The following is a 54944-nucleotide window of genomic DNA, read 5'->3' as shown; positions in this document are numbered from 1 at the left end:
CCTCTTGAAGCCAGTCTATGCAGTCGAGCAACCGGCGACCGAGAAGATCGAGGAGCTGCCTTACTGGGCCGGCCAGGATTTCCTCGAGGAGCCCGGCACGCCGGCGCCGTTCCAGGAGCGCTCGACCTTTCTGGTCAAGCCGCTCGACCCGGAAGGCCGGAAGATCGCGTTCGATTTCCTGCGCCGCTGGCCAGGGACCGGCACCGGCCCGGATGCTACAGCTGACTTCCGCTTCTTCCAGACCGGCGGCAGGGTCAACAAGGTCCCGGCGGACGCGACGGCCTTCGTCCATCGTAACACGCGCTTCATCGAGGATATCGGCCTCAACTGGCCGGTCGGCACCCCGGCCGCCGTGCTCGAGGCCAATTTCGCCTGGCAGGATGCGTTCTATGAGGCGATGCGGCCCCACACCAACGGGCAGGCCTACCAGAACTTCATGGACCCAGTGCTCGAGGACTGGCAGCAGGCCTATTACGGCAGCAACCTGCCCCGGCTGAAGGAGATCAAGCATCGCGTCGATCCGGACAACCTGTTCCGTTTCGCCCAATCCATCCCACCAGCCTGAGTGCGTTCTCACCGGCCAGGCCAACGGCTGCGGCAGTGACGCCAGCTCGGGCAAGTGGCTCAGTCGTGCGCGAGCTCGCAGGCATGGTGAGTTTCGTCGTCAGGATCGTCAAGCAGCGCCGTCGGGTAGGGCGGCTCGTAGCGCTTTGAGAGCGCCCAGTCCCGTTCGAACACGCTGGCGATCTGGCGCGCCACGCTGAGGTCGTCGACGACGATGCCGACCTCGCGTCGCGTGTCGAATGCCGGCTGGTCGAGGTTCTGGGTGCTGACCAGCGCCCTCGCACCATCGACCAGGATCAACTTGGCGTGGGAGCGCAGGTTGGTCTGCTTGTGAAGCTTGCCGCCCAGCTCCCGAAACAGCCGCCACAAGGCGAAGGAGTACATCAGATCGGGCTGATGCAGCCCATGCTTGCCGCCGCAGAGGACCCGGACATGCACCCCTCGCAGCAGCGCCGCATGGATGCGCTCGAAGATCACCGGCTCGGCGAATTTGGGGTGCTGGATATCAATGCTGGTTGCGGCATGGTCGATCAGATCGCAGACGAGGCTGCGGGCGTTACCCGGACTCCAGGCCAGCCGATGGCTGTGCAGCGGCTCGAACACCACCCGGTCCCAATCGCTGTCGAAGCACGCGCCAAGCTCCGCAGCGGCGGCCGCATCGGCGACAATGATGCCGTAATCGCGGGTGCCGCTGAAGTACTTCTCCATGAAATTGAACGTCGCCAGCAACAGCCGCTGGCGGTCGACGATCACCGACTTTTCGTGCGTGACGACGAAATCGGGGCAACTCCACGACACGGCGATACCGGCCGCTTCGAGGGTGGCAAAGGTGTTGTCGTTGATGCGCTCGCCGGTCGATTTCACCCCGTTCAGCATGACCCGCACCCGGATGCCGCGCGCATGCTGGGCGAGCACTTCCGCAAGGAGAGCAGGGTGGTCGAAGGTGAACTGCTTGACCAGGATTTCTTCGGTGGCGCTGCGCAGGAACTGCAGCACCGGGGCGATGCCGTCATCAGGCTGGACGATCAGCGTTTCGATGTTCATTGCCGGGACCTCGCGCCATCTGGCCGTGTCAGGTCGATGAAGCGATTTAGCATCGCATTGACCTGGTCAGGAACCTCCAACTGGCAGAAGTGACCGGAACCGACAGTGCGGCCATGCGCCAGGGTCGGCACCAGCTGCTGCAGCCGCGCCATATCGGTGCGCGCCACTGCCTCGTCTGCCGAGATGTAGAGGGCGGGGACGTCCAGCCGCCGTCCGCCAATGTCCGGATCGTAGTCGCGCAGGCCCTCGAAGGCCGAGACCATGACGTGCTGCGGGGCGCTGCTCATCCGCTCGAGGATCCAGTGCGCCCTGGTTTTGTCGTCGGACGGCAGGATCAGCGCCCGCGCTACGTAGTCGATCAGCGCCGCGCGGTAGGTCGGGGCACGGAGAGACGCGATCATCCCGGCGATGCCCGGCCATGCCGCGTCGGGAACGACAATGGCGGCGTCGAGCATCGCCACGGCCGCCACCAGTTCCGGATAGCGCACGGCCAGATCGAAGGCGACGATGCCGCCCATGCTGTGCCCGACGAGGATGGCCGGCGGCAGTTTCAGCTCGCCGCACAGCCAGGCGATATCGTCGGCAAAGCTCGGCATGGTGTAGGGCTGCACCGGCTTGTCGCTGCGGCCGTGCCCGCGCAGATCGAGCGCCAGGACCTGATGGCCGCGATCGGCGAAATAAGCGAGCTGCGGGGCGAAGAACTCGTGATCGCAACACCAGCCGTGCACGAAGATGACCGGTGCCTTTTGCCCGTCAACGCGCTCGAAGGCGAGGCGAACGCCGTCGCGGCTCAGCAGCTCATCCATCGCGCCCGACGGGCTCACGGCTCAGGCTTGGCGCGGCTCAGCGACCACACATAGTCGAGCATGCTGTAGGTGGCGGGGTAGGGCCCCTCGGTTCCTTTGACCACGAACTCGGCTGGGTCGGGCGTGCCGTGGAAACTGGTGATGCGGCCGTCGGGTCCGACGGCGAATACCGGCAGGCGGCTGGCGACCGGAGCGGACAGCGGATGCGCGGCGTTGTCGGGGCCGAACTCGAAGGAGGCGGCGGCATTGATGTTCGGTCCGATGGTCGAGCGCACGTGGCAGCTCATGCAGGAGGCGGTGGTCTGGAACCCGGTTTCGAGTTCGGAGTTGGCGAGGATCACCGGGTTGCCGAAATCATCGGTGAAGTCGATCTGGCTGCCGCGCAGCCGATAGTTTTTCCAGCGCGTGCCTTCGAGCCCGATGCCGGAAGGCGCCAGGTTGCAGCTGAGGTTATCGGTCGGGCAGGCGAGGCTGTCGCGCGAGCGGTTGAGCCAGCCCTCGTCATGGATGCCGTGTCGGAACGGGTTGTCGACATGCTCGAACGTGGCCCAGTGCCAGCGCGGCAGCACCTTCGACATGACGTGCAGCGCCGTGAGGCCATAGAGCAGCATCTCGCCGCTCGCGGTATCCCTGAACTCAGACCAGTGATAGCGGGCGCGATCGGCATCGGCGATTGGCCGCCACACCGCCTTGATTTCGATGGCATCGGGCGGAAAGGCAAGGTTGCGGCCCTCGTAATAGACCCGCTGCTGGCCATCGACGGAATAGAGGCCGTGCTCGCGGATGTAGTCGAAGGCGGCGCGGTTCATGCGCACCTCATCGACCTGATGGCCCTCGGTCCCCGGTGGCGTGGGCGGAACGTCGCGCAGCAGGGCAAGCTGGCGCGGGCCATCGGTGCCGTCGAGTTCGAGAACGGTCTGGGACTCCATGTCGGCCCAGGCGGGCGGCTTCTGACCGCCGTCCAGGTAGACCGCATCGGCCAGCGCCCAGGCCTGAAACACCACCGGCCCATCCGCGCCATAGGGCAGCGCCGGGTCGGCCTCGCGGGCGTTCAGGTCGACCGGCCAGGTCAGCGCGCGGAACAGGGACCAGGCGAAGCGATCCGGCTCCCGCAGCGCCACTGCGGGATCGTCGGGGATCTGCCACCCGGCCGACGCGTCCTCGGCAATTGCGGGTTGCAGGAAAAGGCACGACACGGCGAAGGCTACGACGGCAGACCTTGTGAGCATGCTCGGTACCTCATTCGCATTGCGACCGCCACGTTCCGGCGTGGCGAGCCGGATGGTAGCAGCGCAACGGCAGAGGCGAAATCACTGTGGCATCTTTGTCTCACCAGCGCCGCGAGCGTGCGCCGCTCAGCGAGCATCTGGTCAAACGACGCGAGGGAGATCTTGCCAAAGGCAAGAGGTTGGAAGCTACTCGGAGCACATTGCTTGGGACTTTCATAACATGTCATTTCGCGCTCTTCTGCTTGCTGGTGCTGCACTCTCCCTGACTTCGGCGGCTTATGCCGCTGACCCGATCGTCGAGGACACCATCGTGCCAGGCGTCGTCGAGGCGAGCGATCCTGGCTTTTATGTGCAACTGCTGGGTGGCGTGGCGAGCGGTGACCTCACCTACTATGACCTGCTGAACGCAGGAGTTGCCCTGCCGTATGAGATGGACCTTGGCTACGCCGTCGCAGGAACGGTGGGTGTCATCGTCGCGGACGGCTTCGCCGTCGAGGCAGATATCCTGCACACGAGTCGGGTCTACACTTCGTTTCCGAACGATACGCAGGGCACCACGAGCCTGATGGCGAATGCAAAGGCCAGCATCGTGCTGAACGACATGTTCGGCGTCTACGGCGCAGTCGGCGTGGGGTTGCTCCACAGCGTCAATTTCCAGGCAGGTGGCGCTGAGTGGGGCTATACCGGGTTCGGCTACCAGCTGATCGGCGGCGTCAGCGCCTCAATCATGGAAAATGTCGCCTTGATCGGTGAAGTTCGACTGCAGAACTCATTCGGCGCGATGGACGCCGACGACTCGACGCACCCCTATACCCTTGACGGTGGGCCGCTGGTCACCGCCATGGCTGGTATCAAGCTATCGTTCTGACAAACCCAGGCCCGAACGGGCCGCGCTCTAGCTTCTGGCCTGCTGCGAGTCGGCGAACGAGCCGGCCAGTGCGCCGCGCTGATGCGGCAATTCCAGCATGACGACCGAAGAGCCGATGATGAGCAGGGCCACACCAGCTGCCGCTGCGATGTCCGCGACACGCCGCACCATGCCGCGCGGCTCTTTCGCCGGCGGCTGCACGCGCACCAGGCGATATTCCGCCTCGATGTCGAAAATGTCTTCGGAAGTCGGCTCGTGCAGTTCGTGTTGCTGGCAACGCGAACGGATTGGCGCGAAAGCCGATGAACGCGTGACGGGCGCAAACATGGGGGTCTCCAGAACTGGCGCAGGCGTGATTGCCGCATGCGCCACAAACCACATTGGCCACGTCGTATCCTGAGGCCGATCTGATGCTTTTCTGAAATGCGTGGGTCAGCCCTTGGCGAATTCCATCGCCAGGGTAAAGCCCTCGACCAGGTGCTCGATGTCTTCGGCATGCTCGTAAGGCATCTGCTCGCGCGCGATCCAGATCAGCGGGTACTCAGGGATGGCGGCATGCACCTTGGCGAGATTGCGCCGACAGGCATCGGCATCACCCAGTTGCGCGTAACACGCCGCCAGCCGCGCATCGTGCCAGATGCCGCGTTGCGGCACGCGCTCGAGCGTATGCGCCGCCGCCTGGTAATCGCCGAGGCCGTACTGCGCCAGGGCACGATCATAGTGGTACCAGGGCGGGAAGATCGGATTGAGCCGCACGGCGCGATCAATCCACTCGATGGCTTCCTGCGGTCGGCCGCGCATCGCCAGAAGGTAGCCCATCTGCTCCACTGAATCGGCATCCGATCGGTTGAGACTGAGGGCGAGACGCAGGTCGCTTTCCGCTGCGGCGTGCTGGCGCAGGTAAATCCGCACCAGCGCCATCACCCGCGGCGCCACCGCCGAGCCCGGAGACAGCGTCGCGGCGCGGGTCGCGAGATCCAGCAACGCTTCGAGCTTTTCACGATCGGTGGTGGTGTAGCGTCCGATCATGAACCGGCAGAGCGCCAGATAGGAGAGGGCGATGCCGTAGGAGGGTTCCTTTTCGACCGCCAGTTCGAGCAACGGCAGGGCCTTTTCCGGCTGCACATGCTCGTAGCCGCGCAGGATCACCAGCGCACGGGTCACCAGTTCATAGGCCGCCAGCGTCTGCGCCGGCTTCACCGAGGAGCGCCGGATGCTGTCCTCATCGAGGCGCGACACCAGGCGATTGACGATCTGCTCGCCGATCTGGCGCTGCACGGCGAACAGTTCGATATCGTGCGCCTCGTAGCGTTCGCCCCAGAGCTGGCGCTGCGCCTTGGCATCGATCAGGTTGACGCTCACCTGCGCATCGATGCCTGACCAGCGCACCGAGCCTTCAACGAGATAGTCGGCGCCGATGCGCGAGGCGACATCGGACCAGGCGGCCGGCTCAAACGAAGGGAACTGGAAGCTGGAATTGCGAGCCAGCACCACTACCGAGCCATAGTGCGCGAGCCCGGTGATGATGTCCTCGGCAAAGCCGTCGACGATCGGCTCTCGCGCCACGTCGCCGCTGTCGTTGCGAAAGCGCAGGATGGCGACAACGGGCTGGCTGGCCGGTTCAGCCTCCGGCTCGAGCCGGCCGGTCAGCATGTAGCCGCGCCGCGATACCGTGCGGACCGTGTCGGCAGCATCCCCCAGGGCCTTGCGGATCTCGCGTATCGACTGGGTGAGGGAATCTTCGGTGACGTAGATGCCGGGCCAGACCGCATCCATGAGCTCGGACTTTGGTACAACCCGGCCGAGGTTACGCGCCAGGTGGACCAGCAGGCTGTGCGCCTTGGGGCGCAGGTAGATCGCCGCGCCGTCACGCGACAACGTGCCCATGTGCAGGTCGAGCACGAAGGATCCGAACCGGAAGATCTCGTCGGCAACGGTATCGGACAAAGCGAGGCACTCGCGAGACGTCGGGCAGGTATACCCGTACGTCCCGCGAATGGTGTCAAGTGAAGCGGCTCAGCGAAGCACGTCGACATCGGCGCCGCTGCTCACCTCGTCGTCGACGTGGTCGGGATGGCCGGCGAGCTGGATGTTGGCGCCGCTCGAGACCTGCGCGTTCACCTGGCCGCTGGCGAACAGCACGCCGCTGGCGCCGCTGGAGGCCTCGATGTTCAGGTCGACGCATTCAAGCGCCGCACCCGAGATCGAGGCACCGCTCGAAATCTGCACGGTGCCGCTGACGCAGGCGCCATCGAGATCGAGCGTGCCGGCGCTCGAGGCGCTGATGGCGATCGACTGCGTGTCGATGTGCGCCACCTTGATATCGGCGGAGCTGGACACCTCGACAGTCAGCTTGCTGCCGGTCATCCCCGAGGCGATAACCTCGGCTGCGGCACTGGCGCTCAGGGCATCCAGGGACGGCGTGACGATGGTGATGGCGACATGCGGATCGCTGAACGAGACGAGATCCCAGACGCTGCGCTCCATAAAGGCGCGCAGGCGGCCATTGACCACCTCGACGTGCAACTTGTCGAGATTGACCTGGTCTGCGGTCTCGGCCCGGATCGACTGGATCGGCCCGATTTCGATCCTCGCATCGAGCGACGAGCCGATGTCGACGCCGGTGAATGCAGCGCGATCATAGGTCTTCGAAGCGGCAAGGCTCGGCGATACGGACAGCGCGGCGATACCCCCGAGCAGCAGGATCGTGGTGAATAGCGGTTTGGTCATTTGAGTACCCTTGAGGTTGGCCCGTCGGCGCAGTGCAGACGGCGTTGAGCCTCAGATAGGGCGATCGCGGCACGAACTCCTGAGACCGTTCCGATGGATTTCTGATTTCCGTGGCGAGCATCGGAAAAACATCAGAACCGTCTCAGGACCCCCGATGCAGCCCGCGGCAAACTGACGGCATCCAAGGAGCGAACTCATGCAAGCCGCGAACCCGTACCTCACCGCCCCCATCCCCAGGGTCTTCATCAAGACCGCTGCGCCGATCATCCTGCTCACCAGTGTCAACGGGTTGCTGACAGTCGTCGACGCCATCTTCCTCGGCGCCTTTGTCGGGCCGGATGCGCTGACCGCGGTGACGCTGATGTTCCCGTTGTCGATGCTGCTGACGGCGCTTGCCACCATGGTCTCGAGCGGCATGGGAAGCGTGCTGGGCCGCCTGCTCGGTGCCGGCAAACTGGAGGAGGCGCGCCGCAGCTTTGCCGGTGCGCACGGCCTGGCGCTTGGGTTCAGTTTCGCGCTGATGCTCGCCTTCGCAGCGTTCGGCTGGCCGCTGGTGAGCTCGATCACCGGAGGCGACGCCAACCTGGCGCAGATGGGCCACATTTTCCTCAGCGTCTCCATCTTCACCGCGCCGATCGGCTTCGTGCTGATGCTGCAATCGGACGCGCTGCGCATCGAGGGCCGGGTCGGCTTCATGGCGATCACCGGGCTGTTCGTGTCGCTGGCCAACATGGCGTTCAACTACGGCCTGATCGTCTGGTTCGGGCTTGGTGTTGCCGGCTCGGCAGCAGGGACCGTGCTGGCTCAGTTGCTGGCGCTGGTCGCGGTTCTGGCCTACCGAGCGACGAGGCGCCTGCCGCTGAGCCTTTCGGTGGCAGACCTGCGCGGCTGGCGCTTCGGCTGGAAGCCGATCCTGGCGCTCGGCGCGCCGCGCAGCCTGACCTTTATCGGCATCTCGCTTGGCGCCACGGCCATCATCGTCGCGCTCCGCCTGTTCGGCGATGCCGACGTCGATGCCTCGGTAGCCGCCTATGGCGTCATCACGCGCCTTGTCACCTTCGCCTTCTTCCCGCTGCTGGGCATGAGCCTCGCCATGCAGGCCATCGTCGGCAACAATTTCGGCGCCGGCTTGTGGGCCCGTTCGAACGCCACCCTGCGGCTCGCGGTGGTCACGAGCCTCGTCTATTCGGGCCTGGTCGAGGCGCTGCTGATCGTGTTCCGCGACCACATTGGCGCGCTGTTCGTCAGCGACCCCGCCGTGCAGGCCGAAGTGGCGCGCATCATCCCGATGTTCTTGGCGTTCTACTTCACCTTCGGTCCGATGATGATGATCTCGAACTACCTGCAGAGCATCGGCGATGCCAGGCGTGCGGCACTGCTTGCCCTGTCGCGGACCTACGCCTTCGCCATCCCGCTGACCTTCGTGCTGCCGCTGATGTTGGGCGCGACCGGTATCTGGCTGGCCGCGCCGATCGCCGACATCCTGCTCGTCGCAGTCACCGCGCTGGTCGTCGTCAACCAGTCGCGCGCCACTGGCCGCAGCCCGTTCCGCACCGCCTGAGCCCGCAACCCAACGAGATCAACCATGCACGCCGAACAGAAGAAAGCCGCCCTCCTGGCCTACAAGGAACGGAAGCAGCAGATGGGCATCTATGCCGTCGTCTGCGTGCCATCCGGGCAAACCTGGGTGGGCCAGACCCGTAACCTCGACAAGCTGCAGAACCGCATCTGGTTCGCGCTGCGGCTCGGCAGCGAGCGCCCCGCCAGCCTCCAGGACGCATGGAACACGCATGGTCAGGACGCCTTCCGGTACGACGTCGTGGCCCAACTCGCCGACGCCGAAACAGCCTATCCCGAAGCTGCGCTCAAGGAACTGCTTGCAACCTGGCGTGATCGTCTTGGGGCGATGAGCATGGTGAGCACCTGAAATCGCGATGTCCGCTCAGGTCCAGCTCGCGCGCGACGCAGCGTATGCGACGATCCTCAACCGAAAACGCCGCGAATTTCATCTGCGGGTGGCGAAGGCCATCGAGACGTTGTTTGCAGACCGCCTCGAGGGTCAGGCGCATCGTTTGGCCCAGCATTTCGAGCTCGCCGGCAACGACGAGCGCGCCAAACTCTACTACGCGATGGCTGGCGAGGTCGCGCAGCAGGTCAACGCCAACGCCGAGGCTCTCGCGCATTTTGCTCGCGCCATCGCAGCGGCGAGGCGGCTCGGCGATCCGGAACACGAGATCGCCGCGTTGGCGGCCAGGCAGAAGAAATCAGAGGCGGCCACTGCGTGACCAGAGAGAGACGGGCGGCGAGTTGTGTGACCGCCGCCTTCTGTTAGGCTGGTGCCGCTCGAGGGGCGACAGAAAATGGCAAATGAGTTTGTCACACGTGGCTTCGTGGGGAAGCGTCAAGCCAGCAGCGCGACCAAAACCCAACGCATCCCGCCCGGCCAGCACGAGGTCAAGGACTTCCCGGTCCTGAGCGCGGGGCCCACGCCGCGCGTCGCCCTCGACCGGTGGAGCTTTACCATCGAGGGCTTCGTCCGTGAAAAGGTGAGCTGGAACTGGGACGAGTTCCTCAAACTGCCGGCCCAGCAGTTCACGGTCGATATCCATTGCGTGACGACATGGAGCAAGCTCGATACGCGCTGGACGGGCGTGAGCGTCGATACACTGCTCGAACATGTCGAGCTGGACCCCCGGGCCGCCTTCGTCACCGCCTATACGTTCGAGGGCTACACCACCAACATGCCGCTGCCCGACATCCTCAATGGGCGGGCCTTCGTTGCCTACGAGTATGACGGATTGCCGCTGGCGGCAGCCCATGGCGGACCGGTACGACTGGTCGTTCCCCACCTCTATTTCTGGAAGAGTGCCAAGTGGGTCACGGGTCTGAGGCTCATGGACAAGGACCGCTCGGGCTTCTGGGAGTCGGCCGGCTACAACAACCATGGCGACCCCTGGAAGGAAGAACGCTACACGGGCGATTGATGCAATGAACCTCCCTCTTCAGTGGCAGCTGGCAACGATTGCCGCGGTTCGGTCGGAGACGCCGGAGGTCAAGACCTTCAGCCTCCACTTGCCGGACTGGATGCGACACCGGGCAGGCCAGCACTACGACCTGCGGCTCCGGGCCGCCGACGGCTACGAGGCACAGCGCAGCTATTCGATCGCGTCCGCCCCGGAGACGGAAGGGCAGGTGCAGCTGACCATCGAGAAGATCAACGATGGCGAGGTGTCGAGCTTTCTGCATGAGGTGGCAGTGGTTGGTGACAGGATCGAGGTGCGCGGTCCGATTGGCGGCTATTTCGTCTGGGAGGCCGCACTCGGCGGGCCGCTGCTGTTGATCGGCGGCGGCTCCGGGGTCGTGCCCCTTATGGCGATGCTGCGACATCGGGCGGCGGCGGGTTCGCGGGTTCCGACGCGCTTGCTGCTCAGTGCACGCAGCTACGACGACCTGATCTATCGCGAGGAACTCGACGCGCTTGCCGCCGACGGATCAGGCTTTGAGGTATTCTACACCCTCACACGCAGCCAGCCTTCGGACTGGCACGGATACAGCCGGCGGATTGATGCAGCGATGCTGGCGACGGTCGCCGGACCACTGGGCAGAACGCCGCTCTGCTACATCTGCGGGCCAACCCTGCTGGTTGAGGCGGCAGCGAACGGGCTGGCCGAGATCGGCGTTCCTGCCAACCGTATCCGCACCGAGCGGTTCGGGCCCTCAGGAAGCTAAGAGGCGAAAATGGAAACCGAAGCCGACGACGTCAATCGTGCCATGATGCTCGACGGCAACGCGGTCGCCGGCCGATTTGCCGCCTTGTTCGGCGCCGAGATGACGACGAGCCTGACCGAGTGCGCGAGTTGCGGCCAGGACCACATGATGGGCGCGCTGCTCGCCTTCACCCATGCACCGGGTGTGGTGCTCCGCTGCCCAAGCTGCGAGGCCGTGATGATCAAGCTCGTCGAGACACCACGCGGTGTTTATCTCGATGCGCGCGGTGCAGCTTTTGTCAGGATCGCGAGGTAATCGCCTCTACCCAATGAGGTTGGCGCGAGCTTCGTTCCCGAGGAGGTGAGGGATGGCCGATGACGTCGACGCCTGGATGGCGAAGTATGAAAATCCACAAAAGCCCCTGGTTGAGGCGGTGCGCCAGGTTGTGCTGAAGGCTGACAAGCGCATGACCGAGACGATCAAGTGGCAGGCACCGACCTTTGTCTATAAGGGCAACCTGGCAAGCTTCTACCCCAAGTCGAAGGCTCATGTGAGCTTGATGTTCCACACCGGCGCGCAGATCCCCGGCGACTTCCCCTCGCTCCAAGGAACTGGGGACGTCTCGCGCGTGATGAAGTTTCTCGATGCGGCCGATCTCAAGCTCAAGGCGGCCGAACTTGGCCGGTTGGTGAGAGCGTGGTGCGACCTGCGCGATCGGGGGTAGGCCGCCGCTCAAGCTATTCCTCGGCGGCGGGCGCCGTACGCTTTGAGATTGACCCCGACAGTCTGGGTGGATCGCGATTCACCCTTGTCCAGTCGGGTATCTCCGCCGAGATGGTCGAGCTGGGCAGGCACGGGCGGGGTCGACGCCTGCCCGCCTGGAGAGCCTCCTCATTCTCGCAGATCGCGCTCCCTGGCCGACACTCCGCCTGAGGCAGAATCTGTTGCACCTTGGGGCGAAAGACGCTTCATGTATGCCGCAGTTATGCTGCCGCGGGGCGTCCTATGGAATTGCACCAGGTCCGCTATTTCCTGAAAGCCGGTGAAACGCTGAATTTCACGCGCGCCGCCGAGCAGTGCGGTGTCAGTGTTCCCTCCCTCAGCCGCGCAATCCATCAGCTCGAAGAGGAGCTTGGCGGGCAACTGTTCCGCCGCGAGCGTCACCTTACACACCTGACCGACCTCGGCCGCTTGATGCTGGAACATTTCACTCGGCTCAATGACGCAGCCGAAGCCGCGACCCGGGATGCCAGCGAGTATGCCAAGCTGAACGCGGCGCGCCTGAAACTGGGTATTTTCGCTTCGATGGGTGCCGACGTGCTCACCGGCTATCTTACGGCCCTCAAGGCCGAAGCACCCGGGCTCGAGCTCTTCATCTGGGAGGCCAATTGCGAGGAGATCGAGCAGGCCCTGCTGCACGGCGAAATCGACATCGCGCTGTCAAGCGTCGAGCACAAGGATGAGCGCATCCGGACCACGCCGCTCTACCGCGAATACTTCTATGTCATCTTTCCGCCCAGCCACCGCTTCGCCAAAATGAATGCCGTGCCGCTGCGGGAACTCGAGGGCGAGGACTATGTGCAGCGGGTCCACTGCGAGTTTCCGCAGAACCTGAGCCGCCTGGGGCACAAGCGGCCATTCGACTTCGTCAACCTCACCTACATCGGCGAGCGCGAAGAGTGGATACAGTCCCTGGTTCGCTCGGGGCTGGGCTGCGCAATCATGCCTGAGCATATCTACCTGATGCCGGGTATCGAGATGCGCCGGCTGGTCGAACCCGAAGTCCATCGACAGATCAGTGTCGCGACGGTGGCAGGCCGACCGCATAGTGCGCCGGTTCTGGCGGCGATCGCGGCAGCCCGGAAGAACCGCTGGCCAAATCCAGTCGAACTGCGGCAGGTCGCCGGGCCGCCGGCGAGTGACGTTGCGCACCGACTAACGACTCGTTAGCCCGTCAGCGGCTGTTCTTGACGACGGTTCGGCGGGATCCTCCTCCCATCCAAGAGGAGGATGCCATGACCAATGTCTATACTCAGACCAACGAGACGCGGAACCAGATCATCAACTTCAAGCGCGGTGGCGACGGCCAGCTTGTCGAAGTGCAGCGCGTTCCCACCGGCGGCAAGGGCACCAACGGCTTCACACCGCTGACCGGCGAGAAGTCGAGCCCGGACTCGCTCATCAGTTCCAACTCGATCGTGGTCAGCAAAGACCACAAGTCCCTGTTTGCCGTGAACGCCGGCGACAACACCGTTTCGGCGTTCGCCATCGGCATGGACGGTATGCTGACGCTCACCGACACCAAGGGCACCGGCAACGTGGTGACCGGAATGTCGGGCACTGCCAACAGCCTGGCCTTCAACGACGCCGACGGCACGCTCTACGTGTCGCACTCGTTCGGACCCGATCACATTCGCATCTTCACCGCCATGGGCGGCAAGCTGACGCTCCGGCCGCAGTCGCGGTCGGTCAACCTGCCGATGACGACGATGGATCGTGTCCCGACCCAGATCGTCCTCACCCCGGACAACAAGTACCTGATCGCCGCAGTGCTGTTTGACGCCCGGCCCAGCGAAGCCGGACTGACGCTTGCCAAGGAGAAGACGCTGGTGACATTCCCGGTGATGATGGGTGGCGCCCTCGGCGAACCGATCTTCAACGATGCCGGCGGCATCACCCCGTTCGCCAACGTGTTCCTCAACGGCAATCCCAATACCTTCGTGACCGTGCTCGCCGCCGAGAGCGCCGCGGTTCTTTCGACAATTGCCGCCAACGGCAACGTCATGAGCGGGAAGCCATCCAAAATCGACACTGTCGTAGGAGGCATGCCGACCGAGCCAAGCGAGATCTGCTGGATCAGCGTCAGCGAGGACAACCGCTACGCGTTCGGCGCCAACTTCGGCTACGGCACGGTGAGCACGTTCCGGATCGATGACAATGGCCTGATGGTCCGTCAGAGCACCGCCGCCCAGGAAACGGGCGATGGCACCTTCAAGGGCCTTGCCGGCGTGGTTTCGAGCGGAGCCGGTGACAACGCCGTCTCCGGTCCGTTCCTCTATCAGCTCTACGCCAATGCCAGGAAGCTGGTCGGTTACCGGATCGGCGATGACGGTCAACTCACCAAGGTCAGCGAGGCCGCGATCCCGTACAACTCAACCCAGGGTCTTGCTGTCGCCTGAGGATCAGCCCGGCTGGAGCGCTTCGCGGCACGAGGCGCTCCAGTCACCAGTCAGTGATCGACTGTAACCTTTCCTCACTTCGCAGCGAAATTCGTGACACAGGCGCACTCAAGCGCCAACAGACCTGCCAGCATCGCGCCGCGGCATATTTGGGCGGCGGCGTCGATGCGCGAACGACTGGAACCGGCTTGTCAGCGACTCGTGGCCCTCAACCAACCGACCTGATGTCACGCTGCCACAGGCCTAGGCGGGGTCGGATTGCGCATCATCTCGACCTGTCAACGCGTCAGCACATCCACGGGAGTCCCGCATGAAGAAGTCGCAACAGGCCGTCGTGGGCCTCATGTTCGTGCTCGCGGCCGCAGGGCCTGCCGGTCCGTCGCAGGCGGCGAGCCAACCCATCGTTGTCGAGCTTTTCACCAGCCAGGGATGCTCCTCGTGTCCGCCCGCCAATGCCAATCTCATCGAGCTCAGCAAACGCCGCGACGTGCTCGTGCTGAGCTTTGCGGTTACATACTGGGACTATCTTGGATGGAAGGACTCGTTCGGTCGGGAGGAATACACCGAGCGTCAGCGCATCTACGAACCCGCGCTCGGCCAGCCGGGGCCCTACACTCCACAGATGGTCGTCAACGGCTCTGCCACTGCCGTCGGCAACAATCTTGCCGAAATCGAACAACTGGTGGATGCGGCGGCTCCAACTACTACCCCCGAGTTGAGCCTGACGAATGGGCGCATCGACATCGGCGCCGGAGATGCACCTTCGATCGGCGCCGACGTCTGGCTTGTTCGGTACGACCCAAACGTCGTGCAGGTGCCGGTCGGCCGCGGGGAAAACACTGGCCGTACGTTGCCGCATACCCATGTCGTCCACATGCTGCGGCTTCTGGGTGAATGGAATGGCGCAGCCCGATCCTTCGATACAGGCGCCGCGGAAGACGGGATGCGAACCGCGGTGCTCGTCCAGAACAAGGGCGGTGGACCGATCCTCGCTTCGGTCACCGATTGAGCGAGGGAATGCAGCGCGGAAGCCCCCCGGTTCGTTGAGAGGCTACGTGAACCAGACTCGTTCGGCGTAGACGCTCAGCCGCTACGGCGAAGCACCAGCCAGGTCATCGTCGATCGGGACCAGGAGGGGCATTTCGGCGAACTGCTGCTTCAAGCTTGAAGTGCCATGCCCAGCGGATGCAGTGTGGCACACGAGGACGTAGCCATGCGGAGGAGGAAGCGATGGCCTACATGATGTCTGCAGCATTTCCGGTCCGACCGGGCAAGGAAGATCGCGTCAGGAACTTCGAAAAGGAACTGGCGCCGCACCGGGCCGAGTGGGATCGCCTATGCCGGGAGGCCGGCGACTTCAAGTTCTTCAGCGTTACGCTGCAGGAAACGCCCATGGGCAACCTGATGATCCAGTCCTTCGTCTTCAATGATCCCACCAAGGTGAGGCAGGTTTTCACCAGCTCGGCCCACGACAGTTGGTGGACGGAGTGGGTGAAGGACGTGACGGGCCTCGATATCACCGGCCCAAATGTTCCCCAACCGCCCATGCCGGCGTTCGTTTGGCAAGGCTGAGGAAATCTCCGGCAAGCCCACGCTTGAACGCCCCCGTCTTGATCGCGTCGCGGTCGGTGAGACAGGGCTATTCCCACCAGGAGGCACCCAGGGCCTCCTTCAACCGGATGGTCGTGTCGTTGAATTGCATGAGCGATGTCCCCGCTTTTGGGGTCAAGACAACCGAGACGATCCGCCTGGAGGACCCGCCGATCGCATGATTCAGCAGGTCGGCGACCTCAAGCCGTTGGAGACAGAGCAGGAGGTCCCGGTCGATCTGTGGGCTTACGTGGACGAGGCCGAGCTGCTTCCGCGCCAGCGCGGCGATGCGGTGCCCGCTCAGCCTCAGGACGCATTCGTAGTCGGTTCGATCCATGCCTGCTCCGAATATCGGCCCTTGTACCGCAATGGTTGGATGAGGGGAACGATCTCGGGGTGCCATGGTCGCTAGCCGATACGCTGACCCAACAGCCAGAACAGCACCGCGGCCCAGCCGACATGGGTGACGATCATGGTGACAGCGATGACCCCGACCGGCAGCGCGGGTATTGGGCCGACAAGAAGCTCGCCAATCCAGTAGGTCGGCACGATGCCTGCCACGAAGCGCCATGGCGATGGGATAATGGCGATCAAGGGAATGATGGCCGCGATGTTGGTCAGCTTGGTGAGCGCCAGGCCCTCCACCTTGTTCCGCGCCACTGCGGGGAGAATGACCGCCGCCAGGACGGATTCCGCCGCGACTGCCGCCACCAGGAGGATTTTTGCTTCGAAGGCAATCGAAGGAACGACGAGGGGAATGGCCACCGCGGTGATAGCGGCACCGATCAGTGCGGTGATAGTGACACGATAGAGCAGGAAACCCGACTTGCCGACCGGCGTCACATCGACCGCAAGCAGGACGCCATCGTCGCGGTCCTCGAGCAGCAGGAATCCGGTCACCCAGCCGATCAGGATGGCGGGGAGTACCAGGACGAACAACGCAACGTAGCTCGAGATCTCGGGAAGTCCAAAGGCGGCGAGTGCGGCGCCGTCCATCGGCTCGCGGGCAAAGGCGAAGGCAATCGCCGGCACAATCGACATCACGATCGCAAACAGCAGCATGGGATCCCGCGACACGTTCATGGCGTCGGATGTCAACAGGCGCAGGAAGCGGCGGGGTCGCAGGATGCTGAGCATCATTTTCCAAGCTCCCCCCGCAGGGCATGATGAGCGAGAGCAACTGCCCCAACTGCCGCCAGGGTCGCGACGATCATGGGGATCGTGACCTCGGCCGTGGTGGAGCTCACGACGCCGGTCGCCATCAGCAGCAGCCGGAGCTGGCTGACGGCAGGGATCACCGCGAGCCAGAGTGGAAAGGGCTCCAACAGCGCCAGGAAACCAGGTGCAATGAGCGGCGTCAGAAACCCCGCCGAGCCAATCAGGTAGCCGTTGACGGTCCTGAACCGCAGCGCAATCGGCACACCGATGCCGACATACTGGACAGCTGTGAGAGCGACGGTAACGAGCAACAGGGCAGGGTTTGCCACCTGATGGATGAACGGCACCAGCAGCAGGCATGACGTCAGCGACAGCCCGACCAGCGTGAACATCTTGCCCGCCAGATAGTCGACCGCCGAGACCGGTGACGCGGCCAGCGCCGTTCGTACGCCCTCCGCCTTCTCCAGCATCATCAATGCACCGAGAAAGAAAAAGCCCACTGCTGCCGGATCGGTGAAGATGATCAATGCTGGCACCCAGGGCGGCAACGCGCCCCCCAACAGCAGGAGGACCGTGACGTAGAGAGCGACGATGACGGCATAGGCCGCGTATATGCCGTAGCGATACTGCAGCCGCACATCATGGCGGATCAGTGCGATGGCCCGGTCGCTCATTGTCCGACCCCGGTTGCCCGGATGAATATATCATCGAGGCTCGCCTCCTGGGTGTGCATCGACACCACCTGACCTGCCGTAAGAAGTCCCAGGAACTCCGCGTTGTCGCCGATACCCTCCATGGCGAAGCTTCGCTTCTCCAGGCCGGCAGTCATGGCGGTCGTTACCTCGAGTTCGCTTCGCCCGAACTGGCGCATCAGCTCAGTGGGACTCCCGGTTACCGGGATGCAGCCGCCGGCAAGAAAGCCGACGCGATCGCAGATCTCTTCGGCTTCGGCCATATTGTGCGTGGTCAAGAAGATCGTCGTGCCTCGATCCTTCAGTGCCAGGATCAGGTCGCGGGTTAGACGCGACCTCGCCGGATCCTGTCCGGTCGTTGGTTCGTCGAGAAACACCAGGTCCGGATCGTGCAGCAGGGCGCGGCAAAGGTTGAGCCGCATCTTCATACCCTTGGAGAACTGATCGACGCGCTGGTGCGCGGCGTCCGCGAGATCAACAGATGCGAGGACCTCCATCGGGTCGCGCGTTGCCTTGCTGTAAAGACCAGCGAAGAGCTTGAGGTTCTCCAGGGCGGTCAGGCGAAGATAGACCGCCGGAAGCTCGAAGCTGACGCCGATGCGTTCATAGAGGTGCCGGCCCAGCGACGCTACAGGTTCCCCGAAGATCTCCGCGGTTCCGGAAAACCCTTTCAAGAGGCCCATCAGGATACGTTGCGTCGTGGATTTGCCGGCGCCAGATGGCCCAAGAAGGCCATAGATTTCGCCTGGTTCGACGCGGAACGTGAGACTGCTGAGGGTCGGAGCTGAAGCGCCCGGATAGGTGAAGACCAAATTCTCGACGCTGATCATCAGGTCCTCCGACAGGATGGTCAGTGTTCTACGCCCCGCGCCCACAACTCACAATGTTGAGTGGAGACCGGGCATTCTGTCGCAAAACCACTCGGTCACGCTATGACCTCTCGACGGCTATTGAGCAGCACGGCGGCGCCTGACAACGCGGCGATCACGGACCCGGCGAGGATACCGAGTTGCCCTTCGTCCTGCAGCACCGGGTTATCGGCAAAGGCAAGCAGACCGATGAAGAGGCTATGGTAAACCCGAAGCCACAGAGGGGTGCGACGCCGACCATCTGCCGCCAGCTCGCCGGAGGCTCCGCCCGTTCCAAATTGCTGCGACAGCCAAGGCGCGACCGAGGTTCGCCTCGGACCGTCCCGTTCCCGTCAGCGGGCGGCAACTGACAAGGAAGATCGCTTTCCCCGCCCCCATGGTACCGTCGGCCGCTTGGAAGCACCCGGCGATGAGCTGTAGTGTCCGTTTCTCGACAGTCCTTGTCGCCGGATGATGCGTCGTGCAGTCCGGCCTACTTGTCGGGTTCTGCCCCTCCCGGGTCGAATGCCACCAGTCTGCCGGAAACATCGACGATCGTGATGTCACTCGCACCGGCGAGACGAAGGTCACCCAACAGCCTGGTGAGGTCGGCCTGGGTAGCGGCCTCCATCCGTCCCGCGCCGGTATGCATTCTGAAGGTAATGAAATACGGGCTCGGGTGCTCTCCCTGGTCCGCGCGCTTGAAGAACCGCCAGATCATTCGGTGGGAGTGGCGTCTGGCGCCAGATCCGCGTCGTAGAGCGGCACGCGCAACGGCACAAACCCGGCCGTGAGCCGCCATACTATGGCTCGGACTGACTTGCCTTCCAGCGCCAGCGGCTGCCCCAGCGCCGCCTCGCCTGCCTTGAGCGCGCTCGTCGCCTCGATGTTGAAGTTGCGGGTTTTGTCGACCGTGCCGTCGTCCAGCACAGGTTGAACGTTGAAATGCTCCAGTGGTCCCAATGGAAATCGCCTGCTGTTGTGGAAAGGCGATGGAGACGCCCGCGGCTGGCTGTGCGGGTGTCCGCGGACGACTCCATCCTTGCGATGGGCGCGCTATGACACGCCCACCGAAACGTCTCGCCAGTCCCGAACTATCCTCCCTACGGTACCCAGGACCGCCCACACGAGGCGCTTTTGTGACGGAGGACTCCCATCACAACGGGTGGCGGTCGGCATGCATGGGATGCGCCGAGGGCCAAGGCCACCGGGCCCTCTGCAACCGCCACACCGATAGTCCGACAGCTTGGCGCGAGGGTAAAGTTGCAATTTGGCCACGGTGCCGCCGCGATCCCGCCATCAATTTGTCGCGAGCGGCCGCCGGGGTCGCCGGTTCAGCACAGCAGCACGGGAACCTGGCAGGCTCGCAGCAGCTCGGACGTGCGGCTGCCCAGCAGCATCGACCTCAACCTGGAACTGCCGAATGCATTGATGACCAGCAGATCGGCCCCGTCGAGGACGACTCGCTGCGGCACGACCAGTTCGGCGTCCCCCGGTTCCGTCCGGCAGCCGACTTCGAAACCAGCCTCGGTGAGTTTCGTTGCTGCCTGGTGGAGAGCCTGGCGGACGTTCTCGCTGGGTTCACCGACATGCAACAGGTCGAGCGGCCCCGCCGGCAGGAGCCCACCCGTCAGGGCGTCGAGCGCCGGAGCGGTGGGGGCCTCGGCGTCGAGCGCCGCCAGCAGGCGCTTGATGGGCCTGAAGCTGCGCGAAACCGCCAGCACCGGGACCTTGGTGCCGCGTGCCACGCGCTCGAGGTTGGACCCGAGCGGCAACCGCGCCAGGTCGGCCCGCTCTCCGCGTTTGCCCATGACGACGACCGACGCCTTCGCGGCCGCCTGCACCATGGTTTGCGCAGTGTGCCCCTCGAGCAGCCGGGTGCCGACATCGTAGACACCGGCCGCATTCAATGTTCGGTGGGCCTGGTCCAACCGCTCGCGGCCCTGGCGTGCGAGCTCCTGCACTTTGGCGTCCAGGTCGCCGGCCTGCTGCACCAGCATGGCTCCCGCCGGGTGGACGGGCGCGAGGTTGGACGCCGCAAGTTCATTCGGCGACACGATGTTGACCAGTTCGACGCCTGCCTGGTTCTCGCGGGCCAGCCAGGCGGCATGATCGATGACGCTGTGCGAATAGAGCGACAGGTCGACGAACGCGACGATCTTCATCAGACAGTCTCCAGCGCTGGGGTCGAGACCGACGGATTCCTTGCACCGTGACGCGCCAGTGCGCCGATCACCCGTCTTGCCGTCACCCGGCCGATCTGTGCTCCGGACGCATCGAGCACGCCCACCCATTGATGCTCGGCGAACAGCGGCAGCACGTCCTCGCACCGCGCGTCGGCGGGTACGGCGATCGAGCACGGCTCCGAAGGCCCTGTCTCCATGATGGTGCGGACGCGGATGGCCCGGGCCTTGTTCACATCGCGAACGAACTCCTCGATGTGCTCATTGGCAGGGTTGAGGACGATCTCTTCGGGCGGCCCCTCCTGCTGCACCGCGCCATCCTTGAGCACCGCGACCCGATCGCCGATCTTGAGGGCTTCGTCGAAGTCGTGGGTGATGAACAGGATGGTCTTGTTGAGGGTTTTCTGCAGGCTCACCAACTGATCCTGCATGCCCGACCTGATCAGGGGATCGAGTGCCGAGAATGCCTCGTCCATCAGCAGGATGTCGGTATCGAGCGCCAGCGCCCGGGCGAGTCCGACCCGCTGCTGCTGCCCGCCGGACAGCTGACGCGGTCGCGCATTCTCGTAGCCCGCGAGGCCGACGATCTCGATCCATTTGCGCGCCTCGGCTTCGCGCTCCAGCTTGCGCACGCCGCGAACCTCGAGCCCGTAGGCCACGTTATCGACCACCGAGCGGTGCGGCAGCAGGCCGAACTTCTGAAACACCATGGCGACGCGGGTGCGACGATACTCCCGCAATTGTTCCAGCGACATCTCGAGAACATTGGCGCCGTACACGCTGATCTCGCCGGCGGTCGGTTCGATCAGGCGATTTACATGCCTGATCAATGTGGACTTGCCGGAGCCGGACAGCCCCATCACCACATGGATCTGCCCCTTGGCGACCTCGAGGGAGACCTGGTCCAGACCGACCACGTGGCCGGTTTGTGCCTGCAGTTCAGCTTTCGACATCCCGCCGCGCAGGGCGGTCAGGGCTTCAAGCGGCGCCGGCCCGAAGATCTTGGTCACGTCCCTGATGCGGATGGCGGACTCGACGTGTGTGGTGCTCATGCCCGGACCTCCGAAACGCCGATGCGGGTCTGCAATTGACGACCAAAGGCCTGGGTGATGCGGTCGAACACGATGGCGAGCACCACGATGCCGAGGCCGGCAAACAGCCCGCGGCTGACCTCCAGTCGCCCGATCCCCTGCAGCACCTGGTAGCCAAGGCCGCCGGCGCCGATCATCGAGGCGATCACCACCATGGCGAGCGCCATCATGGTGGTCTGGTTGATGCCGGCGAGAATGGTTGGCAGCGCGAGTGGAATCTGCACGCCGAGCAGTCGCTGCGTCGGGTTGGTGCCGAAGGCGCGGCTTGCCTCCATCACCGCTGGATCGACGGAGCGCAGGCCGAGATCGGTCAGGCGCACCAGCGGTGGCGCGGCGTAGATGATGGTGGCGATCAGCGCCGGAATCTTGCCCGGCCCGAAGATCATTACCGTTGGAATGAGATAGACGAAGCTGGGCAGCGTCTGCATCAGGTCGAGAACCGGGGTGAAGACCCCACGCACACGCGTGGAGCGCGACATCCAGACACCCACAGGAACGGAGACGACGATGGCGGTGAGCGTTGCGGCCAGCATCAGCGCGGTCGTGCTCATGGCATCTTTCCACAGCTCCATCACTCCGAGGAAAAGCAGCGAGACGAGCACCGTTGCCGGCAGTGTCCAGCGCCGGGTGGCGAACCAGGCGATACCGGTGAGCAGGATGATGATCAGCCACCACGGAGTGGCGAGCAGCAGCGCCTCGATGGCGTTGAGCAGCAGCAGCAGCGGCCTCGCCGCGGCTTCGAAGGCGCTGCCCCAGTTGGTAACGACCCAGCCGAGTGCGTCGTCCACCCCCCGGCGGAGCGGTCGTGTGTCGATGAGTTCAGGAAACATGGATTGGTGCACCTTGATGGCCGCACCCGGTCAGCGAAAAGCGCGACGGCGGGCACGACGAAAAACAGATTGCGGCCGGGATCGAGTATCCCGGCCGCATGGCTAGCGCAGTGAGGAGACGCTAGCTGAGGCTGGCGCGGACCTTTTCTGCGACCTCGGGCGAAACCCAGGTCGTCCAGACGTCCTCTTTGGTCTTGAGGAAGTTCTCGGCCGTCTCTGCGGCGTCGGCCTTGTTCTCGTCGCCATAGACCAGCAGCTCGCTGATTTCGGCGTTGGTCAGCCCGACCTTACCGAAATACTCGGCGACAGCCGGGGCCTCGGTCTCGACCCATTTGGCCGCGCCGATCACCGCAGGCGAGGAGGGATAGGCGGTCTTGCCCGCCGGCTCGCCGCAATCGGCATCGGTATTGCAGGCATAGACATCGGGCCTGGCTTCGCCCAGGTCGAGCTGGACGGCGTCGAATTTGCCCAGGATCGCCGTCGGGCCCCAATAGTAGAACAGGATCGGTTCCTGCCTGAGGAACGCCCGCGCGATCGAGGCGTCGAGCGCACCGCCCGAGCCCGGCGAAAACAGGTTCCACTTATCCTGCATGTCATAGGCCTCGAACAGCGCCGAGGTGGAAAGCTCGCACGCCCAGCCCGGCGGGCAGGAGTAGAGCCGCCCCTGACCGCCTTCTTCCGGGTCGGGGAACAGGTCGGGCCTGGCGATGACGGCCTCGGCAGTGGTCAGCTCGGGGTTCGCGTCCTGCACGTAGCGGGGAATGAACCAGCCTTCGACGGTGCCGTCGGTGATGGCATCGCCCAGTTGCACCACCTTGTCGGCTTCGATGCCCTGTTGCCAGGGTTCGGCGATCGTGCTGGTCCAGAGTTCGGGGGCGATTGCGGGCGTGCCGCGCGACAGCATCGATGACGATGTCGGAACCGTGTCGCCGGTAACGATCTCGACCTTGCAGCCAAACCCCTGCTCGAGAATCGTTGCGTGAATGTGTGCCAGAGCGGCGGCGGATGGCCACGTCATCTCGGCGATATCGATGGTGCGGTCCGTGCCGCATTGCTCGTTCTGTGCTTGTGCAGGCAGCGCGAACGCTGCTCCCAGAAGCAGCAAGGCTGCGAACAGCCCGCCTTTCCGGCTGAGTGTCATCAGTTGATTTTCTCCATTTTCCAGTATGTGTCTGAAACTAGGAGATCGAACTGTGATGTCAACCCATGAATCGGCCAATCAAGTTAGAAAGTTCTGCAATTCTTGTGCGAATTGCAGACTCTTCTTTATGACCATGTATTAAAGAGGGCTTATTCTTTACCGGAATTTGCCGCCGAATGGCCACACTCCTAGGCCGTCATCAGGCAAGTTGCGTCCGGATGGTGTCGTGCTACTGGCGGCTGCGACTCATGCCGCTGCCGCCAGTAAGCGGAAAGCTCGGTCTGAACGGCGGGGAAACACCATACAGCCGGACCTCCCGGCTGCCGATCACCTGGTCGCCGGTCGCGATGCCGAGAGCACGAGCGTGCCCGCAATGGCTGCCAGCGCAGAGCCGCAGAGGATGCCGAGCTTCACCTCCTCCTGCAGGGCCGGATTGTCCGCAAAGGCGAGCAGCCCGATGAAGAGGCTCATGGTGAAGCCGATGCCGCAGAGCAGCGCCGTGCCGAAAAGCTGAGTCCAGCTGGCGCCGGTCGGCAGATCGGCGAAGCCGAGCCGGATCGCGATGGCGGCGCTCCCGAACACGCCAACCAGCTTGCCGACGACCAGACCGAGGGCCACGCCGAGCGTGAGTGGATCGAAGAGTGCGCCGGGCCCGACATGCGCCAGGGAGACGCCGGCATTGGCGAAGCCGAAGATGGGCACGATGACGAAAGGCACGAGCTTTGCCAGCTTGTGCTCGAGCCGGTGCAGCGGGGAGTTCTCGATATCGTCGCTGCGACCATCCTTGCTCCGGAGCGGGATGGTCAAAGCCAGCGCCACGCCGGCCAGGGTGGCGTGGATGCCCGAGCGGTAGACCAGTACCCACAGCACCAGGCCCAGCAGCAGGTAGGGCCAGAGCTGCAGTACGCCTCGCCGGTTGAGCAGGATCAGGATGGCCAGGACGACGGCGGCGCCCGCGAGGTCGGGCACCGAGATGCCGGTCGAATAGAACAGCGCGATGATCACCACCGCTCCGAGGTCGTCGATGATGGCGAGGGCGGCGAGGAAGATCTTGAGCGAGGCCGGAACCCGGCTTCCCAGCAGCGAGATGACGCCGAGCGCGAAGGCGATATCGGTGGCGGTGGGAATGGCCCAGCCCTTGAGCGTCTCGGGATTGCCGGCATTGAGGGCGACGTAGATGATGGCCGGTACGGCCATGCCTCCGGCAGCGGCAATGCCGGGCAGGACGCGCCTCGGCCAGGTGGCGAGTTGGCCGTCGATCATCTCGCGTTTGATCTCGAGGCCGACGAGCAGGAAGAACAGCGCCATCAACGCGTCGTTGATCCAGTGCTCGAGGCTCAACGGGCCGAGTTTGCCGTGCAGCGCAGCTTCATAGGCCTCGAATAGCGGCGAGTTTGCCACAATCAGGGCGAGCGCAGCCGCCACGATCAGCACGATGCCGCCGGAAGCCTCCGCGTCGAGGAACTGGCGGAGGAGGGACAGCGGGCGGGGTCTGGTCTGAGTCACGATGGCATCACTGGTTTCAGGTTGGTCAGGGGCGAGGCAAGCAGTTGCCGCCGTTCAAGAAAGTCAATCGATCGGCCGACCCCATCCTCGGCATCGATCCGGGTACCGAGCGCCGTTGCCTGCCGCCGGATTGCGGCATCGCCAGTCGCCAGTGCGATGGCCTCGGCCAGCGTCTGTGCCGAAAGGCGCCTGCGGTCGATCGGCGGTGGCCCGGCGCCGAGTTCGGCGACGCGTCTGCCCCAGAATGGCTGGTCGCCGAAGAACGGGCAGATCACGGTGGGTTTGCCGGCCCGCAGCGACGCAGCCGTGGTTCCGGCTCCGCCATGGTGGACGCAGGCCGACATCAGCGGAAAAAGCTTGTCGTGCGGCGCGCCTTCGATGACGTGCACATGGTCCGCGGCGGGGGCCGGCCCGCCGATGGCGCCGCCGCCCGTCGCCAGCACGCCGCGCCGGCCGGCGCGGGCCAGGGCCTCGATGATCATGCTGGTCATCTCGACCGGGTCCAGGCCGGGCATGCTGCCGAAACCAACGTAGACCGGGGCCTCGCCACTGCCGAGGAAGCTCGACAGTCGAGGATCGGGCGTCCAGTTCTTGTCGTCGTCGAGGAACCAGTAGCCGGTAACGGCAACGCTGTCGGGCCAGTCGCTCGGCACCGGCATGACATACTGGCTGTAGCCATAGAGCGTCGCCGCGGGCTTGAGGGGGCGCGTCGGTCGGGTTTTGAGGCCAAGCTCGGCAGCCCGCCATTCTGCGACCATGCGGCGGAAGATTGCCTCGCCGCTGCCGGCCATCAGGCTGTGGGTCAGGCGGTTCAGCGGGCCGAGCGACCTGAACGGCACCAGCGGACTGGCAAACGCCCTGGTTGGCGTGAACCCCGGTAATGGCGATGCCAGCACCGCAGGACAGCCAAGCTTTTCGGCGATATGCGGGGCAGCTATTGCCTTCGGATGGTAGATGATCAGTTCGGGCTGGAACGCCTTGGCCGCGGCCCATTCGAGGGTGAGCTCCTTTCGACCGATCGGCTTGAAGTGCTTGATCAGCTTGAAGCCCGCCGCAAAGCCGCCGCTTCCGGACATGGCCGCCTTGGCCTCCGGCGTCTCCATCAACGCCAGGAACTCGCCCGGAAGGTGGGCGAACGCGATGCCGCGGCTAGCGATGAAGGCTTCGAACTGCGACGGCGCGGCGATCAATACCTCGTGCCCGGCGGCCTTCAGGCCCAACGCGAGCGCGAGGTATGGCTGCACGTCGCCGCGTGTGCCCAGGGTATGGATGGCGACTCTCACCGCTGGCGCTCCCGATGAGCGCGGCAGGTGCGAGGGCTGGAAGGGAACAGGGCGCAGCGGGCGTGCGCGACCGATCGGCTCGAAACCATGGGTGACTTCCAAAGGAAATGCCCGTTGGCGGCCCGACCAACGTATACCTGCCTGCGACCGTGCGTCGGAGACACCCAGAGCCTTGTCGCACTCCCGCAGGCCGAATTCAACCTGTCGCATCACGCCGGCCGACTCCCGGCCGACCCGTCCGTACGACATAGGTTGACGTCATTTCAGTAATCGTTTAATTAAGCGTCTATGGAAACGATGCTCCCCGATACCTTCGCCGCTCTCGGCAACGCCACGCGCCTTGCCATTGTCGAGCGCTTATTGCGCGAGGGCGAAGCGGCGGCGGGCGATCTCGCCGACGGAACCATGTCGGCTCCGGCCATGTCGCATCATTTCAAGGTGCTGCGCGATGCCGGCATCCTCGAGCAACGCGTCGATGCCCAGCGCAGGCTCTATTCGGTGCGCCCCGAGGCAATCAGGGCCATCGGCAGGTGGTCGCTGACCCACAGGCAATTCTGGGAGCAGAGCCTCGATCGGCTCGACCAACTGATCGACAAGGAGAACCGGCCATGAGCGAGCTACGCATCGAACGCAGCTACTCCATCGATGCCACCCAACTCTATGCCTACCTCACGCGGGCCGAGTATCTGGTGCAGTGGTGGGGACCCGAAGGCGCCAGTGTATCCGCCGCGAGCCTCGATCTCAGCCGACCGGGCCCCTGGTCCATCACTATCGAAACGCCGCGCGGCCCGTTCGAGATGACGGGTGAGGTCCTCAAAGTCGAACCGGGCAGATTGGTCGAGTTCACCATGGATGTGCCCGGCCAGAACGCGCCCGACAGCACCGTCCGATTTGAGATCGTGCCCGATGGCGCCCGCCGTTCCCGTCTGACGCTCGTGCAGTCGGGCATCACCGACGACATGGTCGAAATGGGCAAGCGCGGCTGGGGCGGCACCCTCGCGCGGCTGGAGCGCGTTATGGGGCTCGCAGGCGCGTGACGTCGCACAGCTTTATCGGAAGACCGGCAATCTAAGGGCCGTGCAGCTCTCAAAAGGTCATGCCAAGATCGAGACCACGGTGCGCTGCCTCGGCGTAGCGATAGACGACGCGCTTCGGCCCGCAGAGCCGGTCGAACTCTGAAAGTTGGCGCGAAACCTTGGGTCGGTTTCGCGCCAACAGCGGTCTCGTCCGCTACGGACTTTCTGTTTTCTTGTCGTACGCCTGTTGCGAGGCGGCGATGCCAGCCTGCTGCGCTCGGACCCACGATGCGAGCGTTTTGAGCGGCTCCTGCAGCGATACGCCTCGCGCGGTCAGCTCATAGTCTACCCGAGGCGGAATCGTCGCAAACGAGGTGCGCGTTACCATGCCGTCGCGCTCAAGTCCGCGCAGCGTCAGTGTCAGCATCCGGTGCGAGACTCCGGGAATGGCGCGCTGCAGCGCATTGAAGCGCATGGGTCCGTGGGAGAGCACGCCGATGACCATGATCGTCCATTTGTCGCCGATCCGGTCGAAAATCTGGCCCAGAGCTTTGCAACTCGCTTCGCCCTCGGCAGCGTAATCGATCTCGACAACTTTCAGGTTCGGCTTGGCCATGTGGCTCTCCATTACGATCATCGGTGATCGTGACGATCAGTTTGAACCGTTCTTGCGCCGTTGTTCACTTCCAATCATATCGCTACGCACTAAATGTTCGTAAGGAAGGGTTCAACCATGAAATCGTCCCGCCTCGTCGCTTATGGTGACAGCAGCCAGATCAAGATCGAAGACGTTGCCCAGCCGGTCCCCGGCGCAGGTGAGGTTCTGGTCAAGGTGGCTGCTTCCGGCCTCAACCACGTCGAGACCTACCTACGTCAAGGCTACCTCGCCCAGATGATGCCGCTCGAACTGCCCGCCACGCTCGGTATCGATCTCGCCGGCGAGGTCGCGGAAGTCGGCCACGGTGTTACTCAGTTCGCCAAGGGCGACCGCGTCATTGGCCGTCTGCAGATCACCGGCAAAGGCTCGCATGCAGACTACGCGGTCGCTGCAGTCACGCAACTTGCGAAGCTTCCCGCGAATGTCTCGTATGAGGCCGGAGCCACCCTGGGTCTTGTCGGCCTGACTGGCCGCCAGGCCGTCGATGCCGCTGGCGTCAAGAGGGGCGATCGCGTGCTGGTCACCGGCGCCCTCGGCAATGTCGGTCGCGCAGCGATCCAGTACCTGAAGGATTTGGGGATCACCGCAGTTGCTGGGGTGCAGGCCTCGCAACTGGCCGACGCCAAGACACTCGGAGTTGATGCCCTAGTGGCCACCGACGTGCCCGCCGGTTCATTCGACGCTGCCGTGGATACGGTCGGAGGCGACGTCGCCGCAGCGGCGATTCGCGCCGTCAAGGATGGTGCTACCGTTGCAGGCGTTGCCGGATTTCCCGAAGGCGCAGGTGCCGACGGCCGAGTCAAGGTGCAGAACGTGATGAGTGGCGACAACGCGGCGATGCTGCAGAAGATCGCCGATGCGGCCGGTCGCGGCGAACTGGTCATCCCCGTGACCAAGACCTTCCCCCTGGACCAGCTCGGCGCTGCCTATGACTTCCTGGCCACTCGCCCGGAAGGCAAAGTCATTATCACCCGCTAAACCGACCGAACACAGTTGGAGATCGACTAAACCGTCGCCTCTCCCGAGGAATTGCCATGTCTAGAACTATTGCAATTGTCGGAGCCGGACCTGGCGTGGGCCAGGCCGTCGCCGAGCGCTTTGGCCGCGAGGGCTTCAAGGTAGCCCTGTTGGCGCGCAGCCCCGAACGCCTGGAGAAGATGGCGCAAGGCTTGGTCGGTATGGGGATTGAGGCCAAGGCCTTCACCGCCGACATGTCAGATCGCGCCTCCCTTGTTACGGCGTTTGAGGCGGCGGCGGCCGCGTTCGGGCCGATAGAGGTACTCATCTACAGCCCGACCGGCACCAGCGACGGGCTCGTGACGCCGCGTCAATTCACCGTCGAAGTCGAGCAACGGTCGCTCGACGTCGCTGTTCTGGGTGCAATCGCCGCGGTCAATGCCGTGTTGCCGACGATGCCCAAGGGCGGCGCACTGCTCTTTACCACGGCCGTCTCCGCGCAGTATCCGGTGGCGTTCACTGCCAATTTCGGTGTCGCCGCGGGTGCGGCCCGAAACTATGCCCACGTGTTGAACCAGGACTTGAAAGCTGACGGCATTCATGCCGGTATCGTTTCGATTGCCGGCCTAGTCGACGTGGGTCAGGAGTTTCCGGCAAGCATGGCGGGTATGCCCAAGGTGCCAGCGAGTGACGTCGCAGAAGCGCACTGGCAGCATTACAAGAATCCCGGTGCGGTGGAAACCATCGTCGGTCCCGGCGACATGTTCAAAGCCATGGCCGGGCTATAAAGCGCAAGATGGAACTGGGCATCTATACGTTCGGCGACATCGTCGCCGACCCGCACACTGGCAGGAAGCCGTCGCCGAGCGAGCGGATGCGGCAGATGCTCGACATGGCCAAGCTCGCTGACAACGTGGGCCTCGACGTCATAGGGGTCGGCGAACATCATGGGCTGGGCTTCGTCAACTCGGCGACGGCCACAACCATCGCCGCCATGGCGGCGGTGACCAAGCGCATCCGGCTGACCAGCGCATCGACGCTACTCAGCACGGCCGACCCGGTGCGCACATTCCAGGAGTTTTCGACTGCCGACCTGGTCTCAGGTGGTCGGGTCGAGATCATTTTTGGCCGCGGGGCCTTCACCGACAACTTCCCGCTCTTCGGCTTCGAGATGAAGGACTACGACGCACTGTTTGCTGAAAAGCTCGGGCTCTTTGCCAAGCTCAACGACGCGGACCACGTCACCTGGTCGGGAAAATTCCGGCCGCCGCTGAACAATGCCGAGATCGCGCCACGACCCGTCCAGCCAAGGCTTCCAGTCTGGATCGGCGCTCTATCGCAGGGCAGCGTCGAGCGGGCTGCCCGGCTTGGCTATCCGCTGGTCATGCCGGTTCTGGGTGGCAGCTTCGAGGGGTATGCCGACCTGGCGATGCATTATCGCTCCGTCTGGGCGGCGACTGGGCGGAAGCAGGAAGACGCAAAGATTGCGATCTTCTCCCACCTGCACATCACGGAAACCTCGCAGGAAGCCGAGCAGGATTTCTATCCGTACTATTCGGCTTACTTGCGTCCGATGTTCCGAGGCCCAATGCCACCCGCCGTCTACGCGCAAATGCTCTCGCCACACGGAACCTTGGTGGGCGGCAGTGTGCAGCAGGTCATCGACAAGATATCGATGCTGAAACAAGCGACTGGCGCCAACCGGTATGTCGGGCAGATCGACATCGGCGGCCAGCCTTACGCCGCCGTCGCCAAGGGCATCGAACTTCTTGCTACTAGAGTGGCCATCGCGGTGGAGTGAGGGTCCATACATTCGGGCCAGGAACCGGCCCTCGAGCTAGTGTGGTCGCTCGAGGGAGCGAAGCGGCAGACGGATGGCAAGGACGTTGCCATGGATACCGCCATTGAGGTTCGCCGGCCCTGAAACAAGGGCCTCATAGTTGGACAGAAGCGCCCGCTTCATCTGAGACAGGTCTGGTCGATTCGTGTTCGCGTGGCGGCCCTTTTTTTGTGCGCCAGCGGTATCCGAAAACGGCAGACCTCCGCCGCTACCGATCGAGATGCAAGTCCGTTGGAGTCAGCTACCATCGCCGCGCCTCGCCTTGAGACACCGGGGAACTAATGGCTTTCGGGCGTCGTTGGAGGTTACCCGCCCGGAGTCCAACCCCATGCCACGCACCATTGCCGCCACCAAACCTCGTGAGGTGATGCCTGACGTCACGCTCACCAAGGCGGTCTTCCTCGAGCGCTTCTATTCCCAGTACATTGACCCTGCGTTCAAGAGCGCCAGTTCCGAGTTGGGAACGATCGCCGAGATCGCCTGGGACGGTTACATCAACGCTCGAAAGTCACCCCTGACCCGGAAGGCGGGCAAGGGCTATGCGGATCCCGACTACGAACTGTCCATCGACTGGATTTCCTCGAAGCAGGCCATCGACAAGGCGCAGAAGGGCTTCGAAGCCAAGAACCGAAAGCCCCGCGTGCTGCTGATCAACGCGTCACCTCGCAGCGAGCATACTTGCCCGGGTGAGAGTTCGAAGAGTTTTCGCATGACGGAGATTGCCGAGGCGGTTTTCAAGCACGCCGGCATCGAGACTAACCTGCTGGATCTGTCTCGGCTGACGTCTGAATACGGGCGCAACATTCACCCCTGCAAGGCATGCTTCTCGACGGCAGCACCGCTCTGCCATTGGCCGTGCTCGTGCTATCCGAACTACTCCCTCGGGCAGACCCAGGACTGGATGAATGCCATCTACCCCATGTGGGTCGAAGCCGACGCCGTTTTCATCGTGTCCCCGGTCAACTGGTACCAGGTCACCTCGCCGTTAAAGCTGATGATGGATCGACTGGTCTGCGCCGACGGCGGCAACCCCGATCCGACGCTTACGGAAGGCAAGGAGGCCAAGAAAGCGAAAGCTGTCGAACTTGAAGGCTGGGACTATCCGCAACACCTCGCCGGCCGTCTTTTCGGCGTCATCGTACATGGCGATGTCGAGGGCACGGAGAACGTCAGGCGGTCGGTATCGGACTGGCTCAGGTTCATGGGACTCGAGGCCGCCGGCAAGAAGGCTGAGGTCGATCGTTACATCGGCTACTGGAAGCCTTACGCCACCAGCCACCAGGAACTCGACGCAGATATGGCCATGCAGGGCGAGGTGAAGAACGCGGCACAAGCGGTCGCCGACGCCATCAAGGCGAAGCGGTCTGGAAGCTGGGTCGCGGCGGGCGCCGAGTTAAAGCCGCCGCGGCAGAAGTAGCAGGCCTGATGGGAAGGCGGCCGCATAGGATAGGCGCCTTTCCGTAGCCCGCCCGGGATTGTTAGGCGGGTTCAGCCAAAGCCCCGGCCATCATGGTGGCTGCAAACGGCGCTCACTCGGATTGAGGCAATCAGTGGCTGCTAGTGAGAGTAGCTCAGACGCCAAAGCCGGCTAGGGCGCTGGCCAACTGTCGTGTCGGCACTGGCTTGGAGATGAAGACTGCGCCCGATGGCAAATCCGTGGCCGTCAGCATGTGGTGCCCCGACATCACAATGAGCTTGCATGGCGGCCAGCGATTGCGCACCGCCAGCGCAAGCTGGCGACCATCCATTGTTCCTGGCATGTCGACGTCGGTGACGATGGCCGCGATTTGAGGCAGGTCGGCCAGCAGTTGCATCGCTTCGTCGGCGTTTGATGCCTCGGTCGTCTGGTAGCCCAGATCCTCGAGCATGTAGGCTATATCCAGACGGATAAGCGGCTCGTCATCGACGACCAGGATGGTTACGTGCGCCACTTGTCTACTCCGCTTGAAAGCTGGCGAGATCGGCTGCGATGATGCACCGCACCCCGTCCGGCTCGTAATCTACTGTGACGCTGCTGTTGAAAGTTCCGGCCAGTCCGGCGCGGATCAGGCGAGTCCCAGATCCGGTTCTCGCGGGAGGATTAGCGGGCGGCCCGCCACTTTCCTTCCATGACAACAAGAATCTCGGGGCGGCTTCGTTCCGCTCGACTTGCCAGTTAATCGCAACTGAGCCGACGGGCGTGGAAAGCGACCCGTACTTTGCTGCGTTGGTCGAAAGCTCGTGCAGGATCAGCGACAGCGACAGAGCAGGCCGGGAGCCCACCATGATGGCGGGGCCTCTAGCGACAATGCGCCGCTCGATCCTGTCATCGTGCAGCAGCGTGATGTCGTGGACGATCTGGTCGACCGATGTGCGTCCGGACTCGCCGAGGAGGATCAGATCATGCGCCTTGGCGAGTACATGGATGCGAGCGTTCAGCGATCGGCTTGCTGTGGCCAGATCGGGCGCCGTGCGCAGGCTCTGGTTGACGATGGCCTGCACCATGGCCAGCTGGTTTTTCATCCGGTGGCCGAGTTCACGATTGAGGGTGGCTTGGTTGGCCTGCGCCTCCAATCTGCTGATGACGGAATGGGTGCGGTCGGCGATCTCGGTCGCGAAATCTATTTCCTCGCGACTCCAGGCGCGTGGTTCCGTCTGGTGGACGAACAGGACTCCGGCCAGCTCTCGCCGCTCGAGTAGTGGCACGTTGATCACGGCAGCGACGCCATGAGATCTGTAGGCTTCCCGGTCTCGGCCCAGCCAGAGAACGGTATCGACATTGCCCACCGACATCGTAACCCCGGCAGCCAGACGTTCGACTGACGCGGGAAGCAGGCCGCGTGTGTGCTGGCCGACGAGCGAAGCGACACCCTCATCGGTCCAATCGCGCAAAACTTCTACACTGTCCATCTTGAGATCAAGACGGAGATACCCAGCCCGCGAGGCGCCAAGGGTGCCCCCCAGTGCTCGAGACGCAACTTCGATCGCTTCGGCGACGGTCCCTACGTCGCGCAGGCGATCACCCGCCTCGAGTAAGGCGTGTTGCCGGTCGAGTTGGCGTCGACGCTCGGTAATGTCCTGAACCACCCCGGACATACGGACGACGTTGCCCGCCTTATCGCGAACGAACTCCGCCTGCCGGGCAATCCAGCGCACGACCCCATCGTCGCGGCGCCTGATTCTGTATTCGACCGCAGCTTTTGCCGAACCGCTGCGGCGAGTTTTGTCGTTCGACGGTGCAGACTGGTCTTCGGCCAGGACCAACGCTTCGCTGACCGACGCTGGGTATGTGTCCGAAAGCGGCAACCCGAAAATGCGACAGTACTCCGGTGAAACCGTCATGATGCTGGACCGGACGTCGACCTGGAAGGTGCCGATGCCGCCCGCCTCTTCGGCATTTCGCGCCAGCTCGAGGCTGGCTCTGAGGTCGATGCTGTGACGCTGCGCATCTTCCTCGGTCTTTGAGACGAGCCGGCGCAATTCGAGCTGCATCATGACCTGGCGGGCAAGCGCCCGAAGCACCTGCTGCTGCGGCTCCGTCAAACCTGTGGGGCGCGGTACGGTATCGATGACGCACAAGGTGCCAATGACGACCCCTTCCGGGGTGATCAGCGGTGCGCCCGCGTAGAATCGGATGAAGGGGTCCTGCGTGACGAGCGTATTGTTCCTTGTTCGAGGATCCGCCGTCAGGTCGGGAATGACCAGCAGGTCAGTCTGGCGCAGCGCATGCGCGCATACCGATTGCTCGATCGGCGTTTCGCACGCCTCAAAGCCTACCCTTGCCTTGAACCACTGGCGGCCTACTTCGACGAAACTCACCAGCGAGACGGGCGTCAGGCACACGTGCGATGCAATCTGAACGATGTCGTCGAACCCGGCTTCGGCGGGTGTGTCGAGAATTTGGTAGGCGTCCAGCGCGGCAAGCCGGGAGGCCTGCAAAAAGCGGTCGGAATTTTCGAGCACGTGTCCCCCGGGGCACCGCACAAAGGCGCAATTCACTATACGCCGCCAGGCGGGTTTAGTTGCACTGCCTATCGAAAGCGGTCCTCGCCGTCGCTCGAAGGCGGCTCGCCAACTTAGGCGAGGTATTTGTCCACTCTCGATCGGGCCAGCTCCGCGCAGGCCAATTCGCCCGCCTTTTCGCTGACCTTTGCCGTGATCGGAGCGGTTTTGCCGCCAGGCTCGGCAATTCTTGCAACCCATCGGCCTTCGATCAGCCGAGTCGCAATGCGGTATCCACGATAAACCTCGTCAACTTGCCTTCCCTTGAGCAGAAGGCTGCAACTACGCACCTGCTGCGGCACGAGTTTCGGCCCCTTGGTCAAGCGTTTGAGAGGATGCCGTGAACGGCCGCCGGCGCGACCGGTTCCCGCAACAAGATGTGATGACTATTCGGGATCGTGCGAACGGCGTGATCGTCGGTCGGTTGCGGCTAAATCCGACGAAATTTCGCGATCAGCGGGCTATCGCGCCAGGCCGTTGTCGAAGCTATTCGCGCCACAGCCGGTAACTTCATGTAACCCGGCGAAGGAGAGGAACGATGATGCACAATCAACTGAGCCGCCGCAACCTGCTGAAATGGAGCGGGGCCGGAGCGACCGTACTCGTCGCCGGAGCCCTGCTGCCCAACTTCGGAATTTCCCCGGCGCTCGCCGCCGACCTGGGCGAAGGCGATGTCGGCGTCCTGAACTACGCCTATGCGCTCGAACAGCTCGAGGCTGCGTTCTACTCGATGGTGATCGAGACGCCCTATTCGGGTATGACGGAAGAAGAGACCAGTTGGCTGACCGACATTCGCGACCACGAAGTCGAGCACCGCGACTTCCTCAAGACGGCACTGGCCGATGGGGCCATTCCTGACCTCGAGGTGGACTTCTCCGCTGTCGATTTCGGCAGCCGCGAGAGTGTCCTCACCACCGCCAAGACGTTCGAGGACCTCGGCGTCGCCGCCTATAACGGCGCCGGCAAACTGATCGAGAACCCCGACTACTTGCTTGCCGCTGGCAAGATCGTGTCGGTCGAGGCCCGCCATGCTGCCGCAATCCGCGATTTGCTGAACATGGACAGCGTGGCTTTCGCCGGTGACGACGTGGTTGACAAGAACGGTCTCGACGGGGCGCTGGAGCCGGCCAAGGTGCTCGCCGCCGCTGGCCCGTTCATCAAGACCGAAGTCACCGCCAAAGCCTTCATGTGAGGAACGCAAAAATGACCAACAATAATCTCCTCACCGGCATCGACCCGGAAATCACCGAGCGTCTCGTGGCCCACGACCGTCAGCTGCTGCGCTCCTCGGCGCTGAAGCTCGGCGCTCTCGCCAGTGCACCGCTGGTGCTTGCCATGGCTTCACAGGAGGCTTTCGGCCAGGACATGCCTGCCGAAGTCACCGACGTGCTGCTCTTCGCACTGACGCTGGAGCACATCGAGGATGCGTTCTATCGCTCTGGTCTCGATGCCAAGGGTCTGATCCCCGACAAGTATGTCGGGATTTTCAACCAGATCGGAAAGCACGAGGCGGCGCACGTCGCCCTGCTGAGCGGCGCCTTGGGCGCCAAGGCAATCAAGCGCCCGGCGCTCGATCTCACCGCCGGCGGCAAATATGCCGATGCGCTGACCAACTTCGACACCTACCTGACGCTCAGCCAGACGTTCGAGGATCTGGGCGTGGCCGCCTATAAGGGCCAGGCCGCCAACCTGATCTCCAGCGATGACCTGCTGACCGTCGCGCTCCAGATCCACTCGGTGGAGGCTCGTCATGCCGCCATCGTCCGCAAGATCGGCGGCAAAAAGAGCTGGGACGGCGCGTTCGACGAGCCGATGACCAAGGACGAGGTCCTCGCGGCCGCCAAGCCGTTCCTCGCCTAGTTCCGGGTTAACTCACGCACGACAGGGCCGCACCTCGGTGCGGCCTTTTTCCTGCGATTGGTCCGCTCAGTCGGTCGCCACACCAAGTATCGGACCCCGTTGCGCTCCTGCACCAACGCCGCTGTGCGTAACTCGACAGCCTCGTCGCGCTCCGACTGCCACGTCGCCTCCGCCCGGACCACGGCCGGCGTCGTCGTGCGATGGGCCTCATCGATCAGCCGCTCGATTTCGGCGAGATTGTTCCGACCGCCGTGGTGGTGCCGTTGACCACCATCTGCGGACTGAACGGTCCTCGCTGGCCCAGCGCCGGCTCGTAGATGCGCCGCCGGTCGGTGTATTCAGGCCGGCCGAACGAGTCCTTCCAGCCCAGATAATCCCAGTCGGTGACGGCGAAACTGAGGACCAGCACGTCGTCCCGCTGGCTGAGGCTGATGAGGTTGGCATTGGCCGGAGGGCAGGACGAGCACCCCTGGCTGGTGAACAGCTCGACGACAACGGGCTGATTGTCCGCGGCCACGGAATGCCCCGCGGGCGCAAGCGCGACGAGCGCCGCAGGCCAAGCAGAAGCTGTTTGGTTTTCCTGATGACTCCATGCAAGCGGGGTGCGGTTTTCCGCACCCCGTCTCGAGCTACATCGCGGCGGGCATTGCCTCGACGGGGGTGAAGGTCACGTGAGCCACCGGTGCGTTGACGTCCCAGTTCCACTCCTTGGGAGCGTCGACATCGCCGCGAATGCCCGTATGCCAGGTCACGACGCCGTTCTCCGGGTCGCGTTCGTTGCCAGCGCCGAGCGCGCCGAGAAAGCCCTTCTTCTCGTTGTTGATTTCCGAGCCGGCGTCGTAACCACGCACGTCGATGGTCGTGGCAGCGGTCAGTCCGTAGCCATCGAACCCGGTAAAGCCGGAGAAGCCATCATTGGTGTTGCCGAGCATCCAGACGCCATCGATTAACGGATGCGCCTCGTCGACATGCACGAAAACGGTGCGGGTCTGGCCCGGAAGCGCGTGAATGGCGAGCTGTGCGTCGCCGATCGCGGAGTCGGTGTTTTTTGCCGCGGCGACGCTGAACATTCCGATATTGCCGCCTTCGGCGACCGCCGCCAGCGCGTCGCTGGCCTTGTCACCGAGCTTGAACAATGGTGCGGCCGCCGCCGAACGGCTTTCAAACACTGAGGGGGAGAAAGGCTGGCCGGTCAGTACGTTCTCGAAGGTTATCATGATGGTCTTGCCGCCTGCCATCATCGGCGAACCCATCGCCATGGCGTCATTGGCCATCATCATGGGGTCGGTCATCGGCCCGGCCATCATGGCGTCGGGGGCCATCTTGTCCTGCGCGGCCACGGGCACCACCGACACGGCAGCAGCCGAAAGCACGGCGTAGGCAATAGCAGTCATCTGGCGCGAACGATGCGTCATGGCAATTCCTCACGATTCTGGTTTCGATCCTTGTCAGGCGCTCGCGGCGCCAATGTCAGGGAGTTCGCCGCAGCCCGTCAGGCGGTTACAGACTCGCCCATCACTAGGCCGTGACGACAACGTCAACGGAGGGTCAAGTGTCGGCCGCTGGCCTCACAGCCCGCAATGTCGACGCGTCTGCCTGCACCCACTGAGTGCAACAGGCACCAGGTCGCTGTAGCAGTTTCCAGGACACCTGTTATGCCATCTCCTCAACCTCACCCCGCCTGCACCTGATGCTGGATGATTTTCATCCGCAGCCGGCGGCATCCTCGAGCAACGCGTCGATGCGCAGCGCAGGCTTTATTCGGTGCGCCCCGAGGCCATCGGGGCCATTGGCCGGTGGTCGCTGACCTACAAGCAATTCTGGCAGCAGAGCACCGGAGGCGGTCTGTCTCGTCGCGCCGCCTCGCGCCAGAATAGTCACTGCGACAGCGACGTAGGGCCAGGCAGGATGTCGTATGGGTGCCGCCAGCCCGGTAACGCCATGAGCCGGGCTTTCCACGCTTCGATGCCGCTGAACTGCGATCGGTCGATCCCGGTCGGCTCCGGCATGAAGACGTAGCCTGCCAGCGAAAAGTCGGCGATCGTCGGACGGTCGCCGACAATGAAGTCTTGGCCGCGAAGATGCTTGTCGACGATGCGGTAGGCACCGAGTGCGCGCTCGCGGAGGAACGACGTGACAGCGTCCTCTTCGACCTTCTTCACCCCTACCATGAACCGCAAGGTTGCGTAGTAACCGGTGAACTTGTGGTTGTCGAACAGCACCCAGCGCCAGATTTCGCGCGCCTCTTGCTCGGACCGCGGGCCGAACTTGCCAGTCGTCTTGGCCAGGTAGTCCAGGATAACACCAGACTGGGAGAGCCTGAGGCCGGCGTGTTCCAGCACCGGCGCTTCACCGAGTTCGTTCACCTCCGTTCGATAGCGATCGGTGTGCGTCTCGCCACCCAGGTAGTCGACAAAGATCGGCTCCCAATCGGCTCCTGCGAGTTCCAGGAAGAGCGCGACCTTGTATGAGTTGCCTGAGAGAGCGAAGCTGTGCAGTCGGTAGTCGGCCATTTGGTCCTTCCGGGATCGGCGTCGCGCCTTCAGCAGACATCACGGATGCGATGACTGCTGGCGCCAGGCGATTGTCCCATAGTCGCGTTATGGTGAATACGGATCATTCGCCAGCTTTTATGAAAGACGAAGCCGCTCGCTACCAGGCTGATTGCGCGGACTTCCACGGTCCCTCGCCAAGTGGAACGGCGGGTCATCGCACGTGTGACGCCAGGGTCCGTTTCAGGCCGGAGGGAGAGCTGGAAGCCAACCGCTTCGCCACTGGCCGCATTGCCCCGAAGTGGCATAGCTGCCGTTCTGGTCGGCAATGGTGATGGGGCATCGATCGACGGGTCGACGCCTTCGAGCGGGGGGCAGGGTCCTCGCGAACGTCCCGAGATCATCTTCGTTCCGGTTTCATGCGAAAATAAACCCTGACAGCCAGCGTCCCAAATCGGCGACTGGACCCGTTGCTACGTTCGCGCGAGCCCATGGAGGGCTCACAAACTCGGAACGGAACGATCATGATAACCGCAGGGCTAAACCGACGGAACTTGCTCAAGTGGACAGGCGTAGGTGCAACCGTGATGGTGGCCGGCGCGATGCTGCCCAACTTCGGTATCTCGACAGCATTGGCCGCCGATCTCGGCGCCGGTGACATTGGCGTATTGAACTACGCCTATGCACTCGAACAGCTTGAGGCCGCTTTCTACATCCAGGTGGTCAAGACGCCTTATGCAGGCATCACCAAGGTTGAACTTTCCAACCTGAAGGCCATACGCGACCACGAGATTGCGCACCGCGACTTTCTCAAGAAGGCGCTTGGTCGCAAGGCGATCCCGGGACTCGAGGTCGATTTCTCCTCGGTCGACTTCACCAGCAAGAAAAGCGTTCTCGGCACTGCCGACGTATTCGAGAACCTCGGCGTTGCGGCCTATAACGGTGCCGGCCAACTGATCCAGAACGTCGACTACCTGGCGGTGGCCGGGTCGATCGTCTCGGTCGAAGCCCGCCATGCCGCTACTATTGCCGAACTGCTGTCCGGTTTCGGCAAAGCCGCTGCCGGAGGCAAGAATGTCAACTCCAAGGGCCTCGATGGCGCGCTGTTGCCGTCGCAGGTGCTCCCGAAGGCGGCGCCGTTCATCGTGACGCCCGTCACCGCCAACGCACTGAGCTGAGGAACAAGATCATGAACAATCAAGAAGACTTCATCCTCGACGGTATCGACCCTGAGGTTGGTGAGCGCATCGACGCCGGACGCCGCCATCTGTTTGCCCGCTACGCGCTACCCGCCGCCGCGCTTGGCAGTGCGCCGCTCATCATCGCAGCTTCCGCGCAGACCGCATTTGCTGCGGGCGGGTTGCCCAAACAGGTGGTCGATGTCCTCAACTTCGCGCTGACGCTCGAATATCTCGAGGCGGCGTTCTATAAGAAGGCCAACGGCTCATCTGGCCTGATCCCCCGCCAGTACCGTCAACTCTTCCGCACTATTGGCGCGCATGAGACTGCTCACGTCGCCCTGTTGAAGGGCGCCCTCGGCAGCGCTGCGGTCAAGGCACCGGGCGTCGATTTCACTGCCGGCGGCAAGTACGCAGACGTGTTCTCGAACTTTGAGACGTTTGTCGCGGTGTCGGCAACCTTCGAAGACCTGGGTGTCGCAGCGTACAAGGGGCAGGCGGGCAACCTCATCGGCACGCCAGTGCTGACCACCGCGCTGCAGATCCACTCCGTGGAAGCTCGCCATGCCGCGGCAGTTCGGCCGCTTGCCGGCAAGCCTGGCTTCGATGGCGCCTTCGACAAGCCGAAGACCAAGGCGCAGGTGTTGGCCGCAGCGACACCGTTCCTCGCCTGATCCGGCGAGCCGCACGAGCGGCTCCAGCAGAGCTTTCGGCCTCCCTTGGGGCCGAGGGAGTGGTCCGGCAGACATCGCTGCTCACAGGGTGCCTGTCGGATCACGCGGCCACGGTCATCTCCGTCGCCTCGGGGGTGAAACGCTGAAGCCGAGGCCGAGTGTGAAAACCCGGCGATGACCAAGCCGGCGATGCAGCCGACCAGTAGGGGGCCGCCAGGGCCCGGCGGCACCTCACACCTCGAGTCATCCGGCCTCCATACCGACGTCCCACGTGCCGTGATCGGCTGGTTCGTCTCGCGGATCGCCGCTTGCGCTTCGTGCGGACCGCGGCCGCGCACATCACGACCTCGCACCGGGCCTTGCAAGAAACAGCTATGTGACAGGGCAATTCGACAAAAAAGTATCGGACGGAACGCAAGTGCGTGGTAGCGCGAGGCGCGGGCAGGGGATTAGCGTTGTGTCGTTGGCAGCCAGGAACAACCCGGCGCTACATCGCAGTCGGTGAGCCGCAGGGCCGCGACGCGGGGGAGGACAGCATGAATCCAGATCTGGAACTCGTGCGGATCGGCGAGAAGGAATCCTTCAAGGCGTGGGAGCACGGCTACCCGTTCCACACAGTGCGCTGGCACTTCCACCCCGAGTATGAACTGCACCTCGTCTGCGCCACCGCGGGGCACTATTTCGTCGGCGATTTCATCGGCCGCTTCAGCGGCGGCAACCTGGTGCTGGTCGGGCCGAACCTGCCGCATAACTGGGTGAGCGAGATCCCCGACGGCACGTCGGTGCCGCTGCGCAGCCGGGTGATGCAGTTCACCGAAGGCTTCATCGATGGCGCCGTCGCCAGTTTCCCCGAACTCGCGGACACAAGAGGGCTGTTCGAGCGCAGCCGCGCCGGCGTGGTGTTCAGCGCCGAGACCTCGGAGCGCGTCGCCCCGCTGCTGGCCCAACTGGTCCAGGCGCGCGGCGTCGAGCGCATTGCGCTGTTCCTGCAGATACTCGTGGAGCTCGATCGCGACAGCGGCGCCAAAACCTTGACCAGCCCGCGCTATCTCCCCGACCCCTCCGGCTTCATGTCCAAGGGCCTCAACGAGGTGCTGGCGCATATCAACGACAACCTGGTCGAGCCGCTCGACGAGCCGACCCTGGCGCAGCTCGCCGGGGTTACGCCGTCGACGCTGTCACGCAGCTTTCGCCGCCACACCGGGCAATCGCTGACCAAGTATGTCAACCGTCTCAGGGTGAACCTCGCCTGTCAGTTGCTGATGACGCCCGATTGCGCCTCGGTCACCGAGGTCTGCTACGCCTCGGGCTTCAATAACCTCTCCAATTTCAACCGGCAATTCCTGGCGCAGCGCGGCGTGACGCCGTCGCAGTTCCGGCGCCTGCTCTCGGAAAACAAGAGTTTCAGGGAGGCCGCATGACAAGAGGCCTCATGGGAGCGGTGCCGCGGCTTTGCGCGGCCGGGCCGCCCTAGAACCAGCCGTCCCCAATAAGGGATCAGACCATCAGTATCCGGCAAAGGACCGCATCGGCCAGGGCACGCCCCGGGCCGTATCGAGGAGGCTTTTGCCGGGCTGTCGACCCCGGCTCGTCGGGGGGATGCGACGAGACCGCACGCCAAAAACCCAAGGAGGAGAAAGCATGCGCACCACCACTCTCAAGGCTTCCGTCCCGGCAGCCCTTCTGCTCACCTTCGCCGGCCTGTCTGCCGCCCAGGCGGCCTCGACCGTCGCCTTCCTGATGCCCGACCAGGCCTCCACCCGCTACGAGCAGCACGATTGGCCGGGCTTTGAGGCCGCCATGAAGGAACTCTGCGCCGATTGCACGCTGATCTACCAGAACGCCAATGCCGATGCGGCGCTGCAGCAGCAGCAGTTCAACTCGGTGATCGCGCAGGGCGCCACCGTCGTGGTGCTCGACCCCGTCGATTCCGCCGCTGCCGCGGCGCTGGTCGAGATCGCCCACTCGCAGGACGTCAAGGTCATTGCCTATGATCGTCCCATTCCGGACCAGCAGGCCGATTTCTACGTCTCGTTCGACAATGAGGGCATCGGCTATGCCATCGCGCAGTCGCTGGTCGATCACCTGAAGGCCAAGGGTGTTGCTGCCGGCGCCGGCGTGCTGCAGGTCAATGGCTCGCCCACCGACGCGGCGGCCGGCCTGATCCGCGACGGTATCGACCGCGCCCTCGACGCATCGGGTTTCGTGACGCTGGCCGAATTCGATACGCCCGACTGGGCGCCTCCGGCGGCGCAGGAATGGGTGGCCGGCCAGATCACCCGGTTCGGCGACCAGATCGTCGGGGTGGTGGCGGCCAATGACGGCACGGGGGGCGGCACCATCGCGGCGCTCAAGGCGGCCGGTGTGGATCCGGTGCCGCCGGTGACCGGCAATGACGCCACCATCGCGGCGCTGCAGCTGATCATCGCGGGCGACCAGTACAACACGATCTCGAAACCCTCCGAGATCGTGGCGCGGGCCGCCGCCGAAGCCGCGGTGGGCCTGATCGCGGGCACGCCGCCCGAGGCGACGCATACGCTCTACGATACGCCCTCGCAGCTGTTCGTGCCGGCGGTGGTGACCAAGGAGAACATCAAGGAGATCATCTTCGACGGTGGCATCCAGACCGCGGCGGAAGTCTGCACGGCCGAATATGCCGAGGCCTGCGCGGCGCTCGGCATCAAGTAAGATGAACCCGCCCCGTCCGGACGTTCCGGGCGGGGCATCAAGCCCATCGCGGTGGGAGGAACAGTCGCAATGCCCCAGTCGAACCCAGCTCCAGGCGAACCAATCCTGCGCCTCAGGCAGATATCGAAGAGCTTTGGCGCGGTGTCAGCGCTCACCGATATCGAACTCGATATCCATGCCGGCGAAGTGGTGGCGCTGGTCGGTGACAATGGCGCCGGCAAGTCGACGCTGGTCAATATTCTCGCCGGTGTGCACCAGCCGACCACCGGGACGATCGAGTATCTGGGCCAGCCGGTGACCCTCGCCAACCCCAGCGCGGCGCTCGGCATGGGCATCGCCACGGTGTTCCAGGATCTGGCGCTGTGCGAAAACCTCGATGTCGTCGCCAACCTGTTTCTGGGCCATGAGCTGTCGGCCTGGCGGCTCGACGAGGTCAAAATGGAGCTGAGGGCCTGGGCGCTGCTCAGCGAGCTCGCGGCGCGCATCCCCTCGGTCCGCCTGCCCATCGCGTCGCTGTCTGGCGGCCAGCGCCAGACCGTTGCCATTGCCCGCTCCCTGCTGCGCGACCCCCGGATCATCATGCTCGACGAGCCGACCGCGGCGCTGGGCGTCGCCCAGACCGCCGAAGTGCTGAACCTGATCGAGCGGGTGCGCGACCGCGGCCTGGGGGTGATCGTCATCAGCCACAATATGGACGAGGTGCGGGCCGTGGCCGACCGCATCGTCGTGTTGCGGCTGGGCCGCAACAATGGGGTGTTCACCGCCGACACCAGCCACGAAGACCTGGTCGCGGCCATTACCGGCGCGGCGGAGAATTCGGTGACCCGCCGGCAGAAATCGCGGGCCGATCGCGACGGAGGAGCTGCCCATGAGCAACGCTGATCGACCCCCCGCCACCGCGCCGCTCGACCGCTCGGACAACCGCCTGCGCGACGACCAGAGCTTTGCCGGGGCCTTCCGGGCTTTTCTCGACCGGGTGCGCTCGGGCGACCTGGGCATGCTGCCGGTCGCCATCGGCCTCGTGGTGATCTCGCTGGTGTTTACCGCGCTCAATCCGGTGTTCCTCGCGCCCAACAATCTGGTCAACCTGCTGTTCGACTGCGCCACGGTGGGCGTCATCTCGCTGGGCATCGTCTGCGTCTTGATCCTCGGCGAGATCGATCTGTCGGTCGGCTCGATGAGCGGGCTCGCCTCGGCGATCATCGGGGTGCTCTGGGTCAATGCCGGCATCCCCTTAGTGTTCGCGATCGTTCTCGCGCTGGGGACCGGGGCCCTGGTCGGCGTGGTCTACGCCATCCTCTTCACCCGGCTCGGCATGCCCAGTTTCGTGGCAACACTGGCGGGCCTGTTGGCGCTGCTCGGGCTGCAGCTTTACCTCCTCGGCTCGACCGGATCGATTAACCTGCCGTATCAATCCGAGCTGGTCCGCTTCGGGCAGATCCTGATCATTCCGGACTGGGTGACCTATGGGCTGGCGGTGCTGCCTGGCGTTGCCATGGTGCTTGGCGGGCTCGGCACCAATCGGCAGCGCCTTGCCGAAGGGCTGTCGCCGATCGCCATCCGGCTCGTCGTCACCAAGGCGCTGATCCTCACCGCGGCGCTGCTGTTCGCCGGCTGGTATCTCAATCTCGGCCGCGGCCTGCCCTGGATGTTCGGGCTGTTCGTCCTGCTGGCGGTGGTGCTCAACTACGGCCTCACCCGCACCAAATGGGGGCGCTCGATGTTTGCGGTTGGCGGCAACCGCGAGGCGGCGCGGCGCGCCGGCATCAACGTCAAGCGCATCTACATGTCGGCGTTCGTCCTCTGCTCGACGCTGGCGGCCGCGGGCGGCATCCTTGCTGCATCGCGCCTCGCCTCGTCGAGCCAGCAGGCCGGCACCGGCGACGTCAACCTCAACGCCATCGCGGCGGCGGTCATCGGTGGCACCAGCCTGTTCGGTGGGCGGGGCAGCGCCTGGTCGGCAGTGCTCGGCATCATCGTCATCCAGGCGATATCGAACGGGCTTACGCTGCTCAACCTCAGCTCCTCGCTACGCTACATGATTACCGGCGCGGTCCTCGCCATCGCGGTCATCGTCGACTCGTTGGCCCGCCGGAGCCGAGCCTCGCACGGCCGCGGCTGATCTCAAGGAGCTAGAAAATGACACAGCAATTGCGCGGCAAGGTTGCCGCGGTAACCGGCGCGGCCTCGGGCATTGGGCTTGAATGCGCCCGCACGCTGCTCGCGGCCGGGGCGAAAGTGGTGCTGATCGATCGCGCCGCCGATCGGCTCGCGGCACTGACGCGAGAGCTGGGGCCGGAGGCCTTCGCCCTCGAGATCGACCTGCTCGATCACGCCCAAGTCGATCGGCTGGGAGAGCGGATCGTGGCGCTCGCTGGCGGGCTCGATATCTTCCACGCCAATGCGGGCGCCTATGTCGGCGGGCCGGTGGTTTCGGGCAACCCCGATGAGTGGGAGCGTGTCCTCAGCCTCAACGTCAACGCCACCTTTCGTGCCATCCGCGCGGTGCTGCCGCACCTCGTGGCGCAGAAATCGGGTGACGTGGTGGTGACCAGTTCAATTGCCGGTCTCGTGCCGGTGGTGTGGGAGCCCATCTATACGGCCTCGAAATTCGCCGTACAGGCCTTCGTCCACACGCTGCGCCGTCAAGTGGCCGGCGACAATGTGCGGGTGGGCGCGGTGGCGCCCGGGCCGGTGGTGACCGCGCTGCTCGATGACTGGCCGAAAGAGAAGATGGCCGAGGCGCTCGCCAATGGCAGCCTGATGCAGCCGCGCGAAGTGGCCGAGGCGGTGCTGTTCATGGTGACGCGCCCCAAGGGGGTGACGGTGCGCGACCTGGTGATCCTGCCGACCACCGTTGACCTCTAAGGGAGAGCCCACGATGAGCGCAGCCCCCTATCACCTGGTGGGTGTCGATGTCGGCACCGGCAGCGCCCGAGCCGGGGTGTTCACGCCGGAGGGGCGGATGCTCGCTTCGGCCAAGCGCGATATCGCCAATTTCCACGACAGTGGCGGCATGGTCGAGCAATCGAGCACCGACATCTGGAATGCCGTCTGCTTCTGTGTGAAGGAAGCGGTGCGCCTCAGCGGCATCGCGCCGGCCAGCGTCGCCGGGCTTGGCTTTGACGCCACCTGTTCGCTGGTTGTGCTGGGGCAGGGGGGCGTGCCGCTGCCGGTCGGCCCCTCCGAGGATCCCGAGCGCGATATCATTGTCTGGATGGACCATCGCGCCGTCGCCGAGGCCGAGCGGATCAACGCCATCGGCCACGAGGTGCTGCGCTATGTCGGCGGCACCATCTCGCCCGAAATGCAGACGCCTAAGCTCCTGTGGCTCAGCGAGAACCGGCCGCAGGTGTTTCGCGATGCCTGGCAGTTCTTCGACCTCTCGGATTTCCTCAGCTGGCGCGCCACGGGGAGCCTCGTGCGCTCATCGTGCACCGTGACCTGCAAATGGACCTATCTGGCGCATGAGCAGCGCTGGGACCCGAGCTATTTCGAACAGGTCGGGCTGGGCGAATTGGCGCGGGAGGGTTTTGTCCGCATCGGTACCGAGGTCGTCCCGCCGGGCACGCGGGTCGGCGGCTTGAACGAGGCCGCGGCGACTGAACTCGGGCTCATGGCCGGCACTCCGGTGGCGGCCGGCATGATCGATGCGCATGCCGGCGGCATCGGCACGGTCGGCGCCATCGGGGCTGCCACCGACAACCTCGGCTACGTCTTCGGCACCTCGTCCTGCACCATGACGAGTTCGGCGACGCCGGCGTTCGTGCCGGGAATCTGGGGGCCGTATTTCGATGCGATGGTGCCCGGCATGTGGCTCAGCGAGGGCGGCCAGTCGGCGGCCGGCGCCGCCATCGACCGCCTGGTGGCGCTGCATCCGGCAACAGCGACGGCGCGCGAGAGCGCGGAGCGCCTTGGGCAATCGCTGCCGGGGTACCTCGCGCGCTCAGCCGAGCAACTGGCCGGCGGCGCCTCCGGCGCGGTGCGGCTGGCGGACGGGCTGCACGTGGTTCCTGAGTTCCTCGGCAATCGCGCGCCGTTTGCCGACCCGCATGCGCGCGCCATCATTGCCGGGCTCGGCATGGACCAATCCGAAGCGAGCCTCGTGGCGCTCTACATCGCCGGGCTGTGCGGCATCGGCTACGGCCTGCGCCAGATCATCGAAACCCAGAACAGCCAGGGCGTGCGGGTCAAGCGCATCGTCATCAGCGGCGGCGCCGGCGGCGACGACCTGGTGCGGCAATTGCTGGCCGACGCCACCGGCCTGCCGGTCGTCGCCACGGCAGCGGAGGAGCCGGTCCTCCTCGGCTCCGCCATCCTTGGCGGCATGGCGGCGGAGCGCTGGCCGAGCATGCACGAGGCCATGGCAGCAATGACCTCGGTTCGAACGACATACGAGCCGATCGAAGGGGAGTTGCAGGTGATCCATGCCCAGCGCGCTCAGACCTACGGTCTGCTGCAGGCGCTGATGCGGAGCCGCTAGCGGGAGCCCATTCGCACCACGTCGGATCGGCAGCCCGGCTTTCGTCGCGCCAGCGAGGACCGCCTCGATCTGGCTTAACTGCACCGCCGTCCGCCGGTCTTCTGGCTCAATCCTTCGCCGGCGGAATGGGGTAGTTGTCGAGAAAGGGGATGGCGAGCCGGCTCAGCTCGGTCGACGTGACAATGTCGTAATGCGTGACGTTGGGGATCACGGCGAAGTGGCTCTCGCCCATGCCGGAGCGGTCCCAGCCGGCATCCTGCGCACTGCCGCCGAGCAGTTCGTAGAGGCGCGTGGCGCCCGAGATGCGCACGGCGTCCCAGTCGGCGACGACGAGCAGCGTGGGCGCCTTGACCTGGGGCACCTCAGCGGACCAGTCATAGTCCTGGCCGATAAAGGCGACGAACTCCCTGACCGCGTCAGGAAAGCTCGCGTCGCCCCCCGGAGCCTTGGCGATGTAACCCTGGTGCTGCGGGCTGCCGATCAGGCTTTTGGCCGTCCCCTCGGGGTCGGTCCCCATCGCCTTCATGCCCTCGAAGTTGTAGCTGTGCCAGTTGGCGTAGGCATGCACCATCGAGACCAGCACCAGCCGGTCGACAACCTCGGGATGGTCGATCGCCACCCGCAGCGCCGTGGCGCCGCCAAGCGAATAGCCCATCAGATCGGCCTTCTCGTAGCCGAGGAACTCGATGAGTTCAGCGACATCGGTGGCGAGCGCGTCGAAGGTGATCGGGCGGCCCAGCGGTCCGGTGCCGCCATGGGCCTGCAGGTCGACGCCGATGACCTTGCGGCTTTTGGCCAGGAGCTCGATGTTCGGCCCGAACATCTCGACCGTGCCGAACCCGCCGTGCAGCAGGATCAGCGGCTCGCCCTCGCCATAGCTCTGGTACCAGATCCTGACGCCGTTGACGTCGGCGTAGCCGGACTCGGTCGGGGTAGGAATTGCTGGCATGGTTTGCTCCTGGGCTTGCACGATCGAGGGCACCGCGAGCACGAGCATCGCGGCGGCGACAAGGGTAGGCAGGTTGGTCTTGGGCATCGTTGAACTCCTCTGGTTCGGGTGGCTGAAGGGAGCGGCCTAGGGCCTCGAAAGGATCAGCTTGACGCTGGCATCGAGCGGAGCTCCCCAGTCGCCCGGTTCCGGCCAGACATGAAGGCCGGGACGGACCTCGGCTTGGCCGGGAAGAAACTCATAGTGGAGGGTAGAGACGCCGACGCGGAGCCCGGAATTGGGCAGGTTGAAGCGCCGCGCTTCCTGCCAGTTATTGGGCGCCGCCCCGGCCGGCTCACCGGCAAGGATGGCGTTGGTCATGGTCATGAAATCGACAGCGTTGGTCATCGCCGCCGAGAAGGTGGCGCGACCGATCAGCACGTAGAGCGTGCCACGCTGGTTGAGCCAGGGGCGGCTGGCGATCGCTTCGACGAAGGCGCGGCCAGCGTTGTAGTCCCCACCGGTGTTGTCGCGCAGGTCGACAATGAGGCGAGGGGGGTGCTGCGCGTCCAGAGACGCAAGGAGGGCGGCTGCCGCGTCGGCAAGTCCGGCGTAGGAGCGCCAGTTCACATAGACGGCGCCGTCGGCCAGCACTTCGGTCCAGAGGCCCTGCGTCTCGTTCCGCCGCCACAGCGGCGCAGCGCCATTGAGGATCGCTAACGCGCCAGCCTCGGATTTGGCGGTCATCTCGATCTGCGTGCGATCGCCATCCGCCACCTCCAGGGTGAGCGCGACCGACGGGCCATCGACGATGCCGGCGGCCGCGAGGATGGCGGGATTGCGCAGCAGGCCGGGCAGGGCCGCCCGCACGAACCACTCGGTCTCGCCGGCAGCAATGAACGGGCGCAGGCGATCGATAACCTCTTCCACTGCCACGGCATCCACCGCGATCAGCCGTGCTCCCAGCAGCTCCTGATGGTCAGCGGCAATGCCGATCACGCGCAGCCCATCCTCGAACCAGAACAGTTCGACCGGGAGGCGTGCCTGGTCATCGGGCAGCGCCACTTCGGTATGGCCGTCGCCGATCAGCGCGCCGAGCTTGACGAACTCCGATGCGATACCTGTCCCATCGAGCTGGGGTATCGCCGCACGAACGTGAGCCACCTCGCTCTCGAACCGTGGGCGCGAAATCCGGTGGAAGGGCGAGCCATGCTTTTGTGAAAGGATCTCCGCCAACTGGTCGAGATCCTCCAGCCACTGGGCCGTCGTCAGATCCAGGTTCGCCTCGGGCGGCTCGAAAAACCTCTGCGCGTCGAGATCGGTGCGCTGGGCGCTGATCGTGCCATGGGCCTCGCCGAGCCCGAAGGTGCCCGTCAGCGTATCGCCGTCGATGATCAGGCTCATGTCACCCGCGCCGCCGGGCCCCTCGTAGCGCCCAGTGATGGTGTGGCCCTCCTGTATCGCGGTCATCTCGAAGCTGCCGATCGGCATCGAGATGCTGCCCTCGACCGCGGCGCCGACCCGGCGAAGCTCGAGGTGGATCGGCAGGGACGGCTGAGACTCGATCCGAGCCTCTCCGGCGAAGCGTTCTGGCAGATCCTCTGCGGCCGCCGCGCCAATGGCAGCGCTCAGCCAGAGCAGGAGAAGGGCGCCGAGCACCCGGGTGAAAACCGTCATGAATGACTTCCCGAAACCTATTAAAACGCTTTGCGAGACGACGGGACCTGGGCCAGTTCACGCCCAGCCGATGGCGAGCATCCAGGTGGCGATGTTCAGCAGCAGCAGGATCAGGGCGATCTGCAGCGTCATCCGAAGCCGTTGAATGATCGTCCAGTTCTCAGCCATGTCTGCCTCGATCCGCAGCGCCAGGGCGCGGTGCATGGCCGGGAGGCCGACCGGCGTCTTGCCTTCCGCGTACTGGTTCAGCAGGGTGCTTGGCGCGAAGCGGAACTTGTACTGGTCGTAGGGCCACACCATGCAGACGACCAACCCGCCGATCGTGAACAACATCGCCATGGCGAGCCAATCGAACGCCCCCAGCCCGTCGGACAGCGCCCTGTTGCCGAGCAGGGAGTTTACGAACGCCGTAGCGAAGATGAGGCTGCCCGCTCGCATGTTCATGCCTTCGACCAGCGTCTGCTGCTGGGTGAGGCCGCGCACCGCCTCCGCATAGACGAAGGACAGGCGGGGATCGTCTTCAGCGTCACTCATGCGTCCGCCTCGCCGGCGCCGGCCAAGGCCGCATCACCCGGCGCGACGCAGCAAGGTCAGATGCGTGACCCCGCTGGGCGCCGAGACAGCCTCGATCGCATAGGTCTGCTCCAACGCCTCGAGTCCATCCCAGAGCCGCGCGCCCCGGCCGAGCAGCATGGGCGTCACCGCGATATGCGCGTGGTCGATCAGGCCTTCGGCAAGGAAGTCCCGGATGACTGTGGCCCCTCCGCCGATGCGAACGTTCTGCCCATTCGCCGCGTGGCGCGCCATCTCGAGTGCCTCGGCAGGCGGGGCATCGACGAAGTGGTAGGTCGTGCCACCCTCCATCTCGATCGGGGGACGAACATGCTGGGTCAGCACGAAGACCGGTGTATGGAAAGGTGGGTTGGCGCCCCACCAGCCTTTCCAGTCGCCATTCCCGTGCCAGCCCGGGTAGCCGAACTTGCCGGCCCCCATGATCTCGGCGCCAATGCCGATGTCATGCTGGCGGACGAAGGCGTCGTCGACGCCGGCGCTGCCACCTGCTTCGGCGGATTTTTCCCGCCACCACCGGGTCTCGAACATCCATTCGTGCAGCCGTTCGCCGGCATGGCCAAACGGCGCCTCCCGGCTTGTTCCTTCGCCGGTGCCGAAGCCGTCGAGCGAGATGGAAAAGTTCTGGACGCAAACAAGCGACATAGCGGGTGCTCCTTCGTGGCTAGATTGTCGTTGCGCGGACTTAGTCCGCGCGGGTCGCCGAGGCAGACCGGCGAGCGGCTGGCCACGGAACCGTCCAGCCGAGGACCATCGTCCGGCCCGGACCGTGCACGGCTGCGAACAACAGCCCGGCGATGAAGGTGAGATGATTGATGAACAGGCCCATCTGCACCGGGTTGCCCGGCCAGGTGGCCGGCCCATAGAAGGCAAAGCCGAGGAACAGCACATAGGCTGCGGCCAGCACCGCGGCCTCGGTGAAAAAGGCGCCGGTGAGGAACGCCAGGACGAGGCCGAACTCGAAGAAGGCGGACGCCCAGGCAAAGAACAGGGGGGCCGGGAAACCGATTGACGCGATAGCGGCGGCGGTGTCGCCGATAGACAGGAACTTCATGACCACGGCGACGAGGAAGGCGCCGCTGAACAGTAGTCGCGCCACGAAAATAGCGAGTGTGCCGAGCATTGGACTCCCTCCCACTTGACTGGCAGTGCGGCGCCTGTGCTTGCCTACAACTGCCTTGCTGCTAGCATGAAGGTCGCTTCGGGCAGGCGCAGGGTCGATTTTTGCGGTCCACTCTGCCTGTCACCGCAAAGGGTGTGCCATGAACCGCACGCGACCGACTGCCGCGTCGATAGCCGAGCTGGTTTCAGGGGCCCGCAACCGCGAACTGGCGTGGCCCGACATCGTGGTGGATTATGCTTGGCTGCCGCCGTGGGAGGGGCAGACGGAAGTCCGCCCCAACCGGGTGAAGGTGGTCTTTTCAGCCCATAACGATGTTGCGGTCGAGCACGAGGGCATTGTGCAGGACGTGCGGGTGCGCCCGGGGAGCGCCTATCTGATGGGCACGGGCGCGACGCGACTTCTGCGTACCCGCGAGCACAGCGACACGCTGGACATGTATCCCGATCTCGAGTTGCTGACCGCCGAGGCCGAGGCGCGGGGACTCGTGGGTTTCGCCATTGAACCGACGATGGGGCCCGGCCGGACCGAGGCGTTCGATGTCCACCCAATCTTTCTGGGCCTTGCACATAAGTTCCGGCAGGCCTGCATCGGTACGATCGCGCTGTCCGACATCGAGGCATCGACGCTCGCCTGCCGTCTCATCGATGGCATCCTGTCCCTGCATGGTTCCAGCAGGAAGGTGAAGACCACCGGCAAACTCGACACCGCCAAACTCAAGGCGGTCTGCGACCGCGTCGAGGAGAACCTGACAAGCAAGCTTTCGCTGCCGTTCCTCGCCCGGGTGTGCGAGCTGAGCCCATGGCACTTCGCCGTTCAGTTCAAGGCGGCGACCGGCCTGTCACCCGGGCAATACGTGCTCGGGCGGCGGCTGGAACTCGCCAAGCGTCTCGTTCTCACCACGGATCTGTCGGTCTGGAATATTGCCTGGTCGGTCGGCTTTGAGAACATCAGCCATTTCCGCCGGCAGTTTCGCAGCCATCTTGGCTTCCTGCCAGGCGAGTTGCGACGCGCCACCAATCAGCGCCTGCCTGGTTGATGTCGACAACTGTGGCCGGCGCAAGCGGCGCAGGCGACGTCGGCTTCGCACCCATAAGCAGCAATCCCGGACCAGCTTCCGGTCGATGCCCCTCAAACTGGCAGCCCGGCTTTCCTCGCGCCAGCGAGGACTGCCTCGATCTGGCTCGGCTGCACCGCGGTCCGGCTGAGCCGCTCGGCCAGCGCGAAGTTCGGATTGATCGCCATCAGCTCGGCCCAGACCTGCCGCGCCGCCTCGAGCTGGCCGAGATGGCCGAGGGCAGCAGCAAGATATCCACGCGACGTATCGGTGCCGGGCATCAGGAGGATGCGCTCGCGGAACAGCGCGGCGGCCGTCTCGTAGCGGCCGCCATAGAAGTAGGCCCGGCCGAGAAACTGCAGGCACAGCAGGGTTGAACCCAGCGACGGGTCGAGCCGCGTACACCGCTCGAAGTGCGGAATGGCCTCGAGCGGTACCTCGTTGGCGAGGCAAAGGTGGCCCTGCAGGTTGCTGGCCATCTCGGCATCGGGGTTAAGCGCGATTGCGATTGCGGCTTCGCGGCGAAACCGGTCGAAATCGCGGGCGAACATGGCGAGGAGCGCCACGACGAAGTGCGCGCCGGCGTGGTCGGGCGCGAGCTCCAGCATCCGTTCCCCCAGATGCCTCCCCACCTCGAGCGAGCGGTCGGGTGTGTCGGTCCAGCAGTTCACGTAATCCATGTTATGGGCGATCGCGAGCTCGCCCATTGCGCCGACATAGGATGGATCGCGCTCGACGGCCCGTTGGAGCAGGTCGACGGCCCGCTTGTGCACGTCGAGGGTCTGAATGGGGCCACCGAGCAGCGCGCGGCCGCGCATCATCAGGTCCAGCGCCTCGATGTCGTTGGTCCCGCCCGCCGTCGCCTTTGCCGTTTCCGCCCGTGTCAGTTTGAGCTTGAGGGCATCGACGATCCGCCGGGTCACCTCGTCCTGGATGGCGAAGACATCGGCCAGCTCGCGATCGTAGGTCTCGGCCCAGAGCTGCGCGCCGCTGCCCGCGTCGGCGAGTTGCGCACTCATGCGCAGCCGTGAGCCGCCGCGCCGCACGCTCCCCGACAGCACGTAGCGCACATCGAGATCGCTGCCGACCTTGCGCACGTCGACGTCACTGCCGCGATAGGCAAAGCTCGAATTGCGCGAGATCACCAGCAGCCCCGGAAGCTTGCCGAGGGCGACGATGAGCTGCTCCGCCAGCCCATCGGCGAAGAAGGCCCTGGAGCTTATCCACATCTTACGCTGCCGACGAGCGCACTTGTGCAGAGCTCCGCGGGCGCCGGCACGTTCACGTACAAACACCTCAACGTGTCACTACGTGA

60 protein-coding genes (1 of these 60 running past the window's edge) are annotated in these 54944 nt (G+C 64.5%); 30 read left to right on the top strand and 30 right to left on the bottom strand.

Annotated features, from left to right (window positions below; all coding sequences use genetic code 11):
* Window positions 1–565, top strand: partial view of an FAD-binding oxidoreductase gene (locus VW23_RS11955; RefSeq protein WP_084645987.1) — the 3' end only. The gene continues 971 nt to the left of window position 1, outside the view; only the last 565 of its 1536 coding nucleotides appear in the window; its start codon lies beyond the left edge, outside the window; its stop codon occupies window positions 563–565.
* A 59-nt stretch (window positions 566–624) separates the two neighbouring features.
* On the opposite strand, the gene VW23_RS11950 is transcribed toward VW23_RS11955, so the two are convergent.
* The 3 genes from VW23_RS11950 to VW23_RS11940 are packed head-to-tail and all read right to left on the bottom strand — an operon-like array spanning window position 625 to window position 3643.
* Window positions 625–1608, bottom strand: a complete 984-nt coding sequence (locus VW23_RS11950) for a phospholipase D-like domain-containing protein (protein WP_069909795.1) — start codon at window positions 1606–1608, stop codon at window positions 625–627.
* Window positions 1605–2432, bottom strand: coding sequence for an alpha/beta fold hydrolase (locus tag VW23_RS11945; protein WP_141728308.1), 828 nt, complete (start codon window positions 2430–2432; stop codon window positions 1605–1607). The genes VW23_RS11950 and VW23_RS11945 overlap by 4 nt, the downstream gene beginning before the upstream one ends.
* Window positions 2429–3643 carry a hypothetical protein gene (locus VW23_RS11940; RefSeq protein ID WP_069909793.1) on the bottom strand — a complete coding sequence of 405 codons (1215 nt, stop codon included), beginning with the start codon at window positions 3641–3643 and terminating at the stop codon, window positions 2429–2431. Before VW23_RS11940 ends, VW23_RS11945 begins: the two co-directional genes overlap by 4 nt.
* Before the next feature lie 220 nt (window positions 3644–3863).
* On the opposite strand from VW23_RS11940, the gene VW23_RS11935 reads away from it, so the two are divergent.
* Window positions 3864–4511: an outer membrane beta-barrel protein gene (locus tag VW23_RS11935; RefSeq protein WP_069909792.1), complete on the top strand. Its 648-nt coding sequence runs from the start codon at window positions 3864–3866 to the stop codon at window positions 4509–4511.
* A 27-nt stretch (window positions 4512–4538) separates the two neighbouring features.
* Here VW23_RS11935 and VW23_RS11930 read toward each other — a convergent pair whose 3' ends face one another.
* From VW23_RS11930 to VW23_RS11920, 3 genes are all read right to left on the bottom strand, one after another.
* Window positions 4539–4838 (bottom strand): hypothetical protein, encoded by a 300-nt coding sequence (locus tag VW23_RS11930; protein WP_069909791.1) that lies wholly within the window; start codon window positions 4836–4838, stop codon window positions 4539–4541.
* 105 nt (window positions 4839–4943) lie between these two features.
* Window positions 4944–6458, bottom strand: coding sequence for a winged helix-turn-helix domain-containing tetratricopeptide repeat protein (locus VW23_RS11925; protein WP_244513540.1), 1515 nt, complete (start codon window positions 6456–6458; stop codon window positions 4944–4946).
* Window positions 6459–6527: 69 nt separating this feature from the next.
* Complete coding sequence (locus VW23_RS11920; RefSeq protein WP_069909790.1) at window positions 6528–7241, bottom strand: GIN domain-containing protein; 714 nt, start codon at window positions 7239–7241, stop codon at window positions 6528–6530.
* A 196-nt stretch (window positions 7242–7437) separates the two neighbouring features.
* On the opposite strand from VW23_RS11920, the gene VW23_RS11915 reads away from it, so the two are divergent.
* The 11 genes from VW23_RS11915 to VW23_RS11865 all read left to right on the top strand — a co-directional run bounded on the left by VW23_RS11915 (window position 7438) and on the right by VW23_RS11865 (window position 15700).
* Entirely contained in the window at window positions 7438–8802 is a 1365-nt protein-coding gene (locus VW23_RS11915; RefSeq protein WP_069909789.1) for an MATE family efflux transporter, read from the top strand.
* A 24-nt stretch (window positions 8803–8826) separates the two neighbouring features.
* Complete coding sequence (locus VW23_RS11910; protein WP_069909788.1) at window positions 8827–9168, top strand: GIY-YIG nuclease family protein; 342 nt, start codon at window positions 8827–8829, stop codon at window positions 9166–9168.
* A 7-nt stretch (window positions 9169–9175) separates the two neighbouring features.
* Window positions 9176–9526 carry a hypothetical protein gene (locus tag VW23_RS11905; RefSeq protein WP_069909787.1) on the top strand — a complete coding sequence of 117 codons (351 nt, stop codon included), beginning with the start codon at window positions 9176–9178 and terminating at the stop codon, window positions 9524–9526.
* Window positions 9527–9601: 75 nt separating this feature from the next.
* Window positions 9602–10225 (top strand): sulfite oxidase-like oxidoreductase, encoded by a 624-nt coding sequence (locus VW23_RS11900; RefSeq protein WP_069909786.1) that lies wholly within the window; start codon window positions 9602–9604, stop codon window positions 10223–10225.
* A gap of 4 nt (window positions 10226–10229) precedes the next feature.
* Window positions 10230–10970 carry a ferredoxin reductase gene (locus VW23_RS11895; RefSeq protein WP_069909785.1) on the top strand — a complete coding sequence of 247 codons (741 nt, stop codon included), beginning with the start codon at window positions 10230–10232 and terminating at the stop codon, window positions 10968–10970.
* A 9-nt stretch (window positions 10971–10979) separates the two neighbouring features.
* A complete protein-coding gene (locus VW23_RS11890; RefSeq protein WP_069909784.1) occupies window positions 10980–11264 on the top strand; it encodes a DUF6510 family protein in 285 nt (94 codons plus the stop codon).
* A gap of 52 nt (window positions 11265–11316) precedes the next feature.
* Window positions 11317–11673, top strand: coding sequence for a DUF1801 domain-containing protein (locus tag VW23_RS11885; protein WP_069909783.1), 357 nt, complete (start codon window positions 11317–11319; stop codon window positions 11671–11673).
* Window positions 11674–11954: 281 nt separating this feature from the next.
* The gene (locus VW23_RS11880; RefSeq protein ID WP_069909782.1) at window positions 11955–12899 is read left to right on the top strand and encodes a LysR family transcriptional regulator; all 945 of its coding nucleotides are present in this window, start codon (window positions 11955–11957) and stop codon (window positions 12897–12899) included.
* Between the two features lie 65 nt (window positions 12900–12964).
* The gene (locus VW23_RS11875) at window positions 12965–14128 is read left to right on the top strand and encodes a beta-propeller fold lactonase family protein (RefSeq protein WP_069909781.1); all 1164 of its coding nucleotides are present in this window, start codon (window positions 12965–12967) and stop codon (window positions 14126–14128) included.
* 310 nt (window positions 14129–14438) lie between these two features.
* Window positions 14439–15137, top strand: a complete 699-nt coding sequence (locus VW23_RS11870) for a DUF1223 domain-containing protein (protein ID WP_069909780.1) — start codon at window positions 14439–14441, stop codon at window positions 15135–15137.
* A 221-nt stretch (window positions 15138–15358) separates the two neighbouring features.
* Complete coding sequence (locus VW23_RS11865; RefSeq protein ID WP_069909779.1) at window positions 15359–15700, top strand: acyl-CoA dehydrogenase N-terminal domain-containing protein; 342 nt, start codon at window positions 15359–15361, stop codon at window positions 15698–15700.
* Window positions 15701–15767: 67 nt separating this feature from the next.
* Here the strand turns inward: VW23_RS11865 and VW23_RS11860 are convergent, their stop codons facing one another.
* From VW23_RS11860 to VW23_RS11805, 11 genes are all read right to left on the bottom strand, one after another.
* Complete coding sequence (locus VW23_RS11860) at window positions 15768–16055, bottom strand: hypothetical protein (RefSeq protein ID WP_069909778.1); 288 nt, start codon at window positions 16053–16055, stop codon at window positions 15768–15770.
* Window positions 16056–16126: 71 nt separating this feature from the next.
* Window positions 16127–16858: a hypothetical protein gene (locus tag VW23_RS11855; RefSeq protein WP_069909777.1), complete on the bottom strand. Its 732-nt coding sequence runs from the start codon at window positions 16856–16858 to the stop codon at window positions 16127–16129.
* Entirely contained in the window at window positions 16855–17550 is a 696-nt protein-coding gene (locus VW23_RS11850; protein WP_069909776.1) for a fluoroquinolone export ABC transporter permease subunit, read from the bottom strand. Before VW23_RS11850 ends, VW23_RS11855 begins: the two co-directional genes overlap by 4 nt.
* Entirely contained in the window at window positions 17547–18398 is an 852-nt protein-coding gene (locus VW23_RS11845) for an ABC transporter ATP-binding protein (RefSeq protein WP_084645983.1), read from the bottom strand. Before VW23_RS11845 ends, VW23_RS11850 begins: the two co-directional genes overlap by 4 nt.
* 735 nt (window positions 18399–19133) lie before the next feature.
* Window positions 19134–19379: a hypothetical protein gene (locus VW23_RS11835; RefSeq protein ID WP_141728307.1), complete on the bottom strand. Its 246-nt coding sequence runs from the start codon at window positions 19377–19379 to the stop codon at window positions 19134–19136.
* Between the two features lie 371 nt (window positions 19380–19750).
* The gene (locus tag VW23_RS11830; protein ID WP_176730381.1) at window positions 19751–20581 is read right to left on the bottom strand and encodes a universal stress protein; all 831 of its coding nucleotides are present in this window, start codon (window positions 20579–20581) and stop codon (window positions 19751–19753) included.
* Window positions 20581–21651, bottom strand: a complete 1071-nt coding sequence (locus tag VW23_RS11825) for a quaternary amine ABC transporter ATP-binding protein (protein ID WP_069909773.1) — start codon at window positions 21649–21651, stop codon at window positions 20581–20583. Before VW23_RS11825 ends, VW23_RS11830 begins: the two co-directional genes overlap by 1 nt.
* The gene (locus VW23_RS11820; RefSeq protein WP_069909772.1) at window positions 21648–22520 is read right to left on the bottom strand and encodes an ABC transporter permease; all 873 of its coding nucleotides are present in this window, start codon (window positions 22518–22520) and stop codon (window positions 21648–21650) included. The genes VW23_RS11825 and VW23_RS11820 overlap by 4 nt, the downstream gene beginning before the upstream one ends.
* A gap of 121 nt (window positions 22521–22641) precedes the next feature.
* Window positions 22642–23661, bottom strand: a complete 1020-nt coding sequence (locus VW23_RS11815) for an ABC transporter substrate-binding protein (protein ID WP_069909771.1) — start codon at window positions 23659–23661, stop codon at window positions 22642–22644.
* A gap of 327 nt (window positions 23662–23988) precedes the next feature.
* Window positions 23989–25167 carry a Na+/H+ antiporter NhaA gene (gene nhaA, locus VW23_RS11810; RefSeq protein WP_069909770.1) on the bottom strand — a complete coding sequence of 393 codons (1179 nt, stop codon included), beginning with the start codon at window positions 25165–25167 and terminating at the stop codon, window positions 23989–23991.
* Window positions 25164–26450: a glycosyltransferase gene (locus VW23_RS11805; protein WP_069909769.1), complete on the bottom strand. Its 1287-nt coding sequence runs from the start codon at window positions 26448–26450 to the stop codon at window positions 25164–25166. The genes nhaA and VW23_RS11805 overlap by 4 nt, the downstream gene beginning before the upstream one ends.
* 288 nt (window positions 26451–26738) lie before the next feature.
* On the opposite strand from VW23_RS11805, the gene VW23_RS11800 reads away from it, so the two are divergent.
* Complete coding sequence (locus VW23_RS11800) at window positions 26739–27062, top strand: ArsR/SmtB family transcription factor (protein WP_069909768.1); 324 nt, start codon at window positions 26739–26741, stop codon at window positions 27060–27062.
* On the top strand, window positions 27059–27487 hold the full coding sequence (locus tag VW23_RS11795; protein ID WP_069909767.1) for an SRPBCC family protein: 429 nt from the start codon (window positions 27059–27061) through the stop codon (window positions 27485–27487). The genes VW23_RS11800 and VW23_RS11795 overlap by 4 nt, the downstream gene beginning before the upstream one ends.
* 49 nt (window positions 27488–27536) lie before the next feature.
* Here VW23_RS11795 and VW23_RS29665 read toward each other — a convergent pair whose 3' ends face one another.
* Entirely contained in the window at window positions 27537–27665 is a 129-nt protein-coding gene (locus tag VW23_RS29665; RefSeq protein ID WP_280138986.1) for a hypothetical protein, read from the bottom strand.
* A gap of 15 nt (window positions 27666–27680) precedes the next feature.
* Window positions 27681–28082: a winged helix-turn-helix transcriptional regulator gene (locus VW23_RS11790; protein WP_069909766.1), complete on the bottom strand. Its 402-nt coding sequence runs from the start codon at window positions 28080–28082 to the stop codon at window positions 27681–27683.
* Window positions 28083–28199: 117 nt separating this feature from the next.
* Between VW23_RS11790 and VW23_RS11785 the strand changes: the two genes are divergently transcribed.
* The 4 genes from VW23_RS11785 to VW23_RS11770 all read left to right on the top strand — a co-directional run bounded on the left by VW23_RS11785 (window position 28200) and on the right by VW23_RS11770 (window position 32338).
* Window positions 28200–29102 carry an NADP-dependent oxidoreductase gene (locus tag VW23_RS11785; protein WP_069909765.1) on the top strand — a complete coding sequence of 301 codons (903 nt, stop codon included), beginning with the start codon at window positions 28200–28202 and terminating at the stop codon, window positions 29100–29102.
* Between the two features lie 56 nt (window positions 29103–29158).
* Window positions 29159–29869 (top strand): SDR family NAD(P)-dependent oxidoreductase, encoded by a 711-nt coding sequence (locus VW23_RS11780; protein ID WP_069909764.1) that lies wholly within the window; start codon window positions 29159–29161, stop codon window positions 29867–29869.
* Window positions 29870–29877: 8 nt separating this feature from the next.
* Entirely contained in the window at window positions 29878–30882 is a 1005-nt protein-coding gene (locus VW23_RS11775; protein WP_069909763.1) for an LLM class flavin-dependent oxidoreductase, read from the top strand.
* Window positions 30883–31249: 367 nt separating this feature from the next.
* A complete protein-coding gene (locus tag VW23_RS11770) occupies window positions 31250–32338 on the top strand; it encodes a flavodoxin family protein (protein ID WP_069909762.1) in 1089 nt (362 codons plus the stop codon).
* Window positions 32339–32492: 154 nt separating this feature from the next.
* On the opposite strand, the gene VW23_RS11765 is transcribed toward VW23_RS11770, so the two are convergent.
* Together VW23_RS11765 and VW23_RS11760 are read right to left on the bottom strand one after the other, a co-directional pair.
* On the bottom strand, window positions 32493–32852 hold the full coding sequence (locus VW23_RS11765) for a response regulator (RefSeq protein ID WP_069909761.1): 360 nt from the start codon (window positions 32850–32852) through the stop codon (window positions 32493–32495).
* A gap of 4 nt (window positions 32853–32856) precedes the next feature.
* On the bottom strand, window positions 32857–34863 hold the full coding sequence (locus VW23_RS11760; RefSeq protein WP_069909760.1) for a GAF domain-containing protein: 2007 nt from the start codon (window positions 34861–34863) through the stop codon (window positions 32857–32859).
* 577 nt (window positions 34864–35440) lie between these two features.
* On the opposite strand from VW23_RS11760, the gene VW23_RS11755 reads away from it, so the two are divergent.
* On the top strand, window positions 35441–36094 hold the full coding sequence (locus VW23_RS11755; protein ID WP_069909759.1) for a ferritin-like domain-containing protein: 654 nt from the start codon (window positions 35441–35443) through the stop codon (window positions 36092–36094).
* A gap of 11 nt (window positions 36095–36105) precedes the next feature.
* Window positions 36106–36762 carry a ferritin-like domain-containing protein gene (locus VW23_RS11750; RefSeq protein ID WP_069909758.1) on the top strand — a complete coding sequence of 219 codons (657 nt, stop codon included), beginning with the start codon at window positions 36106–36108 and terminating at the stop codon, window positions 36760–36762.
* Window positions 36763–36976: 214 nt separating this feature from the next.
* On the opposite strand, the gene VW23_RS28555 is transcribed toward VW23_RS11750, so the two are convergent.
* The 3 genes from VW23_RS28555 to VW23_RS11735 all read right to left on the bottom strand — a co-directional run bounded on the left by VW23_RS28555 (window position 36977) and on the right by VW23_RS11735 (window position 39275).
* Complete coding sequence (locus VW23_RS28555) at window positions 36977–37279, bottom strand: DUF1223 domain-containing protein (RefSeq protein WP_141728306.1); 303 nt, start codon at window positions 37277–37279, stop codon at window positions 36977–36979.
* 112 nt (window positions 37280–37391) lie between these two features.
* Complete coding sequence (locus VW23_RS11740; protein ID WP_069909757.1) at window positions 37392–38177, bottom strand: spondin domain-containing protein; 786 nt, start codon at window positions 38175–38177, stop codon at window positions 37392–37394.
* Between the two features lie 462 nt (window positions 38178–38639).
* Window positions 38640–39275 carry a glutathione S-transferase family protein gene (locus tag VW23_RS11735; protein WP_069909756.1) on the bottom strand — a complete coding sequence of 212 codons (636 nt, stop codon included), beginning with the start codon at window positions 39273–39275 and terminating at the stop codon, window positions 38640–38642.
* Between the two features lie 503 nt (window positions 39276–39778).
* On the opposite strand from VW23_RS11735, the gene VW23_RS11730 reads away from it, so the two are divergent.
* The 8 genes from VW23_RS11730 (at window position 39779) to VW23_RS11695 (ending at window position 48277) form a co-directional block, all read left to right on the top strand.
* On the top strand, window positions 39779–40432 hold the full coding sequence (locus tag VW23_RS11730; RefSeq protein ID WP_201788040.1) for a ferritin-like domain-containing protein: 654 nt from the start codon (window positions 39779–39781) through the stop codon (window positions 40430–40432).
* Between the two features lie 11 nt (window positions 40433–40443).
* Window positions 40444–41106, top strand: a complete 663-nt coding sequence (locus tag VW23_RS11725) for a ferritin-like domain-containing protein (RefSeq protein WP_069909754.1) — start codon at window positions 40444–40446, stop codon at window positions 41104–41106.
* A gap of 536 nt (window positions 41107–41642) precedes the next feature.
* Window positions 41643–42527: a helix-turn-helix domain-containing protein gene (locus tag VW23_RS11720; RefSeq protein ID WP_069909753.1), complete on the top strand. Its 885-nt coding sequence runs from the start codon at window positions 41643–41645 to the stop codon at window positions 42525–42527.
* Window positions 42528–42747: 220 nt separating this feature from the next.
* Window positions 42748–43794 (top strand): ABC transporter substrate-binding protein, encoded by a 1047-nt coding sequence (locus VW23_RS11715; protein ID WP_069909752.1) that lies wholly within the window; start codon window positions 42748–42750, stop codon window positions 43792–43794.
* Window positions 43795–43863: 69 nt separating this feature from the next.
* Entirely contained in the window at window positions 43864–44676 is an 813-nt protein-coding gene (locus VW23_RS11710) for an ATP-binding cassette domain-containing protein (RefSeq protein ID WP_069909751.1), read from the top strand.
* On the top strand, window positions 44663–45916 hold the full coding sequence (locus VW23_RS11705) for a sugar ABC transporter permease (RefSeq protein WP_069909750.1): 1254 nt from the start codon (window positions 44663–44665) through the stop codon (window positions 45914–45916). The genes VW23_RS11710 and VW23_RS11705 overlap by 14 nt, the downstream gene beginning before the upstream one ends.
* 17 nt (window positions 45917–45933) lie before the next feature.
* On the top strand, window positions 45934–46662 hold the full coding sequence (locus tag VW23_RS11700; protein ID WP_069909749.1) for an SDR family oxidoreductase: 729 nt from the start codon (window positions 45934–45936) through the stop codon (window positions 46660–46662).
* A 13-nt stretch (window positions 46663–46675) separates the two neighbouring features.
* Window positions 46676–48277 (top strand): FGGY-family carbohydrate kinase, encoded by a 1602-nt coding sequence (locus VW23_RS11695; protein ID WP_069909748.1) that lies wholly within the window; start codon window positions 46676–46678, stop codon window positions 48275–48277.
* Window positions 48278–48383: 106 nt separating this feature from the next.
* Here the strand turns inward: VW23_RS11695 and VW23_RS11690 are convergent, their stop codons facing one another.
* From VW23_RS11690 to VW23_RS11670, 5 genes are read right to left on the bottom strand one after another with little or no spacing between them, the layout of a single operon-like run.
* Window positions 48384–49313, bottom strand: a complete 930-nt coding sequence (locus tag VW23_RS11690) for an alpha/beta fold hydrolase (protein WP_084645974.1) — start codon at window positions 49311–49313, stop codon at window positions 48384–48386.
* 39 nt (window positions 49314–49352) lie between these two features.
* Window positions 49353–50882, bottom strand: coding sequence for a S41 family peptidase (locus VW23_RS11685; RefSeq protein WP_069909747.1), 1530 nt, complete (start codon window positions 50880–50882; stop codon window positions 49353–49355).
* A 57-nt stretch (window positions 50883–50939) separates the two neighbouring features.
* Window positions 50940–51416, bottom strand: a complete 477-nt coding sequence (locus tag VW23_RS11680) for a hypothetical protein (protein ID WP_069909746.1) — start codon at window positions 51414–51416, stop codon at window positions 50940–50942.
* 33 nt (window positions 51417–51449) lie between these two features.
* A complete protein-coding gene (locus tag VW23_RS11675) occupies window positions 51450–52097 on the bottom strand; it encodes a dihydrofolate reductase family protein (RefSeq protein WP_069909745.1) in 648 nt (215 codons plus the stop codon).
* 40 nt (window positions 52098–52137) lie between these two features.
* Window positions 52138–52575: a DoxX family protein gene (locus tag VW23_RS11670; RefSeq protein ID WP_069909744.1), complete on the bottom strand. Its 438-nt coding sequence runs from the start codon at window positions 52573–52575 to the stop codon at window positions 52138–52140.
* A gap of 139 nt (window positions 52576–52714) precedes the next feature.
* Between VW23_RS11670 and VW23_RS11665 the strand changes: the two genes are divergently transcribed.
* Window positions 52715–53611 (top strand): AraC family transcriptional regulator, encoded by an 897-nt coding sequence (locus tag VW23_RS11665; protein WP_069909743.1) that lies wholly within the window; start codon window positions 52715–52717, stop codon window positions 53609–53611.
* A gap of 92 nt (window positions 53612–53703) precedes the next feature.
* On the opposite strand, the gene VW23_RS11660 is transcribed toward VW23_RS11665, so the two are convergent.
* The gene (locus VW23_RS11660) at window positions 53704–54858 is read right to left on the bottom strand and encodes a hypothetical protein (RefSeq protein WP_069909742.1); all 1155 of its coding nucleotides are present in this window, start codon (window positions 54856–54858) and stop codon (window positions 53704–53706) included.
* Between the last annotated feature and the right edge of the window lie 86 nt (window positions 54859–54944).

This window comes from Devosia insulae DS-56, from assembly GCF_000970465.2.
Classification (GTDB): Bacteria; Pseudomonadota; Alphaproteobacteria; order Rhizobiales; family Devosiaceae; genus Devosia_A; species Devosia_A insulae.
Note: the sequence above shows the minus strand (reverse complement) of the source record. Positions and strands in the feature narration are given on the sequence as shown.

What these genes read in the sequence shown, in the direction of transcription:
- VW23_RS11950 (WP_069909795.1), bottom strand. Translation starts at nt 1,608, where the DNA reads ATGAACATCGAAACGCTGATCGTCCAGCCTGATGACGGCATCGCCCCG.
- VW23_RS11940 (WP_069909793.1), bottom strand. Translation starts at nt 3,643, where the DNA reads ATGCTCACAAGGTCTGCCGTCGTAGCCTTCGCCGTGTCGTGCCTTTTC.
- VW23_RS11935 (WP_069909792.1), top strand. Translation starts at nt 3,864, where the DNA reads ATGTCATTTCGCGCTCTTCTGCTTGCTGGTGCTGCACTCTCCCTGACT.
- VW23_RS11930 (WP_069909791.1), bottom strand. Translation starts at nt 4,838, where the DNA reads ATGTTTGCGCCCGTCACGCGTTCATCGGCTTTCGCGCCAATCCGTTCG.
- VW23_RS11920 (WP_069909790.1), bottom strand. Translation starts at nt 7,241, where the DNA reads ATGACCAAACCGCTATTCACCACGATCCTGCTGCTCGGGGGTATCGCC.
- VW23_RS11915 (WP_069909789.1), top strand. Translation starts at nt 7,438, where the DNA reads ATGCAAGCCGCGAACCCGTACCTCACCGCCCCCATCCCCAGGGTCTTC.
- VW23_RS11910 (WP_069909788.1), top strand. Translation starts at nt 8,827, where the DNA reads ATGCACGCCGAACAGAAGAAAGCCGCCCTCCTGGCCTACAAGGAACGG.
- VW23_RS11905 (WP_069909787.1), top strand. Translation starts at nt 9,176, where the DNA reads ATGTCCGCTCAGGTCCAGCTCGCGCGCGACGCAGCGTATGCGACGATC.
- VW23_RS11900 (WP_069909786.1), top strand. Translation starts at nt 9,602, where the DNA reads ATGGCAAATGAGTTTGTCACACGTGGCTTCGTGGGGAAGCGTCAAGCC.
- VW23_RS11895 (WP_069909785.1), top strand. Translation starts at nt 10,230, where the DNA reads ATGAACCTCCCTCTTCAGTGGCAGCTGGCAACGATTGCCGCGGTTCGG.
- VW23_RS11890 (WP_069909784.1), top strand. Translation starts at nt 10,980, where the DNA reads ATGGAAACCGAAGCCGACGACGTCAATCGTGCCATGATGCTCGACGGC.
- VW23_RS11885 (WP_069909783.1), top strand. Translation starts at nt 11,317, where the DNA reads ATGGCCGATGACGTCGACGCCTGGATGGCGAAGTATGAAAATCCACAA.
- VW23_RS11880 (WP_069909782.1), top strand. Translation starts at nt 11,955, where the DNA reads ATGGAATTGCACCAGGTCCGCTATTTCCTGAAAGCCGGTGAAACGCTG.
- VW23_RS11875 (WP_069909781.1), top strand. Translation starts at nt 12,965, where the DNA reads ATGACCAATGTCTATACTCAGACCAACGAGACGCGGAACCAGATCATC.
- VW23_RS11870 (WP_069909780.1), top strand. Translation starts at nt 14,439, where the DNA reads ATGAAGAAGTCGCAACAGGCCGTCGTGGGCCTCATGTTCGTGCTCGCG.
- VW23_RS11865 (WP_069909779.1), top strand. Translation starts at nt 15,359, where the DNA reads ATGGCCTACATGATGTCTGCAGCATTTCCGGTCCGACCGGGCAAGGAA.
- VW23_RS11860 (WP_069909778.1), bottom strand. Translation starts at nt 16,055, where the DNA reads ATGGATCGAACCGACTACGAATGCGTCCTGAGGCTGAGCGGGCACCGC.
- VW23_RS11855 (WP_069909777.1), bottom strand. Translation starts at nt 16,858, where the DNA reads ATGATGCTCAGCATCCTGCGACCCCGCCGCTTCCTGCGCCTGTTGACA.
- VW23_RS11850 (WP_069909776.1), bottom strand. Translation starts at nt 17,550, where the DNA reads ATGAGCGACCGGGCCATCGCACTGATCCGCCATGATGTGCGGCTGCAG.
- VW23_RS11845 (WP_084645983.1), bottom strand. Translation starts at nt 18,398, where the DNA reads ATGATCAGCGTCGAGAATTTGGTCTTCACCTATCCGGGCGCTTCAGCT.
- VW23_RS11830 (WP_176730381.1), bottom strand. Translation starts at nt 20,581, where the DNA reads ATGAAGATCGTCGCGTTCGTCGACCTGTCGCTCTATTCGCACAGCGTC.
- VW23_RS11825 (WP_069909773.1), bottom strand. Translation starts at nt 21,651, where the DNA reads ATGAGCACCACACACGTCGAGTCCGCCATCCGCATCAGGGACGTGACC.
- VW23_RS11820 (WP_069909772.1), bottom strand. Translation starts at nt 22,520, where the DNA reads ATGTTTCCTGAACTCATCGACACACGACCGCTCCGCCGGGGGGTGGAC.
- VW23_RS11815 (WP_069909771.1), bottom strand. Translation starts at nt 23,661, where the DNA reads ATGACACTCAGCCGGAAAGGCGGGCTGTTCGCAGCCTTGCTGCTTCTG.
- VW23_RS11800 (WP_069909768.1), top strand. Translation starts at nt 26,739, where the DNA reads ATGGAAACGATGCTCCCCGATACCTTCGCCGCTCTCGGCAACGCCACG.
- VW23_RS11795 (WP_069909767.1), top strand. Translation starts at nt 27,059, where the DNA reads ATGAGCGAGCTACGCATCGAACGCAGCTACTCCATCGATGCCACCCAA.
- VW23_RS11790 (WP_069909766.1), bottom strand. Translation starts at nt 28,082, where the DNA reads ATGGCCAAGCCGAACCTGAAAGTTGTCGAGATCGATTACGCTGCCGAG.
- VW23_RS11785 (WP_069909765.1), top strand. Translation starts at nt 28,200, where the DNA reads ATGAAATCGTCCCGCCTCGTCGCTTATGGTGACAGCAGCCAGATCAAG.
- VW23_RS11780 (WP_069909764.1), top strand. Translation starts at nt 29,159, where the DNA reads ATGTCTAGAACTATTGCAATTGTCGGAGCCGGACCTGGCGTGGGCCAG.
- VW23_RS11775 (WP_069909763.1), top strand. Translation starts at nt 29,878, where the DNA reads ATGGAACTGGGCATCTATACGTTCGGCGACATCGTCGCCGACCCGCAC.
- VW23_RS11770 (WP_069909762.1), top strand. Translation starts at nt 31,250, where the DNA reads ATGCCACGCACCATTGCCGCCACCAAACCTCGTGAGGTGATGCCTGAC.
- VW23_RS11755 (WP_069909759.1), top strand. Translation starts at nt 35,441, where the DNA reads ATGATGCACAATCAACTGAGCCGCCGCAACCTGCTGAAATGGAGCGGG.
- VW23_RS11750 (WP_069909758.1), top strand. Translation starts at nt 36,106, where the DNA reads ATGACCAACAATAATCTCCTCACCGGCATCGACCCGGAAATCACCGAG.
- VW23_RS11740 (WP_069909757.1), bottom strand. Translation starts at nt 38,177, where the DNA reads ATGACGCATCGTTCGCGCCAGATGACTGCTATTGCCTACGCCGTGCTT.
- VW23_RS11735 (WP_069909756.1), bottom strand. Translation starts at nt 39,275, where the DNA reads ATGGCCGACTACCGACTGCACAGCTTCGCTCTCTCAGGCAACTCATAC.
- VW23_RS11730 (WP_201788040.1), top strand. Translation starts at nt 39,779, where the DNA reads ATGATAACCGCAGGGCTAAACCGACGGAACTTGCTCAAGTGGACAGGC.
- VW23_RS11725 (WP_069909754.1), top strand. Translation starts at nt 40,444, where the DNA reads ATGAACAATCAAGAAGACTTCATCCTCGACGGTATCGACCCTGAGGTT.
- VW23_RS11720 (WP_069909753.1), top strand. Translation starts at nt 41,643, where the DNA reads ATGAATCCAGATCTGGAACTCGTGCGGATCGGCGAGAAGGAATCCTTC.
- VW23_RS11715 (WP_069909752.1), top strand. Translation starts at nt 42,748, where the DNA reads ATGCGCACCACCACTCTCAAGGCTTCCGTCCCGGCAGCCCTTCTGCTC.
- VW23_RS11710 (WP_069909751.1), top strand. Translation starts at nt 43,864, where the DNA reads ATGCCCCAGTCGAACCCAGCTCCAGGCGAACCAATCCTGCGCCTCAGG.
- VW23_RS11705 (WP_069909750.1), top strand. Translation starts at nt 44,663, where the DNA reads ATGAGCAACGCTGATCGACCCCCCGCCACCGCGCCGCTCGACCGCTCG.
- VW23_RS11700 (WP_069909749.1), top strand. Translation starts at nt 45,934, where the DNA reads ATGACACAGCAATTGCGCGGCAAGGTTGCCGCGGTAACCGGCGCGGCC.
- VW23_RS11695 (WP_069909748.1), top strand. Translation starts at nt 46,676, where the DNA reads ATGAGCGCAGCCCCCTATCACCTGGTGGGTGTCGATGTCGGCACCGGC.
- VW23_RS11690 (WP_084645974.1), bottom strand. Translation starts at nt 49,313, where the DNA reads ATGCCCAAGACCAACCTGCCTACCCTTGTCGCCGCCGCGATGCTCGTG.
- VW23_RS11685 (WP_069909747.1), bottom strand. Translation starts at nt 50,882, where the DNA reads ATGACGGTTTTCACCCGGGTGCTCGGCGCCCTTCTCCTGCTCTGGCTG.
- VW23_RS11680 (WP_069909746.1), bottom strand. Translation starts at nt 51,416, where the DNA reads ATGAGTGACGCTGAAGACGATCCCCGCCTGTCCTTCGTCTATGCGGAG.
- VW23_RS11675 (WP_069909745.1), bottom strand. Translation starts at nt 52,097, where the DNA reads ATGTCGCTTGTTTGCGTCCAGAACTTTTCCATCTCGCTCGACGGCTTC.
- VW23_RS11670 (WP_069909744.1), bottom strand. Translation starts at nt 52,575, where the DNA reads ATGCTCGGCACACTCGCTATTTTCGTGGCGCGACTACTGTTCAGCGGC.
- VW23_RS11665 (WP_069909743.1), top strand. Translation starts at nt 52,715, where the DNA reads ATGAACCGCACGCGACCGACTGCCGCGTCGATAGCCGAGCTGGTTTCA.
- VW23_RS11660 (WP_069909742.1), bottom strand. Translation starts at nt 54,858, where the DNA reads ATGTGGATAAGCTCCAGGGCCTTCTTCGCCGATGGGCTGGCGGAGCAG.